Here is a 57,671-nt window from a genome sequence, read left to right as displayed (position 1 = left end):
ATCCAATTTTTGTAGATTAATTTGGTTTCCTATTAAATCTTGAACCTTCCAAAATAAAGGGACAGGTTTTCCATTCCATTATTTTAGAATAAAAACCTGTCCCTTCATTTCAATTATTCCATATTTCATCTGCTACTACAGCCCATTTTTTAGCTGCATCTTCACATTTTGCACATAAATGATGAACATCTTCTGGATTTTGTAAATCTGTAGATATTGCTTTAGATTTATCTACCATCTCAGCTAATTTATAAGGATTATCCAATAATGGGCATGGTCTTAAATGATTATTATTGAATGGTTGATTGTCATGATACTGCATAAATAAAGGAGATTTATATGCTTCAAGTAAAGTCTTATCATATATACTTGAATCAGAGTAATGAATAAATGCACATGGTTCAATATCTCCATTTGCATTAATATGCAAATAATTTCGTCCTCCTGCAATACACCCTTCTACATATTCACCATCATTCCAAAAATCCATTGTAAATATTGGCTTCGTACTTCTAAACTTTCTAATTTGATTATACATATATTTTCTTTGATCCGCTGTTACCATCAATTCAACTACTGCATCTTTTCCAACTGGCATATAAGTGAAGAACCAAGCAAATTTAGCTCCTTTATCTATCATTGCATCAAAATATTCTTCACTGCCTATAACATCTGAATTTTTACTAGTATAGCAACAAGATATCCCAAATGGTAGTTTCTTCTCCTTTAGAATTTCCATGGCTCTAATAACTCTTTGGTATGTACCATCTCCCCTGCGATAGTCCGTTTCTTCCTCAAAGCCTTCTATACTTATGGCTGGAACAAAGTTTTTAACCCTCAACATATCATCTGCAAATTCTTCATCTATGAGAGTTCCATTAGTAAATGCAAGAAATACGCAATCATTATGTTTGTTACAAAGTTTAATAATATCCTCTTTGCGAACTAGTGGCTCACCTCCAGAATATATAAACATATATGTTCCCATATCCTTAGCTTGATTTATAATATTATCTAAAGTTTCATAACTCATATTTAACTTATTTCCATACTCTGCAGCCCAACAGCCAGTACAATGTAAATTACAAGCAGAAGTTGGATCCATTAATATTGCCCAAGGAACATTACAATTATGCTCCTGTCTTATGGCTTCTTTTCTACTAGCTCCTAATAGATTAGCGTTAATTATAAAATTCTCAAATAGTTTTTTTCGGACATCATCATCAACATCAGTCCAAAGACTCTTCACTAGTCTATACCAATTTCCATCCTTATTTTCTATTGCATCTTTAACAACATTGAATTGGCTACTAATATAGCCTTCTTTGTCGAATTTTTCAACCCAGTTCATTACCTTTGGAATATTATTATCAGGATCATTATCTAAATAGTTTAGTACTAATTTTAAACCATAAGACTGTACATTTTCCTTTAGAGTCTTATCTCTCATTTTATGTCCGTTACTGAAAACTTTTAAAACTTTGTAAATAGCTTATTAAAGTTTATATTTCATCCTTTATTCATAGTATCCATTTCTGAATAAATCCTACTTATATACTTTAACCTTTTAAGCTGATTTTCTAGTTTTATAATATTTCTTGTTTTCTTGTAACGGTATTCACCCCCTTCTATTTTAGTTTTATTCATCTCATATTTCCTAGATATTTTTCTTTATCATATTTTTTATCTTTTTCATTAGATAATTTGCCTTAAGAATCATAAGAATCTTTTATGATTTGTTTAAAGTATTATTGAATTCCTATTAACCTATTTAAGAACAGCTTATATTTAATTCTAGCTACTTCTGCTAATTCAAATAATTTAACTTTCTCTTTATTATTGGGCTTAAGCCGAATTTTAATACCTTTAATCATATTTATCCTATCTCTTTAATCCCCTTTTTAGCTTTGTGGCTATTTATCTTAAAGTTTATAACTAAAGATAATTATTATTTACATCATGTCCTAAACACAAAAAAACAATAAAATAGATTTTATAAAGTATTATTACATATTATTATAAAGCTTTAATTTTAGAATTTCTTTGGACAAAAATATTATCTGTCCTAAATTTAGACATATCTATAAATTGGGGTATTTTAGGACAGATATCACTTTTGTCCCTGTACAAAACTTCCTTAAAAGCTTATATTTATAATAAACTTATTTAAAAGGAAGTGAATTCTGATGAATGAAAAATTATCTAGAATTCTGCTGGAAATTGCAATTGATAGAGGGTTAGTAGAAATAGAATCAAAGTCTAAACGTAGTATTAGAAATTTAATAGATCTTGGAGATCATTTTGCCAAAGGAAAATCTCAAAAGAATTTTTATAATATTGCACAAAAAGTATTAGCAAATGAAAATAGCCCTTATTATGAACTTATTTTTCATACAGTTAAAAATGTAGATCATAATATACTTAAAACCTTCGGAATAAATATTGGGTTCAACAGTTGGACATATGGTGCGAAAAGAATACGTCAATATGAAACGGAAAAAGATTGCAATGTTCCTTGGACTATAGTCTTTGATTTTACAAAATCTGTAGAGGATAAATTAAGTTCATCAAAACTCTTTAATATAATCAAAGAAGGAAAAGATATTGGTATATATACCTATTTTTTCTTTCTAGATGATAATAAAGATAAACTTAGAGAGTTAATAGAACTCTTTAGGCTAAATCAAAACTGTGCTTTTATCTTATTTGTAAATTCTAATATTTTAGAAGAAGAATCTATTTCAAAATTAAAGAATATAGGAAATTCTATAATCTCTATCAATATGAAAGGTGGAAACTCTGATTTTAATTCTAAGATAGACTTTCTAAAGAAAAACAAAATCCTATTTGGAGTTCATATGATCTACTATGATAATGATACTAAGACGATTCTAAAAGATGATTGGATTAATGACGTAATTAGCTTAAATTGTACTTTTGCATTTTTAATCCCTGCTTTTGAATGCAATAATAAAAATGTAGATTTAATATCAAAATATATAAAAGATACAAAAACAAATCAAAAATATCCAATATTTATAATTGATTTCTTTAAAGACATTGCTCATGTAAATAAGATTATTTCTACAGAATCATATCTTATAAAAATCCTTAATAATGATACTGTTATTTTGTCTTATGATAAAAATATAGAAAGCTTTAACATAAACAATATAAATTTCAGTGAAATCTTTTCTAAAATAATAAAAAAGGTAAATCCTCTATAGCTTACCTTTTTTATGCCTCTATTTCTTTAGTTATTTTTACAGCAACTCCTGTAGCTGCATTTTTCATTAATCTTACAAACTCTTTAGGAGGAATCTTAGCCCCTTCAAGTAACCACCTAGTTATGGCTGTTCTCATTGCATCTGTAAAAAATGTTATGTAAAATTCCTTATCATCATCTTCCTCAAATATATTTTCAAATTCTATGACCATAATAGGAGACAAAACCTCTCCAAAATAATCATAAAAAGAATTTTGCCCCTTTACTTCTAAAGCATTACAATAAAATGTTTTATTATTATAAAAAAACTCACAAATACTCTCTAGAATAGTCCATTCAGAGTCAAATTCATTTTCTTCAAGATTAGCTACAAATTCTGTATAATATATCCAATTGACCAAATAATATTTATCCTTAAAATGATAATAAAAGCTCTTTCGATTCATATTGCAACGTTCTACGATATCTTTAATGCTAATCTTCAATAAGGGCTTCTCATTCATTAGTTCCTTCATAGAAGCTGCCAAAGCTTTTTTAGTTATAGATGACTCAGCCACAGATATCACCTTCTTATATGGATAAAAATATCTAAAGCATATCTTTTGCTTTTATCCTATCAAAATATTTGTGTATTTGCAATATTTAGTTCCATCCCTTACTTTTAACTAACAAATAATACATTAGATTCACTCATATATTATTTATATATATTGATTATCAAAATCATCATATATTAAACTTTCATACATATCTATCTGTATTCTTATATATCCGTCCTATATATTTAATTTCTTCCTTATATAATAATCATATACAATATTACTCATATATATGTTTATTTAATAATACTTACAATTATACAAAAAGACGACCAAATGGTCGTCTTATAAAAAGAATACTTCTTACTGATATACAAATTCTGCTCCTCTTTCTTCTAATACTGTCAAAGAGGTGACATTAAGATAGAAATCTTGAAAATCATCTTCTTCAATAATTTCTGGTGTACCAATAACTTCTATCCAAGCATTATCTTCTGGATATTCACCATTATAATTAAGTAAAAACCCTCCCCATCCATCATTGCCACAGCATCCTGGACCATTCCTATATACCATATGCCCCTTTTTAGATTCATCAAAATCAAATGTGGAATATATACCTTCTACTTTTATTGTTTTTCCTTTATAATCATCTAAATTATAATAGATATCGTTTATCTGAGTCAAAAACATCTTTTCTTTTATCTCTATTATTTCAACATCTTTATTTTCCAATTCCTCATTCTTTGTATTTCCATCAGGTTTAGAATTATTATTTATGTCTTTATCTTCATAGGTAAAATCATCTGAATTTTGTTCTGATATTAAATGTTCTTCTTCCTCACATCCTGTAAATAAAGAAAGACATATTAAGAAAACTACAAACATATATTTTCTCATATCCTACGCCCCCTTTTTACAAATCCTATTAATGAATAGACTAAAAACATTATAATGTTTACTACTACAACACTAGCACCTGTAGGAGTAGCATACATATAGGAAATTACTATTCCGGCCAAAAAACATATAACTGATAATATCGCTGAACTAACAATAACCATTTTGAATCTTTTACAAACTCGCATAGATGTTAAAGCAGGAAATATGATTAAACTTGAGATCAACATAGCTCCCATGATCCTCATTCCGAGTACAATTGTGATTGCTGTAAGAAAGGCAATTATCATATTATATCTTTTAGAATTTGTTCCTGTTGCCATTGCAAATGTTTCATCAAAGGTAACTGCAAAAATTCTATTATATAGCACTATAAATAGAATCAATACAATGACTGAAAGCACAATACTAATTCTAATATCTATCTTGTTCATAGCAAGAATACTTCCAAACATATAGTTACATACATCTGTATTCATTCCTGTCGTCATGGATATCAAAATAACTCCTATTGCCAATGAACTTGTTGAAATTAATGCTATAGCAGCATCGCCTTTAATACTACTATTTTCACTAATTCTAAGAAGTAAAAAAGCAGCTATAACTACAACTGGTATTGAAACACTAAGAGGTGCAGCATTCATAGCAGTAGCTACTGCCAATGCTCCAAACCCAACATGGGATAAACCATCACCTATCATAGAATACCTTTTCAGTACTAAGCTTACACCTAATAAGGACGAGCAGAGAGCAACTAAGGTGCCAACGCATACTGCCCTTACTAAAAATGGGTAGGAGAACATTTCAATTAATATATTAACCATTCTGCCTACCTCCTAAAAAAACATTTCCAATTTCACTTTTCATATAGTCTCGTGTTTTTCCATAAAATAACTGTTCATTTTTTAAATGTAGAATATGGCTTGCATACTGTACAGCACTTCCTATATCATGAGAAACCATTATTATTGTAATATTCATGTCTTCATTGATTTGTTTTATTAGACTATATAGTTCTTGTGTAACTAATGGGTCTAAACCTGCAACAGGCTCATCCAATAACAAAAGCTTTTTTGTAGAGCATAAGGCTCTAGCCAGCAGCACTCGTTGCTGCTGACCTCCTGAAAGCTCTCGATAACAGCTATTTTTTATATTATTAAGTCCGAGCCTTGTAATATTTTTATTCGCAATTAATTTTTCTTTCTTTCCATAAAAAGGTCGTAATCCAAGGTTATTTAAACAACCAGATAAAACAACCTCATAAACACTTGCAGGAAAGTCCTTCTGTATTATAGACTGCTGTGGAAGATAACCTATTTCATTAAATTTTAGTCCATCACCTGTTAATATCTCTCCTTTTTCTTGAGCCTTTAGACGTAATAGACCTTTGATAAGAGTACTCTTTCCAGATCCATTCTCTCCAACAATACAAAGATAATTCCCCATTTCAACATGAAAATTAAGATTATTAATAACAATTTTTCCTTCATAAGCAAAAGAGACATCTCTACAAATAATTAAACTCATATTATTTTAATGCCTCCTTTAAATTTTCAGCATTGGAATTCATCAAATCTAGATAACTTATTCCATTGATAAAATCATCATTCGTAATATTATGGCAAGAGTGCATTAACAATTTCTTTGCACCAGTTGATTCGCAAATAACATCAGCCATTTTTTCATTTGAAAGTTCAATATGAAATACTACAGGAATACTTTCAGATTTTACTTTATCAATTAAAAATGCAACTGTAGATGCACTGGCTTCAGATTCTGTAGAGCAACCTGGAAAAGCTGCATAGTATTTTAATCCATAACTATCTGCAAAATATCGAAATGGAAATCTATCACCAAATACTATAGTTTTTCTTGATGCATTAGAAACAATTTCTTTATACAATTTATCTAGATCTATTAAACTCTTCACATATCCTTTTGCATTAGCTTCATAAATATTTTTATTATTTTGGTCTTTTATCACTAAAATCTCTTTTATTTGTTCTACTATCTTAATTGCATTTCTAGGAGAAGTCCAAACATGTTCATCATATTCAATTTCTTCATGATGATTATGTCCTGATAGCTTCTCGGAAATCTCCTCTTCATTTTCTAATTCATCATGATCATGTTCATCCTCCATACCTTCAACTATCTCCTCCTCTACTGCATCAACACAGTCTAAAAGAGATATTATTTTCATATTGCTTATATCCATGGATTCTAAAATCTTATCTACCCATTTATCTGATTCACCTCCAACATAAATAAAAATATCACTACTTTGTATTTTTATAATATCCTGTGGTGTAGGTTCATAAGAGTGACTTTCTGAACCAGGTTTAATAAGCATTGTTAAATCAACAGAATTTCCTGCAATTTCCCGTACAAAATCATATTGAGGAAATATTGTTGTAACAATCTTTAATTTATTGTTTACATCATTTTTATTATCTTTACTATTTGAATTGCACCCTATAAGGGCAAAAATAATTATTGTAAAAATAAGAATAAAAGATATTATTCGTTTCATAAAAACCTCCAAGTTTTATATTTTAAGCATAAAAATAAAAGGTCATACTAAGCTAATCTTAGATTTTCTCAGTATTCCTTTTATGGAAGTTTTTAATTGTCCATTCTTACCTTAAGTTTCACTGGAGTAAATATAATAACTTTATATGTAATAAACAATATAGTAACAGTTAAAGGCAAAATAATAGTATTTATATTTTCTCCTTCAATTTTTCTATTAGATAACTGTTTCAATACATTTTTAGCCGAATCAATATTTGAACATACTTTACAATGTTCTCCCATACAATCATGATCAATCTCTTGTATAAAGTACATCATAGAAAGAAGAGACACAACAATAAAGCAGAGGCATAAAAAGATAGCAGATATTCTTTTAGTCGATAATTGCTTTTTCATTTTCTTCTCCTTTTTTCTAGTCTCAATTTATTTTATATTTCTTGCACATTCAGTACAAGTTCCATAAAATATAGTCTTAATAGAATTTATATCAAAACCATGCTCTTCACATAAATGTCCTTGAATATTGTCTAATGATCTACAATTAAAATTTCTTAACATACCACATTTTTCACATTTAAAATGATAATGCTCCTCAGAGTGATTCAAGTTACCTATATATTCAAAAATAGCTTCCGTCTCTCCGTCTAAGACATGTTTTTTCACAAATCCTTCTTTGACTAATTTGTTAAGGTGACGATATATAGTAGTCATTCCAATGTTTTGATTATTATCCTTAAAATTTTTATAAATTTGTTTTACAGTAAAATGCTCGCTATTTAAGGATTTTATATAGTTTAAAAGAATATCTTTCTGTTTAGTTTTATATTCACTTTTCTTCATTATATCACCTATAAAGTATAAATTGAAAATCATTTTCATTTTATCATCTGTAATATTTCATGTCAATGAATATGATAATAATTTTCAAAAAAAGAGCAATCCAAGGATTGCTCTTAAGATAATTCTCTAATTCAATTTATATATTATCAATTAAACCTATACTAATATTATCTTACAGATTTTATTGCTTCATATGCATTAACTATACCTGCTCCATATTCGTTTGCAGGACCAGCATATGTTGCTGTATCTTTAAGGATTCTTCTAGCTTGTTCCGGAGTTATATTTTTGTTTACAGATTTCATTAGTCCTGCAACACCTGCTACGTGAGGCGTAGCCATAGAAGTTCCTGAAAGAAGTGCAAAATCACTATTAGGATATGTGCTATATATCTTTACACCTGGAGCCATTACATCAACTCCACCAGTTCCATAATTGGAGAAATCCGCTCTTTTCCCTTTCTCATCAACTGCTCCTATAGCGATTACACTTTTATATCTTGCTGGATAACCTATTTCATTTCTATAGTCATTTCCAGTTGCCGCTACAACTATTAATCCTCTCGAAGTTACTGTTTCACAAGCTTGGTTCATGCTTTCACTATAGCCCCAACCTCTTATTGACAGGTTGGCAACATCAGCATTTACATTTCCTGCATGAAGCAATCCTTGCATTATATCATATGTTGTACCAGATCCCCTATCATTCAACACTTTAATTGGGATTAGAGTAGCATATTTCATTACTCCTGATACTTGTCCATAACTAGCTATGGTTCCAGCAACGTGAGTACCATGTCCAGCTCTATCCATAAAATCATATGAATCACTTGTGGTAAAGTTTTTACCTGATGCTCTATCTACAAAATCTGCTAAATTTGGATGTGTATATTGAATTCCAGTATCTATAACTGCAACTCTTACATTTCTGCTTCCTTCTGAAATATCCCAAGCCTTTGGAATACCTATCATATTGTAATGCCAATATTGAGAGTTATGAATACCTGTCACATTCATGTCATCTAGCTCTTCAGCTAAATTATCTTCATCCGCTTCAACTTCATAGTTAGGTTCTATATAGTTTACTTTTAATCCTGACTCTTCAAGATATTCTCTTAATTTTTCTATAACTTCTTGAACATCTTCATCAGTATTTTCATATTTTACTAAATATACATAACCTATTTCATCAATAATTGTATCCATAAAATCATTACTCTTAAGACTACTTACTTTATTCTCATCGTCAAACAAAGACGAAATCAATGAACTTTCAACTTCAAATTCACCATTATTTATAACATCAATATGATTTTCAGTTCTAGAGTTAATACTTTGTATTCTGCTTTCAATGTCAGTTTTTTCTATTGATACAATCAATTCCCCTGGTATTACTGAATCCATTTGATCTTTTAATTCTTTAGCAAAGGATGGCATTCCAATAGTCACCAACATAACCATTATCATTAGCAAACTAAATATTTTTTTCATACTGTATACCCCCTAGTTTTTATTTTTAATTTTCTTTTGTAAAATATCTGCAAATCATTATTGCCTCTATTCCCTTTTTCAGTTTATGCGATAACCCTCTGCTTAAACATTTACTTTGCACATGAACTTTATCCAATGTCACCCATCCTCCTTTAATTTCTCCAAAAGCCCCTTCGACATCTTAGTTCCATAAAATATAAAAGCCGATGTTATCTTCGGAGATTCTTCTGTAATATTTCTTGTGATGGTTTCTACTTTCTGTTTCCCCTGATAAAATAGTTTCTTCATCATATTTCCCCCCTTTCTTCATATTAATTTTAATAACTAACAGAGTGCTCCAATTATAAATAATAAATTATATTTAATTGGAATCACATCTGCTTCTAAGAAAATATAATGTATTAATTCAATTATAGAAATTGCCAATACCCTTATATTTTTCTTAGACATACATTTATGAAATAGATTTTATTAATGTACTTATTTTCATTTACCACTTACCACTGTTTTCTTATAAAAAATTTCCAACCAATAACACTACAAAAGTTATTATAATATTTGATAATATATTCCATCTTTAGTATAATAATATTAACATATTTTTTGGACATGCAACCACATTATGGAGTAAGCGTTGAAATTTTGGAGCAAGCGTTATTGTCTGAGAGGTGAATTAAATTGTTAAATATCGCTATTTGTGAAGATAATTTATCTTTTGCTAACTCCTTAAAAGACATTGTTTCAAACAAACTCTTCCCTTTAATAATAGAATACAATATATTATGTTTTAACTCAGGAGAAAAGCTTCTAGAGCATTACAATACTTCATTAGAGAAATTTGATGTGATTTTCTTTGATATTGACTTGCCAGGTATTAGCGGAACTGAAACTGCTAAAAGAATTAGAAGCTTTGATAAAAATGTATTATATATTTTTATCACCTGCCTTGATGATGAAATATATAAAATACTGGATTTAGGAATTTTCAATTTTATTAGAAAGCAATATTTTAAGACAGAAATTAATATTGTAATTAAACAACTAATAAATAATATAGATAATTGTATCTCCAAATACCCATTCCCTTGTAGAAATGAAACTTTATACCTTATGCTTTATGAAATAATATACATTGAAGTATATAATCGAAAAATTATTGTTCATACCTTAAATGAAACCTTTACCTCAAATTATCGTACAACAAAAGAACTTCCTTTTAATACAGAAAGCAATAACTTTTTTGAATTATATAGAGGAATTATTGTAAATCTTAATCATATAAGTAAATTTAATAAAGATAATGTAATTATGAGTAATGACGACAAACTTTATATCTCTTGTAGAAACCTATCTAAATTTAAAAAAACTTTCTTTTCTTTTAAGGCTATGAGAGGTGATCGCTTTGATTTCTGAAAAGTTATTATACATGTTAACCCTTTCATTTTTTGATGGTTTCATATTTGTCTTTCTTATACACAAATTAGCATTGCATAATAAAAAGAATAAACTATTTCACAGTTTAATAATATTTTTATTTATGACTTTAGCCATATTTTTCCTAACTATATTCCGAATTAATTTATATATAAAAATTATAATTATTTCCTCTTTAATGCTGTTATCTTTGAACCTTTACGAATTAAATAGACTAAGTATATTGTTAATTATTTTATCCTATTATTTCTTCCAGATTATAACTGATATTTTTATATCTATGATTATTTCCAAGATATTTTCTATAAAAATCAACATTTATTCAATTACCTATACATTTAATATATTTATCATTATATTAATTAGTAAATTCACCATATTATTAATTGTTGATTTTATTGGAAATAAGTATATTCCTTATAATCTTGTACTACCAAATAGCATTAATTTATGTATTGTTTTTCTACTAGGAACCTCAATTAGTTCTTTACTGACATTCTTTTATATTTCAATAACAAAGGGTTTGGAATTAATGAGAACTCCAATTTTTGTACTCTGTATATTTATAATTATGATTAACTATATAGTAATTTTTCTACATCATAAATCCTATAATTTTTATATTGCTTTAAGAAACGAAACAACAAAACAACTATTCAGCAAGTTAAGTGAAGATTATTTTAATAAAATTCAAGAAGAAAGTAAGGAAATTTCTAAGTTATGGCATGATATGAATAATCAAATTCTTGTAATGGAAGGCATTAACAATAATCATATTAGTGATGGTTATTTAGACTCTTTAAAGTATAAAATGGATTCTGTATCTAAAAGTCTTAAAACTGGCAATCATATTTTAGATATTATTCTTAATAATAAGTATTTAGAAGCAACAAAAAAAGGAATAGACTTTGACGTTAAGGCAACTATTCCTTCCACTATATTAGTAGAAGATATAGACTTAAGTTCTATTTTATTTAACACCATTGATAATGCCATTGAAGCAAATCTTAATTGTATTTTAGATAAAAAATATATAAAACTCGTTATTACAAAGGAAGATAATTTTATCTATTATAAGATTAAAAATTCCTATTCAAAAATAGGATATAAAGACATCTATCGTTACTTTAATAGGAAAAATAACATTGACTCAGGTTATGGGTTAAATATTGTAAAAGATATTGTATATAAATACAATGGTAATATTACTATAGATCAATCAAAACATGAATATAGTGTAACTATTATAATTCCTCTATAATTTTAAAACTAGTATCAATATATTAAATGGAAAGTTTTTTTATATAAAAATAGCCTTAAAAGAAATTTATAAAAACATACTAAAACAAGAAATATAATTCTTAGTATAAGCTTTAATCAAGAAAATAGATTAAAGCTTATACTTTCTATAAAATAAATAAAAATAGTCCTAACCTTTATTAAGTCAAGACTATCTTCCAAATTAATCTAACTAAAAACTATTCGCTTTTATTTCAAACAAGTTATATCCCTTTATTACTATACTGAATATATCATATCATGATATTCTTTATTCTTTTCCATCTGTGCTTTCGCATAGGGACAAAGAGGAATTATCTTTTTATTTTCCTTTCTCATCCAATCAACAAGCTCTTTTAATAGTAATTTTCCAACACCTTGACCATTTAACTCATCTGCTACATAATGAGGAGGTGTACTATGTCAAATTTAAAAATTGATGATTCTACAAGATTAATCGGTACCTTAAGACTTGGAAATAATGTTTATATTGCACAAGGTTCAGTTCTTCGCTCAATTGATTATTCAATAACTATTGGAAATTCATCATGGATCCTTGAAAATTCTGTCCTTTATAAATCTGAAATTTTATATTTGATATCAATAGTTAAGATAAGTTTTAACTCCCTCTGCTATAGCATTTGCTATCTTATTTTGATATTTATCAGTTAATAATAAATTAGCCTCCTTTTCATTGGTTAAGAAACCACATTCTATTATTATAGCAGACACTTTTGTTTGATTAAGCACTATTAAATCTTCTCTCTCTACTATTCCCTTATTATCTGCTCCAGTATTTATTAATATTTCATCTAATACCATTTGAGCCAGAGTTTCATTGCCTAAATCTTTGTTACTATCTTTATCGGGATAATATAAAACTTGCACACCATTTACAGTAGTATTATTTTCAAGAGCATTACAATGAATACTAACAAATAATCTAGCTCTTTTTCTATTTGCCAAGTCTGCTCTTTCAGTATTATCTATATACTCATCTGTATCTCTAGTTAAAATTACTTTATAATTCATTGATTTCAATTTCTTGCTTAACTTCTTAGCTATATCTAAATTTATATCTTTTTCATAAATATTATTAATGCCAATTGTTCCAGGATCATTTCCACCATGCCCAGGGTCTATTACGATAATATCCTTTTCCTCCAAAACGCTTCCTATTATAGAAGACCCTTGAAATATCTTTACACCAATGAATATTAGAATAATTAATAAAATCACTGCTCGTATTCTTCGAAATATCATGAATTTTCCTCCATTATTATAATGATTGTTTTTTATATCTTCTGCTTAATTCTATTTTCAAGTATCAAATATAATTTAGCCCTCAACCTCGATAAATTTTAAATCTATTTTACTTTCACTTTAAAATCTTTTCTCTCTTAATATGTTTTTACTCTAAAGAATATGTTCTCATCATCAATCAAAAAATTCACCTGTTATACGCTTATTCACAATGACATATTCAGGTTACCACTACTATGTAATGCAGTTAATTTGCTATCTCCTAGACTACTTTGAATCATAATATTTAATGCTCCATGCACTCACCTACTTATTAAAAATAGAAAAATCTATTCCTGCTATATAGTATAATATCATATTATGCAGAAATAGACTTTACTAAAAACCTTTTTTATAGGGATTTAATTATATCTAACTTTTTATAATACTATTCTGAAGACAATTTACTTAATTCTTCCTCTATTATTTTCTTATCTAGTCTTTCAAATAAAATATCAAACTCACCTATTTTTTCTCCTATGGCTATATTTATATACTCCCAAGTATCTGAATCACATTTCAGCCAGTACTTGACTTTAGCTGATGAAAATGGTAAAAACGGATGGAGTAAATTAGCTATATTTCCTATGGCTACTAAACAATTATAAATAGTATTTATACATTGAATTTTATCTGTATTGATTGTACCCCAAGGAGTTGTTTCATCAAAATATTTATTTATACTTCTAATGAAATCAAATATTTTCTCTACAGATGCTTTTAAATTTCCACCTTCTATAAATTTTCCAACATCTTTATATAAAAGAACAATTTCTGACTTTATATTATAATCTAGTTGACCTCTTGGTATCTCACTATCAAAATACTTTCTTGCAAATACTAAAGTTCTATTTACTAAATTACCATATACTCCTAATAATTCCCCATTATTTTTATTAACAAATTCCCGCCAAGAAAAATCAGTATCCCTTTTTTCTGGACCATTTACTATAAAGAAATACCTCAATGAATCAATATTATATCTTTCAATAATATCTGAAATCCATACTGCCCGATTATTGCTGGTGGATATTTTCTTTCCTTCTAAATTAACATACTCACTTGAAACTATATTATCTGGAAATTTATTAATACTAGCACCACTTAATAATGATGGTAAAATTATTGTATGGAACGGAATATTATCTTTCCCATGAACATAATAAGCTATAGTTTTACTATCCCAAAATTCTTTCCAGTTTTTATGGTTTTTTAATCCCCATTTTTTGCTTACAGTTAAATAACCTAATACTGCATCTACCCATACATATATTTTTTTATCCTCATAACCTTTAATCGGTATATCTATTCCCCACGAAAGCTCCCTTGATATAGCCCTATCCTGTAAGCCTTCATTTAAATATCTCTCTGTATTATTAACTGCATTTATTCGCCAGTTTCCTTTACTTTTATCTAGATGTTTTCTTACTTCTTTCTCAAATTTTGATAGCCTAAAGAATAATTGTTTTACCTTTTTAACTACTGGTTCACTACCACAAAGTTTGCATCTTCTATCCTCCAGTTCAAGAGGATCTAAAATAGTAGAGCAGGCATCACATTGATCTCCCCTAGCAATACTTTTACATACTGGACAAATACCCTCAACAAATCTATCAGCCAAAAATTGATTACATTTTTCACAAAATAATTGCTCTACTTCTTTTTCATATATTAAATCATTATCATATAATATTTTAATAATATCTTGAACTTCTTTTTTGTGATATTCATCATCGGTCCTAGAATATATATCATAGGAAAATCCTAATCTATCAAAACAGTATTTGAATTCATTATGATATTTATCTGCAATTTCTTTAGGAGATATATTTTCTTTTTTAGCCCTTATGGATATTGGTGTACCATGACAATCAATTCCTGATACATACAATACCTCTTCACCTTTTGCTCTAAAATACCTTGCTATAATATCCCCTGGCAATAATGCTGCTATATGACCTATATGCAATGAACCATTAGCATATGGCCATGCTCCACCTATAAAAATATTCATATATTTCCCTCCTATTATTTTAATAAATAAAAAAACTCCCGCCCCTAAGAAATATTCTTAGGAACGAGAGTTTAACTTCGCGTTACCATCCTAATTCACCTATATCTCACGATATAAGTCTCATCAAGTACGTCACAAAATGTGATTATACCCTATCACTATAACGGGTGAACCCGTTGCAGCCTAAATCCTATGATCTCGGTGCACAACTTCAAGGCCATTTTCACTTTAATATTCTTTGCACCTTCTCACCAACTAGGAGCTCTCTGTAAAAGCACTCTTAAAGTTACTTTCCTTTTCTAAGTATTTTAATTATTATATGTATTATATTCTATATTATAGTTAAAGTAAATATCATTTATTCATAAAGTTTATATAGAGCATAGATTATATAAAGACTTTCTTGGTAAAACAAATTACAATTTATCTATAATATCCAAAGTATAATAAAGAATTTTCTTTAATTATATACATATTCTAGCTGCTAAAATATACGCAGCATTTGTAGTTATTATCTCTAAATTCAAAAAATCTCTTTGACTCTAAAAATCTAAAATAAACTAATAAATCTTATATCGCAATCAAATTCATATGTTTCAAAAGGCACTAAATTAATATACTCCCTATGATTATGTATTAACTTAAGTGCCTTATTAGTTAGTGTATAATTCTAAAACACCTTTTTATTCTTTTGTAAGATAATTTGTTACTTTATTTTCAGTTAATTTACCTTGATACCATTCATCATATACAGTAGGAATCTTTTCCTCTAACAAAATATTCTTTATACTATCCTTATTTTCCTCATAATTTGCTTCTTTAGCTTCTTTCTTTTCCTCTACTTCAATTATATGATATCCAAAGTCTGTTTTTATTGGCTCACTAATTTCATTTACTTTTAATTTAAATGCTGTTTCTTCAAATTCTGGTACCATTTTTCCCTTACTAAAAAATCCTAATTCTCCACCAGATTCTTTATTTGATGTATCTTTTGAATATTCCTTCGCTAATTCAGCAAAATCTCCTCCAGATTTTAATTTTCCTAAAACTTCATTAGCCTCTTCTTCTGTATCTACTAATATATGACGAGCTCTTACCTGCTCTTCTTGTTTAAAACTATCCTTATTTTCTTTAAAGTAATTTGAAAGTTCTTCTTCTGATATAGTAATACTAGGTTCAAGAAGTTTTTTTACTTTTAAGTTCATAGTAATATTATCTTTTAAATCTTCTAAGGTATATCCGTAATATGCTAGTGCTTGGTTAAAAGCTTCCTCTCCACCAGAATTCTTTTGGATCTCCTCAATTTCTTTTTGAATATCTTCTTCACTTACTTCAATTTTTTGTTTCTCAGCTTCTAGATTAATAATTTTTTCAGATATTAAAGAATCCAATACTTGCTCACCATTTTGCTCAACTAATATATCATATAGTTCATCTTTTGTTATAACTTCATTATTCACCTTAGCTACAATATCTTCTTTCTTGCATGCTGTCATACTCATCATTAATAATAAAATCGTTGCTAGTATCGTGTACTTATAAATACTTGGTTTTTTAATCATGCTTAAAAATCCTCCAATCTTTTCTTTTCTAAAATAGATTTTGATATAAGAATTATATTATATCAATTATATAACATAAATGTGGTTTTTTTGTGTTATTATTGTAAAATTTAATAAATATATTTTAAATCTTAGAAATCATGCCTCACAAACCTAGAAAGAATATGCTACATACCCCTGACCATTCCACTATATAGAGGGTACTTTATATAAAATCTGCATTAGCAAAATTATTTACAAATAAATCTATTTTAAATCAAAAATAGAGAGTAACTTAAATACCACTCTCCATTTTAATACTTAAATGTAATAAAAATTAATGTTTTTAGAATAATACTCTTTAAACAAACTTATGATGAACTTGTAAAATTAGTTTTTCTATAGTATAAAAATTTAATAATAATTCAATTAAAAGTACGGAATTATGACAGCTATCTATTTAATCCCAAATAAAAATCCAAGTGTTATTTATTTTAAAATAATTGATTTCTTTTTTCTAATGGGCCCGTTTTATCAAATACAGTCGGAAATTTCAATAAATCTTCAGGTAAAATATGGTATGATAGTATATGAGGAGTGATTTATATGAAAAATTCAGCAAAAGAATTGCGCAAACCATTATTGGAATCTTTCATTATAAGCTTTTTAATTTTTATATTTTTTAAGTTAAAGATTAGCACATTTTTTTACTTATTTGTATATCTTTCAACTGTTGCTCTAATACCTGATTGGCTTAAAAATAATGACATAAGTTGGGGAAAGAAATTATCTTTATCTATATTTGTTGGTGCAATAAGTATGGCAACTATTATATACATCTATGGAATAGGCAGGACCTTATATAGCTATATTATTTTTTTCAGTACTATGATTATATTCAGTATAATAATAGATTGTATAAAGAAAGTTATTAATTATGTAAGAAAAAGCATTAAAAATCAAGTTAATGATTAATGGATAATTTAAAACAAACTTTTAGAAAAATATATTACGTTAATATAGAATAGAATAATAATAATCGTCTGTATAATATACAGACGATTATTATTATTCTCATCTTATTTCTTTTTTACTGGATAGCATACTTCTGTTACCCATTCTTCAGGGTTTTGTGTTTCATGAGGACTAACATGATAAATACAGAAGGATAAACCATTAAATTCATATCCATTATCACGAATCCAATTTGCCACAGCTTCATTTACATCTATAATTTGGTCATAACTTCCCTTATAAGTAGCTGATGCAATTTGAATAGGAGCAACAGTCTTAAATTTAACATTTTCCGTATCCTTGTAATTTCCTCGTACAGATTTTTGGACTTCTACGTCTACACCATTTTCTTTATATTCTCCATCATGGAAAATAGCTAAAGTATAACATGGATCTCCATTTTGCACATGAAGAGGCTCTGTTTCCTCCATGAGAATATGCCAAAGCATCCCTTCCTGACTATAATCAGGAATCATCTTACGTACACTTGCCACATATCTCTCTGGAAGCTCTTTTAAGGTTACATTATAATTCATTGTACTATCATCCTTTCCAAGTCGCCGAATAGTAGTCTCAATGAGCAGTAAACGTCGATTGATTTCTTCTGATTCTTCCCTAATCTCTGTCTGTTTTAGCAATAAATATTTTTTTAAAGCCTGTGGATCTTCATAGCTTCTCAATATCTCAGAAACCGACGACAAACTAAATCCCATATCCTTTAGGGCATTAATACGACCTGCAAGAGGCAATTGTGCTTCACTATAATATCTGTACCCTGTAAAATCGTCTATACTTTCGGGAATAAGTAAACCAATCTCATCATAATGACGTAGCATTCGTATACTGATCATTGATAGTTTTGAAAAATCACCTATTTTTAACATTTATCTTACCTCACATATATGTGTTTTTTTGAGCTCAATTATAGTATAGAGTATACCATAGTGTAAGAGTCAATATATAATTTTAAAATTATATATTGACTCTTACAATCTGCGTCATTTAAATTAAATACTTATTTTAAAAATGAATATCAAAATTTTCCTTTCTTGAATATATCTTTCAGTTCTTCAGATGCTTTTTTTATATCTGGTTCCGAAATAATAGCTGAGACTACTGCAAGTCCGTTGATATTTATATCTTTAAATTGATCTATTGTATTTTTATTGATTCCTCCTATTACTACAATAGGAAGTTTAATATATTCTCGTATTCTTATGAGTTCATCCATTGGTGTAAATTTTGCATCTGTTTTTGTTCCTGTAGCAAACATGGCTCCAATACCTAAATAATCTGCACCATCTGATTGAGCCTTTATTGCCTCCTCAAAATTAGATGCAGATACACCTAGAATTTTATTGTCACCAATTAATTTTCTTGTAATAGTTGCTGGTATATCACTTTGACCTATATGTACGCCAGCAGCATCAACTGCCAGTGCAATATCAATTCGGTCATTAATAATTAATGGGACCTGATATTTATCAGTGATTTCTTTTATCTTTATGGCTATCTCAAAGAATTCCAAAGATGAACAGTCCTTTTCTCTCAATTGTACCAAGGTACAGCCACCTAAAATCCCCTGTTCCACAGCAGTTTCCAATTTTTCCGTACTCATAAGCTCTCTATCTGTTATAAGATAAAGTGTATAATCAATATTTGGTTTCATCTATCTTCGCCCTTTCTGAAAAATAAGTTTTATTCATATTTGATAATGCATCAATGATACCAATATGGAAACTACCTTTTCCTATTTCTTTATATTTTTCAAAGGAAACCTCTCCAGCAATTCCCATTGCAGTAATTCCTGCAACTGCTGCTGTATAGTAATCCTTTGTTATACCGCAGAAACTACCTACAAGAGCAGATGTCATACAGCCTGTCCCAGTTACTTTGGAAAGTAGTTTATGCCCATTGGCTATTTTAGCAATTCGAATGCCATCTGAAATAACATCTACCTCTCCTGTAATTCCCACAACACAAGAGTATTTATTTGCCACTAATTTTGCAATTTTCACTGCATCATTTTTTTCATCTGCTTTTGCAGTATCAACTCCTTTTGTAGAAACATTTAGTCCCGCTACAAAGGAAATTTCTGATAAGTTTCCACGAATTACATCTATTTTTACTTGTGAAAGAATTTTCTGTGTTGTTTTATTCCGCAATGAAGAAGCACCTGCACCAACTGGGTCTAAAACTACAGGTATATGAAGTTCATTGGCTTTTTTTCCCGCCATAATCATTGAAGTAATAGTTCGTTGATTTAAAGTTCCTATATTTATTACAAGAGAAGAAGATATTGAAACGATTTCTTCCACTTCTGCAACATCATCTGCCATAATAGGTGATGCTCCTATTGCCAAAATCGCATTTGCGCAATCATTTACTGTAACATAATTAGTGATATTATGGACCAGTGGAGTTTTTACCCTAATTTCATTAAATAAGTTCAGACAATTATTAGTTAAATGATTCATTGTTATTCCCAACCTTTCTTTTATTTATAATAAAGCATATAGCCCCAATCGCTGCCATTACAGGTAATGTGATTCCTACAATAGAATTGTAAGGCATAAGTAAACGGTAAACGATAAATCCAATTACCCACAAAACTATATTTCCAATACTATGAGAAGAACCAGGTTCTATATCTGTTTTATGTAGTAGAAAATAATCCACAAACAAAATAGCAAACAACGGTGCAAAGACTGAACCAATAAGGTATAAAAAATTCTCATATTGACTAATAGGAACAAACATTGCCAGCAATACACCTATAACACAAGCAATAACAGCAGCGAGTTTCTCATTAACTTTTTTACTCAAATTTGCTGTGCTTACTCCTGCAGAATAAACATCTAGAAATGTAGTAGTTACTGTAGAAAATATAACAATTACAAGGGCAACTAATCCAAGTCCTGCAGACATTAATATAGTTGTAATATCTGATGTGCCAGTATATATTGCTGCACCCAGTCCAATTATAAACATTACTGTACTACCAACAAAATAGCTTATTACACTCCATAAAGTCCCTGTGGTTTTCTTCTCCAATCTCCTTGTATAATCAGAAATAAGGGGCAGCCAAGAAAGGGACATAGCTACATTCAGCTCAACTGCCATACCAAAGCTCATGGTTTCTTCCATTACAATTACTTCTCCAGTATTCTTGAAAACTGTAAACCCAAGAATAATTGTAAATAGAAACAATAATGTCATTACCACAGTATTTAATTTCGCAAGACTTTTAATACTAATCACTACCCAAAGGCAAATTAATAAGCCAATAACTACACACCATAGTCTTTCATTTTGATATCCCCAAAGATGATTCGTAATTCCATCAAATGCCTTTGCCCCATTAACAATCATAATTGCAGTCCAACCAAGAAGCTGTAATATATTAACCCATGAAAACCCAAATGAGCCATATTTACCAAAAGAAATACGAATAGACTCAGCAGAAGAAAGACCAGTTTTCGCACCAATTAATCCTGCTGGAAATAAAATAGCCCCTCCAATTATATGACCAATAATAATGGCCCAAATGCCTTGAGTTAGTCCTAAAGGAGCAAGTAAAGCTCCTGTCATAATTTCAGCAATAGATATTGCTGCCCCAAACCATAACAATATCTGACTAAAAGTAGACATCTGTTGATTTTCATTTTTCATTATAAATCTCCTTTACTTTCTTTAATATTTAAACCATTTTTGTATAGGTCATGAAAATGATGTGTTGGTCCATTGCCTTTACCAATGTTTAATGAATGCTCAATTGCCATTGTAATATATTTTTTAGCCTGTTCTACAGCAACAGGCATATTCATGCCAAGTGCAAGATTAGATGCAATGGCTGATGAAAATGTGCAACCTGTTCCATGGGTATTTTTAGTATTTATACGTTGAGTCTCAAAATAATAAAACTCTTTACCATCATATAAAATATCCAATGCATCTCCAACAGCATGTCCGCCTTTAACAAGAACATTCTTGCAACCCATATTATAAATAAGCTTTGCCGCTGTTTTCATATCTTCTGTATTACTTATCTTAATATTTGATATCTTTTCTGCTTCTGGAATATTAGGCGTAAGCAAATCAGCATAGGGTATTACAACTTTAATTAACGTATCTATGGAATCTGGATTCATAAGTGGACAACCGTTTTTTGCATACATTACAGGATCTATTACAATATTTTCGGGTTTATATTGCTCTAGTTTTCTTGCCACTGCCTTCATACACAATTGTGTAGACAACATACCAATTTTTACTGCATCAACTTCAATATCCTCAAATACTGCATCAATCTGCTTTTCAATCATATCTGGAGTAATATCCTGTATATCAATAACTCGACTTGTATTTTCTGCTACTACTGAAACAATTACACTCATTCCAAACACCCCATGGGCAGAGAATGTTTTTAAATCTGCTTGTATTCCCGCACCTCCACTACAATCTGATCCAGCAATACTAAGTACTTTTTTCATTAAAATTCCTCCCTTTTTATTTATATAATAAATTAGGGTACTTCTCTACACGGAGAAGCACCCTAATCATATACGATAAAATAAATGACTTGCTTCCCTACGTTGGTATTAACCAACAGGTTCAAAGGGTCAGGTTTTACCTTCTCAACTACTTACAGTCCCCCCGCAAATATTACTATATTCTTTTTTGTACTTTATAACTTATACATTAAATAATAATAGGGTACTTCTCTACACGGAGAAGCACCCTAACCATATACGATAAAATAAATGATTTGCTTCCCTACGTCGGTATTAGCCAACAGGTTCAAAGGGTCAGGTTTTACCTTCTCAACTACTTATAGTCCCCCCACAAATAATACAACATTGATTATATCCCATAGCAATAATATAGTCAAGTTATCCAATACAATTCCAACTCTAACTATAGTCAAATTTAATAATAGCTTTGATATTTATAATAATATATATTTAGAGACAAATATTTTGTAAGCTTAAATATATTGGATAAACTAATGAAACAAAAAACAAAATAAATCAGTTCTTTATAAGGTATAAGTAATATTGATTGAGGAAGTAATTTGTGAAATAAACTTAATCCATTTAGCTAAAAATAAATTAAAACATAATTAAGGGAGTTCTTAAATGTGCTATATTGTTTTTGATTTAGAATTTAATCAGGATTTTTCTTCTTTCGGCGAACAAAATACTATCATAAAAAGATCCAGATATCCTTTTGAAATTGTCCAAATAGGTACAATAAAGCTGGATTCAGATTTTAACACCATAGCAGTTTTTAACCGCTATGTAAAACCAACTATTTATTCGAAAGTAAATTCATTTATTACAGAATTAACCAGCATTACTACAGAACAACTTCTTATGGAAGAACCATTTCCTGAAGTTTATAATGCCTATATTAAGTTTATAGGTAATACCGAATCTATATTTTGTATTTAGGGTATGTCTGATATAAAATAACTATTTAGAAGTGCCGACTATTATAAATTAGATCTGAAATCTTTGCCTAAAATGTTCATTAATCTCCAGCCTTATGTTTCCAAATATTTGGGTATTTCTGAAAAAAAGTTACTCGGTCTTCAAAATGCTATAGAGATGCTTGATATTCCAATAACGTATAACTTTCATAATGCACTTTATGATGCCTACTACACTGCAGAGATATTAAAAAAAATATATACTTCATCGATTCAACCAAGATCCTATGATCCATCATATATAAAAATTAGACCAATACAACGCAAAAAACAGATAGATTATGATAGCCTTATTCAGCAGTTCAGAAAAATGTATGAAAGAGATATGACTGAAGAAGAACAGGAGATGATTAAATTAGCCTATAAAATGGGAAAAACACATCAGTTTCTAAAATGATTTAATTTTATAGCATTGTCAAATTTGCTTAGCTTGCCACCATGCAAAAAAAGCTAATATATGGCACATTAGTTGATGAATTATTGCCAAGTTATTCCTTTACCCAATAACTGCTGCAATCGTTAGTGCGCTCAATAAACCCATATTCTATTAAGGCTCTTCGAATAGTGGCATGGTCCTCATGTATTCTTTGTAAAATTCTATTTATCTCTTTTTCAGAGTATTTTTTTCCTTTAGAAAAATGCTTAACTATTTCAGATAAAACTATTATTTTCTTTTTTTCCTTAGCAGGAAATGTTTTTATTGCTCCACTTTCATCCATATAGTTTTTAATTGTACTTTCTCTTTCCTTATCGGTGATGTTATATCTATCATCTATAGTAGTTGCTGTTTTATGGGCATCACATAAAATATCCTTGTCTAATATGTTTATCTTCTTTGTGTTCAATGATATCAATTCCATCATCGCTAAAAATAATCTTGCTTGCTTTTCTTTTTCACGTAATTTATAACGATGATTTCTTATAGTAGACTGTGCTACCCCTAGCTTTATGGCAATTTCCTTATCAGATAATCCTGCTGCTATTAATATTAGCAGTTCTCTTTGAACCTCTGATACCCCTATAAATGATGGGTTCATTTTTAATAGATATTCTAGAATAGAGCCATGTTTTTCTAATATATGAAGTTCAGCGGCTTTTCTTGAATCATAAAGTATAGAATCTATTTCATATATTCTCCCCTTTGCAAATTCATCCTCACAAATTATACATTTATAACTTTCCGCTAACTCAACATACCCTTTTTTCATCTCTTCAATAGTTACATTCCAAAATAGTTCCTTTTTATTTTCATTCATTTTACTCAACACCCTTCAACATATATTTATATGTTGATTGTATACCATTTTTGACTTATTGTCTATATATAAGTAAACATTTTATGACTTTGTCTATTGTTACGTTTTTTTGCTGACAAAAAAGTAGTAGTCCTATATAAGAGCTACTACTTTTTTCTTTGTATGTTATTTATATTCATCAATGTAAATTCAATTTACTAAGTTAAATATTTATAATATAAATTCTAATTCTTACTCAACAAATTAGAATTTACTTCAACAGGGTGAAAACTTATCAACCCTTCATAAGAAAATCGTATTTATTTATGGTACGGTTCAACGTTCCTAGTTCTAATACTTTGATATAGTTAAATCGTCATATTCTACAGCTATAAATTAAAGTAACTAAGTGCATTGCTTATAATCTATGTTATAACGCTTTTTCCCTTTTATTCCCAATATATAATCCACCCCGCACTTCTTCAACATAAATAAATCCTAAATTCTCATAATAGCGGTTTAATTTAACATTTGCTGTTTGACAGTCTAAGCGTAGTTTTCTTTTGCCGTGCTCAATTGCTATATCTTCACAATATTTTATGATTGCTGCACCTGCACCCTTTGCCTCCAAATCAGTTACCAAATTATGTACGTAATAAGCAGGCATCTCATCTTTCCATCGTTTATCTGTATCATTCAATACAACAGCTCCAACAATTTTATTAGATTCCTTTTCGCTCAAAACATATAATTTATGTTTTAAAACACAGTCATCAAAATACTCTTTTGGGTAACATTCCATGTAATTTGTCTTATTCCATTGCTCAATACCACAACTATCCATCCATTGGATTCTTTTTCTAATTAAAAGTAAAATATCAGCAATATCTTTTTCTTGGGCTAAACTAAAATTATATCTTATATTCATTAATTATCCCTCCCAGGATATAAATAGTCTTATCGATAAGTAAACTACTATAATTTCTGGATAAAACAAATATGCACATCTATATAGAATTAGTAACTATGTGAAGTGTTGTATTCATAACTTTTCATTATAATTCTTTCTTAAAAAAATATTGTCCATAGTCATTAAAACATGGTTCTATTTTTCCGAATAGTTGATAACCTTGTTTCTCATAAAAAGCTGGAGCTTGAAATCCAAAGGTATTTAATATAATTCTTTTTACATCTAACCTAATGGCTTGTTCTTCAAGATAAGTCAATAATTTTGAACCATATCCATTTTTTCGATATGCGTCATCAACAAATAAATAGTCAACCGTAATACAATCCATATCTCTTGATGCAACAATACCAGCAATGCACTCACCATTTTCATTTTCAATACAGTAAGACAGGTCTTCACTATCTGTAATATATCGACTATTATACTCTTGTAAACGTCTATGGATATAGTTAGCCTTTTCTTCACTGCAACTTTTTATCTGATCCATGCAAATCACCCTCTCAAAATATAAATTAGTTTTTGATGCTCAAAAGGGAGCAGCCACCTTTTTAAAAATGTTATCTTGGTGCAGGCAGCAGGACTGCCTACACCCAGTTATGCTCATTATGCGTTGTGATACCATTCTAGCGCTTTTCTTTCTAATTCCTTAACAAACTTATCTTTACCATCACAATAAGCCTCAATATCAGAAGGAAACATAGCAGCTAATCTGCTCTTTAGTTCTCCATATTCAAATGCATCCTCTGGGTGTGTTCTTAAATAATCACGAACGGCTAAATGCCTTTCAATATCATTAGAGTTACTTCTTTCAAATATATGAATTTGATGGGTTCTGTTTTCCAGCCCTTTTCTAAAATATCTTCTGCCAGCCATACCAAATTCGCCTTTTGGCTCGTAACCAAGAGCTTCAAACTCCTTATTATAATCATCAACTTTTGTAATATCTCTTACCACAGGCATAATATCAATAATTGGTTTAGCTTTTAGATTTCCTACTGATGTGCTTCCAATATGGTAAATATCAACTAATTCATTTCCAAGTATATTTTTGATTTTTTCAGCTTCTTCCAGATATAAATTTGGCCATTCGCTGTTATACTCTACAACTTCAACTTTCATATAAATAGCCTCCTTCCAAATAAAATATAGTTTTTCATATTATTTCTAAATTATAATTATCATGAAATTACGCTAATCTCATTCGACCAGTATAGACTATACCAACAATACCATTTATTTCTTTTACCCGTTCTACTTTTAATAAAAAGGCTATCTTGACTTTCTACAAACATTAATAATTGTATAATTTTCATTTCATGCTTGTACCCTTGATAAGCTCCATATGCAGGATTGGAAAAGGATTCCCCTGTTCATCCGTTTCAGATCTATCATATACCTCAAAGCCTGAATGTTTATAAAATCCTAAAGCCTGTTGATTTTGTTCATTTACATCAACAAAATGTGCTTCAAGCACATTTATTGCATAGTTAATAAGCAATGTTCCAATGCCCCTTCCAAAATGTTCAGGACTTATAAACAACATTTCTATTTTACTATTTTCTACACCCATAAATCCAGTCGGTTCTCCTGATTTATCCTTAGCTATCATAAGCTTATCGACTTCTTCAATACCCAGTTTCACCTGTGGAAGCAACATAGCAATATCATTTTCTGTTAAAAACAAGTGGGTCGCCTTTACAGAATGTTTCCAAATACGCAAGAGTTTTTCTGTCTCTATTGAATTTCGCGATATAGCCTGTTCAATTAAAATATCTCTCATAAACTCACCTCTAATTACAAAATTTGTCTATAATCTTACAAACTACCGTAGCTTTAATATAGTAGAATACATTGTGTTATATATAGCAGTAGAATATCCAATTCCTTACATTATAAGCTAAGCTGATTATAAATTCAATTAATTTATAACTACTCCTTCGATTATAAATCATATAAAGGAAAGAAAATTTATCACTGTAAGTAAAGAAGTTATAAGAGACAATAAAATTTTCTTAGATTTAGTTTTTGAAGATATTTAGCAAGGCATTGAATTTGCTTTTGTATATGGGAAAAATATAAGAATCATACAGCCTGTTAAAGCAGTTAATGAATTTAAAGCAAAAGCTGCTGAAATTATTCAGCTATATAAATAATTAAAATTAACGCCTAGCACCCCGCGTCATACCAACAGAAAACTTTGTAAACCCTAATTTTTCATAGTAAGGTTCTAACTTTTCCACACAGAGTAACTGCGGAATTACTCGCTTTTGTTCACAGTATTGAACCAGTCTACTTATTATTTCTTTACCAATTCCTTTTGATTGATAATCGGGCAACACGCACACACCACATATCACTCCTGTAACAACTCCATCGGATATGACACGCCCCATACCCACCAACTTATCCGCCTCAAAAGCATATACTGCATACCAACTGTTCATACACATTTGTTCCAACTCATCAGTTGTTAAATTAAGTGAATTCCATCCTAAAACTTTATATAAATCTAATAATTCTTTAAAATCAGCAGGCGGTTCTACTCTATAATCAATTATTTTCGTTATTCCACTTGTCATAAATAGTTCTCCTCTCATATATCCAATAGTTAATCTCTTTTCTATCTCTTAAACGATGCCCTTTCATTCAATATTCCCATTTTGTAAAAAACATATATTTCAATAATCGATGTTGAACTATCCCAGTATGCTTTTATGCTAGTACCGTATCGCTGATATAAATTGTATATTATAAAAATGATGCTTCGCTAATTTGTTTATACTTTATTTTTAAGACATACTTTTATTTCTCTTCCAGATTTCATAAATTCTCCTTTATATATGACAATAGGTGTCATGTTTAATAGCTATAATAATATTTAGCGGTAACCAAATAACAATAAAATTATTCTTGACTCACCATTGCAAACTTCAAGGGAACAGTATTAAATAATATAATAGAACTAACAAACATTAATTCATCAATAGGTACAATAATATTAAAAGATTATACCGAAATTAAAAACAGAAATAAGTAGCTAATAAAGTGATATTAAATGCTCCTAATATTCTTATATTGTGATAGAATGTTGCTGTAAAATTACATCTTAAATAAACCTTCCATACTTAAAGTTATATAACATTACCTGAACAATTTGTTCTTTGCTATTTTGCTAATACATTCTAAATTCCATCCCATCATAAGAACATCAGTTGAAAATCCTTTAGGGATTTCACATCTCTCTCTGTTATGATCACTGCTTCTTCAACTTCACCGATTAAAATAGGAGAAATGCCTTTCATGGCTGTCCTCACCTTAGGGTAAAAGTCCAGAAAGAATGTCCATGTCTCCTTGGATGTGGTACCAGTACATACCCCTCACGTAGCCGGTTCAATAACCACTCTGAATAAAAGGCCGGAATATCTGTACGACGGCTTACACTGACAATCATTTCACATCTTCCTTTCCAGCAAAAAGTTTACTGTACTGTGTAGGTGACATACCTACTAAATGTCGAAAAAACCTGTAAAATGTTGAGAGACTGCCAAAGCCACATTGCAAAGCAATAGATAGAATCGTGTCCTGTGAGTTCAACAAAAGTTCTTTTGCCTTCTCAATTCTAAGTTTATTGATATATTGAACTGGAGTTATGCCTAACTGATCCTGAAATATCCGGATCATACTGTTTTTGCTAATACCAATTCCATCGATCTCCTTTTTAAGCTGTTTTGGATCAGTATAAAACTCATCGATCACCTTTTTAATTCTTTCGATAGTCTCTCTTTTGGGTTCAAATTTCAAGAGATCAGGTCTGCACCGCTTACAAGGGCGAAATCCAGCAGTTTGAGCCTGCTCAGCAATATCAAAAAATACCACATGATCTCTTTTTGGACTTTTAGATTTACAGGACGGTCGACAGAAAATACCGGTTGTTTTCACTCCATAGAAAAACTGACCGTCATGAGATGAATCACAATCAATGGCAATTTTCCATTTTTCTTCATCGCTGAGTAGCATGTATACCACCTTCTTTTTTTATTTTCGCTTCATATCACGGATTATCCCTTTGGTTTCCTTATCTATACGGTAGGATTCTGTTATTTTTTGCAATGCTTTATTATATGTGAAATCATCTAATGTATTCTGCTTCAAATAGGACATGGTCTGCTTCGGCAGTTTAATATAACAGATAGAAATAGCCCAAGCAACTGCCATCTTAGCATAATACCCCTCATGCTTGACGGCATCCAATACATCTAGTACACGATTAATATATTTCTCGTCTATATAATAGGACAGCAACATTACTATAGCAAACCTAAGCTCATATTCCTGCACAGAACGAAAATATATCTGTAAAAAGTCCCAAACACGATCCCGATTTTCCACTGTAAACTTAAGCCCAGTGCAAAAGCTATCGCATATTGACCAGTTGTCAATTTTGGGCACAAAGCTGCTTATATATGAGAGCCGTTCTTCCACTTCACAGGGTGCGTACCCAATCACCATGCCTTGCAACATTATCTCTTCGAAATAGTCATTTTCCGCGGTGTTCAGGTATGTGCACCAATCTGCCTTTGCAATTTGCTTTGCCAGCTTGCGAAGCTGCGGCAGACGAACACCAAGTATTGTATCAATATTGGGCAAAAGTTTGGAGGAAAAGTTCTGATAATCTTCTTCCGCAAGTCTCATAAGTTGTTCACGAATCATGTCCATAATCGTATCACCTCGTTTTCTCTATATTAGATTTTGGAGGTCGATGTTTCCCCCGTTTGATTTCTATTTCTAGCAGATGCAATTCTCCGTAAACACTTTGCACCTCTTCCAAAATTTCATCAATTGGTACACAGCTTTCTTTTAGATGGCTGAGAATTTCTTCAACCGCCTTCGTATAGTCAGCTTTGTATTTCGCATTTAGTTGTGTCCAAAGGAAAGTCTCCACAAATAAATAGAGGCCACCGAACCATAAGGCGAATAGAGTTTTCGATATTCATCAAACTGTTGCTTGGTAAGTTCTTGGAGGCCGTACAGCCTCTTCATCCCTCGGCGTATAGCAAGGTCACCCCAGCTAACCACATTAGGACGTTCCATGCAATTTAAGAGGATCATTTCAGCCGTCCACCGTCCAATGCCAGGCAAGGATATTAATTGTTTAATGACCTCACTGTCGGACAAAGTATTCAAAATAGACAGATCAAATTGTCCTTGTACAATATTTTCTGTAATATCATGAATACAAATTGCTTTTTTCATTGTCATACCACAAGCTTGAATATGGTCAGCAGTGTAAATGGATAGATTCTCTGGTGTGATGTCACCAAAGGTATCCTGCATCCTTGACCAAACAGTATTTGCTGAACGAACAGACACAAGTTGCCCGATAATAGTATAGACAAGAGCTGCAAAAATATCTGGAATAACCTGACGTTCCACCCTCCCAAGACGCCTGATTGCGGCACCAAGGACGGGATCGATGGATGCCAGGTAATTTAATTCTGTCCTGCCGTATTCAAAATACTTTATTTTAACCGTTGACATAGTTCTTTTCCATCTCCAAAAGTTTTTCTTTAACTGCAAGTCCCGCAGCGTAGCCTACAAGCTTTCCATCTGTACCTATAACCCGATGGCATGGTGTAATAATTAAAATCGGATTTTTACCGTTGGCTGTACCCACTGCACGGGATGCTTCTGGTTTCCTAATCACCTCTGCCACCTGCTTGTAGGTACGAGTTTCACCATAAGGTATATCCCGCAAAGCAGCCCATACAGTTTGCTGAAAATCTGTACCTTCCGGTGCAAGGGGTAGGTCAAAGGATTTGAGCTTACCATCAAGATATTCCTCCAGTTGACGTGCTGCTTCCTTTAGTAACGGGGTTTCCTGCTCCACGTATTCTGTGGACTTATGTTCTTTGCCAAAGAAGAGTTCAATAATTGCACCGTTTTTTTCTACAATACCAAGCAAACCGAGGGATGTCGGATAGAAAGCAATGTTTTTCATATGAATAACCTCCTTGTCTTATTATATCTTTAGTATACATTTATTTCATCTAGTATGTCTTCCGAAATTTCACCATTTAATTTTCATTATGGTAATGCAACGTAAAGTATTGAATAAGATGGTGGAGAAGTACACTCCGCAATTTGCTGGAAAAGAACTTCCTGATAACATGATTAAGGGCACTGCTGTAATTGAGATTGATATCGTAGAGTGTACAGGAAAATATCATAAATAGGGCAAGTCCGCATTTAGTGAGGAATACAGGCATAGGTAAACATGAATTTATAAAGGAGTATGATATGTGGATCAATACATTTATAACACCTCGTAACTAGCAAATCGGGAAGCCTTACGGCTTCCCATTTTCATACCATCGCTTGAAAAGACGATTTATCTAGCTTTATATGCTTCTCCTTAGAATGAATTATAGAATACTGTTACTCCTATGTCGAAGCGTTTATCATGGTATAGATGAGGAACGCTCGTTTCATCAGGATAGCCAATCGGTAAAAGTACAACAGGAATGATGTTTTCGGGAAGTGCAAAGACTTCCTTTATCTTTTGAGGATCAAAATGTCCTACCCAAGTGCTGCCTAAGCCTAAATTGCCGACTTCAAGCATCATATGAGTAGTGACAATGCTTACGTCAACCTCTCCCATATCTTTATCATCATATGACCTTTTCCAGCTAACGGTATTGTCATAGCAAATCAACAGAGCTAAAGGTGCATGGAAGTGGTATGTGGTACAGGCTTTTAGTTTACTCAAAGCATCCTCAGTATCTAGCACAAGAATACGCTGCGGCTGATAATTCACAGCCGTTGGAGCAACTCTACCTGCTTCTAAAATCAAATCCAGTTTTTCCTTTTCTACTTTTTTATCACAAAACTTTCGAACAGAATATCTGTCCTTTGCCAATTCTAAAAAATCCATAGTTCTACCTCCATTCATTTCATTTTCAATCGTCCTAAAAGGCAGCTTTCGCTTTTATTTGTGCTGGGCATTTCTCCCCGCTTATAAACCACTGACAGGTTCTCCATTCAAAACAGGATTTATAATCGTAATTTTTCAAAGACTTTGTTAGAAATGCTGCATCAGATAAAAACGGCCTTCCATATGCCATAAAATCGCACAGACTGTTTTCAAGTAATGCATTCCCTATGTTCATTGAGTCAAAAATTCTTACCATAGCTGACCTCCCAATAAAGCAATATGCACACACTTGCATTCTCCACTTATTTTAATTATAATTAAAATAAAACAAAAAGAAAGTATGCACTTTTTAGTAGTATACTTACTAAAAGGAGAGTGTTGTTGAATGGATACATTATGCCGGAGTAAACAAGCACCTTTTGAATATACTCTCTCTATAATAGGCGGCAAGTGGAAAATGAGAATTATATACGAGTTAGGCTGTGAATCCATATTAAGATATGGAGAACTTAAACGCAATATTCCTTATATCACACATAAAATGCTAAGTACGCAGCTTAAAGAATTAGAAAATGACGGGCTTATCACTCGTAAAGAATATCTGCAAATTCCTCCAAAGGTAGAGTATTCTTTATCCGAAAAAGGGCTGTCATTGCTTCCGATTATTGATAAAATGTGTAAATGGGGTAGAAAAAACGCTTTAGCAGCGAAAGTATAAGCTAGCTTGAGCTGAATACCTAATACTCGTTATAACTTGTATTATAAAAGTGAACTTGCTATAGTATGATGTAAACTATCCTAAAGTTATTTTAAGTTATAAAGTTTAATATCAAATTTATCGAAGTCTAAGGTCTAGAATTCTATATCTTAGACTTCGGCAAGTAATATTAATATTATACGAACAAAAGGGTAGACCATCCAGCCTGCTCTTTGTTTATTATTATGCATGAGACAATACGGGAAACATTAAATCTCTCATTTTAAATGGATTATCTTTTCCCATCTTAATAAGAAGAGTAGTATCTTCCTCATTTACCAAACTTTTTTCATAAGAAGAACTATCATTTGGAGTAAATCCTAAAACTACTTTCTTAGTTTTTTCAGTCATCACCGCATTAATAATTTTATCTAATTTTACTTCTTTTGTGGCCAATACATCTTGCACATATAAAACCTCTTCATTAAACTCACAAATAACCACCGTATCATAGTCCTCAATATAATAAATACTGTCATTCATAGAATATGTACAATAAAACATTATAAGAGATGCATTGTTTCTCATAGAAACCTGTGAGAAAGGTATTGTATTGCAAGCCATATTGTAAACATTTTCTCTATCTTTATCATTATCCATACTCATCTTTCTTATTTTCTCTGACTTATCCTCTTTAATTTTATTTATCGAGTATTGATATTCACTATACTGATTAAATCCAAACTTTGGGTAGAAATCAATAACACTGTCATTAGCAAAAAGATAAATAAGATCGCATTTATCCTCCCATTCTTTTAATACTACCTCCATAAGTGCCCTGCTTAATCCTTGTCCTCTATAATCTTCATCTGTCATAACTGTTCCAATTTGTATATATCTCTTTTGTTCTCCTAAGATCAAAAAATCCAGGACATTTACTGAAACATTAGATACTACCTTATCTCCATCTAATAAAGAATATGGTATATATTTATCTCCCCAATAGCCATCCCCATACCATTGTTCAAAATTAAAACCATAGGTTTTTTCTGTTAATCTATTAAAGCTACTTCTTAACATATTGTCATCTCTGTAATCACATCTATAAATATATTTTTTATCATTAATTAATAAAGTCTCACTCATTTTGAGTTCCTCCTTTTTCCTTACTATTTTTGTTTATTTTAAATTACAAATTAATTCTATTCCCATCGATAAGGTAACAAATCATTAATGGTAAGTATTTTATCTTTTTTTATCATTACTTCACATTTATAATTTTCATCATGGATTTGACAAATAAATTCTCTACATCTTCCACATGGTGGAATTATTGTTCCATCTTCATACACTGCAACTACTTTTGTTATTCTATTTTCTCCAGCAGTAATCATAGCCGCAATAGCCGCATGTTCTGCACAGAATCCCATAGAACAAGGGGTATCTATACATACTCCAGTATAAACTTTTCCACTTTCACTCAAAATAGCTGCTGCAACAGAACCAGCATAAGAGTTTTTAGAAATTGCTCTAGGATTTAATGTATTTTTTGCGATATCATACAATTCATCAAATTCCATAGTTATCATCCTTTCAAGTAAATTCTTGTATCTGAATCAATACACGATATATTAATATAAATATTAGTTTGTATTTTTTTAATCATCACAGTCTTCGTTTGCTTCAATAGTAAAGATAAATAGCAGAAGTTATGTCCACTATTTTTAATTTTTTATAGCAAAAAATCATTCTCACTTTAATAAGTTATTTGATAGACTTAATTTTATCTAAATCTGGACTACAAAGTAATTCAAGATTTTTAAAAATCTTTTCTTCAGACCAATCCCACCATTTTAATTTTAATAGATAATCAATCAACTCATCATCAAATCTCTTTTTTATAATTTTACATGGATTACCTCCAACAATATGATAAGGAGGAACATCTTTTGTTACCACAGAATTAGCAGCAATAATTGAACCATCTCCAATATGCACACCAGGCATTACTGTCACATTTTGCCCAATCCAAACATCATTACCAACTACAGTATCACCTTTTAGAGGTAACTCTTCAAGAGTAGGTGTGGTTTTTTCCCATCCATTGCTCATGATATTAAAAGGATATGTAGTTACGGATTTCATTCTATGGTTTGCACCATTCATGACAAATTCTATTCCTTTTGCTATTGCACAAAACTTTCCTATAATAAGCTTATCACCTATAAATTCATAATGATGAGTAACATGTTTTTCGAACTTTTCTGCTCCATTTATATCATCATAATAAGTATAATCTCCAACCTGAATATTAGGATTTTTAATAACATTTCTTATATAGCAAATATTCTTTATGTTTTCATTAGGGTAAATACTGTTTGGATCTGGACCAAATTTATTCATATATCTCATCTCCTTTATATTTTTTAATTCATTTACCAATTAGTTTATTTTGTTTATATCTACATTATCTGTAGGTTCATCTACAAATAATAGTTGTTTTATCTATATCATTATTACTGTATCTTTATATATTTAAATCCTCTAACAACATAAACATCCCTCCTTACATAAAAAATAAATCCCCATAGATGAGAACAATATCATCCATGAGGATTTTATTTACATAAATATCTTTTATTATATTTAAATTAAACTTAATGCCACAATGTATACTTAGCCTATATTTAAATTATAAACGAGCATATATATTTTTATATATTCATTTATAGTTATTTTATTTTTATATAAAAGAGTTTTATAGATGATATTGTTCTTAAAATGCATAATTAAACAAAGTTCTATTATAGAACTTCTAAAGCATTTCTAACTATTTAATTTTAATAGTTTAGTTAAGAACAACTATAATCATCTGATTAAATCTCCTTTCTATATAATCATAATTTTAGTTAAGTATATAATCTAATCTTCCTATTGTCAACAGATATTTATTTAGAACTATTCGAGTATCTCATTAGTTCTGATCCTAAGTCATCAACTTCATGTTATCTGCATCCAATTTGGGTGTACTTCTTTACAACCCAAAAGTGACTCTATCTTTTTACCAATAGAAACGCTATTACGTCTCTTATAGATGGAGAATCTGTTAAGAACATTATGTTGGCATAACTTGGTAGCTCTTTCGAATATATTGGATACATACTTAGTCTGACATATAAGATTACAAGAACCTAACAAATATGATTCCAATAATCATCAGTACTAGAGTAGCAATTCTTCTACTATCAATTTTTCTTTTTTGTAAATTAAACATTCCAAACTGATCGATTGTTAATGCCATAATCATTTGTCCCAATAGGAAAATCATAGTAGTTAGAACTGATCCAAGTACAGGTAACAAGACAATGTTGCCTGTTAGAATAAATATGCCAAATATACCGCCCATATATGTCCAAATAGGAATACGTTTTTTTTGTGTGTCATACAAAGGAAACTCTAATCGACGTTGAGTAATCAATATCAAAGCAAGCAAGATAATCGTGCCAACAAAAAAAGAAATAAAGGTAGCTCCTAAAATAGAGCCCGTTGCAACACGAAGTTTTCCATTAATAGCGGTTTGCAATGGTGGTAAAAATCCTGCTAAAACGCCTAAAGTTATCCAAGTGATTTTACTATCCTTCTTTTTTTCTTTTGACGCTATAGTTGAGTCTTTTTTCTTTTTAGGTTGAGCCAATGAAATGGCGAAAATCATAATGACAACACCGAGTGCTCTAGTAATGCTAACAGGATCAGCTTGTACACCGAACCACCCAAAGTGATCGATTAGAATTCCTACAATCATCTGTCCAGTTACAGTTACTAGCGTTGTAATTGAGGCACCAAGTTTTGAAAAAAGAATGATATTAGCCACATTAAAACCAACACCAGCTATTGCTCCACCGATAAAAACATACAATGGATATGAAAAATCAATTCCAGTAGTAATGCCTATAGGATCTACTATTAAATTTATAACGAGTAGTATCACTGTTCCTAAAGAAAATGCGATGAACGAAGCTGTTAAAGGTGTTTTTGAATAAGAGCTTAAACGAGCACTTATAGATGCCTGAATAGGGAAAAACATTCCGATAATTATCCCCATAATTAAATAAAGTGTGATTTGCATAAATTTACCCCCTTTTATTTTTAAATTTTAATGATTACGATTAAGATTGTTTTCTGAAATAACAATCAAGGATCAGTCTTTTAATTCCACCCACTACAATAGGGACTGCTGAATGACTTTCTCTATAATACTGCTTTATATCTGGAATTGATGAAGATATTTAGTTCAATTGGATTTGATATTTATCCATAACAATAACCAATTTAAATTTGTAATCAAAGACTTAAGAGACTCTTTATGTCTATAATTCATTAAAAAATAAGAGTGGATTATAAATCCACAGATATTTACTTAACAAGATCTGATATTTTTTGATTCCTTAACTCTTCCTCCATTTTTTCTTCTGCTGAAAGCATTATTTTTTTTATAACACATTCTGAATGAGATTCTAAACAGCAATCAAATAAAGATGATTTACCTTCAATAGCATGTATGATATCCAAGAATGAAATATCTTCCCAATTTTGACTAAGGGAATAACCTCCGTTGACACCTGAAGAAGAATTAATCATTCCTTCCTTAACTAACTTGGTCAATATTTTGGACAAGTACGTTGGAGAAACTTTTTGTTTTTCTGCTAACTCCTGTACACCAACAAGTTTATTTGGTGTGTCCATTGCAAGAAAAAGCATGGTATGAAGGGCATAATTTGTAGCTTTTGAATACTTCATAATATATAAATCACCTCCAATAAAAGACTTCATGTATCTATAATAACCTTAATTGTGTAGCTTTGTCAATAGTTTTTTTATTTACTTTATTATAATTACTGTACCCCCTTATAAAATTTTAGATACATGAGAAAATAATTTAACTTTCTATATTTCATCACTAATGTTACTAATTACATATTTTTTACTAATTTGATTAATTCTTGACTTAGACTTTGCATCTTTAGATATACATTATATTACTGTCAATACCAGCTTTTAATTTCCCATCAGTTGAAAAATTCCAAAACTCTATTGCCAAAATAACATATAGATTATATATTTCACTAATTTCATATGCTCTGTCAATTCGTTTATCTGCGTCTATATGTCCAAGTCATAGATAATATAAATTTCTCTACTGCGCGATAATTTGTGTGGATTTAATATGGCTTTACAATTTCATATAGTTCTTTAAACTTCATATCTTTTTTGGCCGTTTTTCTGCTGCATACAATATACTGTCACTTCAAACGATTCATTACCAGGCATTACACCCGAACATGTTTCAGTCGTTTCAAAACCCATTGCTTCGTATAAGTGCAGTGCAGGATTGTTTCCAACTAAGACCTCCAGCCCAAGCGGCCTTTGGGTAGTATTTTCAATCACATGCATAATCAAACTTTTTCCGATTCCCTGACGCATAGAATCAGGATCCACATAGAGCCATGCAATTTCTTCCTCTGAATATGCCACAAACCCTACTACATTGCCATTTATAAGTGCAACACATACCGTGTAATCAAATAATCCTTCATTAACGGCCGCCTGTGCAAGCGGCACAAATGCATCGTCTAGTCCTGCAAGGTTCAGTTCTATTTTTCTAGCACTATCGTGAATTTCTTCAATGCGTGACCAGTCCTGCTGCTTATAATCCCTTATTATAATATTCACCATGTTATATCCCCTTTCTATTTTTCTACAATAAGACAATTTTTTGCTAATAGACGTTCAATTGTCATTTCTACTTTTGGTAAAAAGGCTATCCTGGCTTTCTACAAATGCTAATAATGGTAGGAGCTAAAGGTGAGAAGGGAGCTTTATTCCAATCCGAATATTGATTTTCAATATTAAAACCATTGTTTTTTAATAATGATCTAAGAGTATCATTATCAGTAAAACGACAAGCAATTCGAGAAGTAGTTTTTTTAAATCCCCAATCACGAAAAGTCACCCAATGCATTATATGATTTTCTGCATCATAAAATTGTGTTCCAGATACCTGAACTAGTATTCCGTCCTTATCGATAAATTGTCCCCAATTTGTTTCCTCTTGGTTTGATAAATCGTTTCCCATCGGATTACGTGTTTCGAATGCAAATATCCCATTTGGTTTTAAATGCTTGTAAACTGTTTTAAGTAATGAAATTTGGTCTTCATGACTTGAAAATGCTTGAAATGCATTATACCCTCCTCCACTTAAATGTACTTAAGATATAACTATGAACTATTATCTTCCATTTTCCTTAATTTAATAAAATTTTCTGGTAATGCCTCAAACATATCTGAATAACGGCTCCACCTTGCTCTAATCTGCTTATACTCTGCTTTATTTCCGCGCCATGGATGAGCAAATACAATTGTTACCATCTTGAAACACCTCTCAATTAATATTTTAAAATTTCTGTTCCTAATGTATAGGCAGTTTTTTTAGATTGTTCATTTTCAGAAACCTGCCACCTCAGATACTAGAAGTAGCACCTTAGGTCTAAGGTACTATTAACTCTGCTCTAAGTCTAAATTTAAAACATAATTATGTTCTCAAGATTTTACTAAAATTAAAAAAATTATAAAGAGCAATCTAATGTTTAGATTGCTCTCTGTTGACTTAAGCCCTAAAATTTATATAAAAAGATAAGTTTTGCTTAATTCAAATAACCTAGTTTTATTATTTTCTTATAATGAAATAAGTATAGTAATTACTTTGCAGCCCATATTTCTATTTCGATTTTTAATTCAGGCAATCCTAATTCGTTTATATATGCAATAGTCATAGACGGTGAATTATCACCGAAAAGTTCATCCCACTTAGAGTCGAAGAAATCCCAATCTATTTGTTCAGTAGCCCAAATATTTACCTTTATAACATTATCTGGATTTAGATCTTGACTAGATAATAATCTGGATATATTAAAGAAAGTGTTGATTACTTGCTCATTAAGATTTGAAGGAACATTTCCTTCAAAATCTACTCCTACTTGACCTGAAAAAACATAAATTTCAGAATCTCTTGGTACTTTAGTAATATGACTATACCTACCAACTGGTGCTGGAACTCCCACCGGATTTATTCTTTCTATTCTATTATTATCTTTAGATTTATTACTTTTCATTAAATTACCTTCTTTCGATATAAATTAACTACTATTTTACTTAGCTTGAGAAAACTTTAGGTAACTTATCTCTTTCTCAAGCCAATTCAGAAAAAAATATCAGTAGAATATCCAATTCCGAAAGATAAAAATCTTAATATTCTCTTTTTCATCTCTGTCTACTCCTTATACCTAGTATATCAATTCCTTACATTATAAACTAAGTGGATTATAAATTCAATTAATTTATAACTTCTCCTTAAATATGTGTTTAGGGAAGAGTTGAATGGTGTACTTAATCATACGGTATTTTGGTTAAACCAAATAGTAAAATAATCGATATAATCTAATATCTCTGTATGTATCAAACTTTTTTCACCTCTAAGTATCAACCTAATTTTTTTAAAAGATTCTTCATTTGGATAATAATGATTGAGTATAACTAAATTTTCTTGAATATTTATCGACCAACTTTCATCTTTCACTGATACAAGACAATATGCACCTCTGATAATACGCTTTAAAACTGTTATAAATATACCATCATCAAAATCTTCTTCAATTATTTGCTTTTTATAGTTTTTAAGCGTATCAACGATATCTTGATTTAAAGATTTACATATATTAATGTTAGGTTTCATTCTAGGAAAATGGATAGATAAATCTTCTCCATAAATACAAGTACATATGTGTTTTATCCAAAACCCCCAATAGTATAGATTATCTTTTTTTAATACCTCGTCCAATATTCCAATATCAAAATCTACTTTTGGTACAATATGATGATTAGCATTTATAAATTTTATTTTTTCCTTATTTAGTATTTTTATTTCAGTAGATGTAAGTGGTGATGTTAATATTATAGATAAATCAATATCTGATTTACCAGGAATTTCTTCCCCCCTTCCTACACTACCATATACATATATACTATGTAACTTATCACCTGTACACTGTTTTAAGATCTCAGTTAACTGATTTAATAAAAGGAGATAAGTAGAATTTATTTTATTTTCAGATGTTTGATTTAGTATATATCCGTCTGAATCTACACCAATCTTAGTTGGAAAATTCACGAATATCATTCCCTTCTTATTTCTATTTTATTAAGTATATCATACACCACTCTTAGAAAGCGTGTATAATTTCATTTTAACCTATATATAAAAATAAGGAAACCTGGTAAGCAGTAAATGTTATATAGGATTTCCTTAGGTTTATGATGTTGCGCATAGCAGGTGGTATTCATAATACAAAGAACAAAAGCACCAAGATCTTATTATCTTAGTGCCTTTGAATTTTTGTTTAGATCTACTTGCAGTACAATAAAGAGTATGCTCATAATAATAATTACGCAATTCCAGTGCCATCAAATAGATATTAAATACCTTTAACCGAGAATTAACGTTTTTTATAGCATAGAATTGTAACTCCATTATCAATATAATATTCTTCTAGCTTTAATTTTATGGTAGGATTGTTTCCCAAAAACAATGGTCTGCCTTTTCCTAAAACAGTTGGAATAATACCTATAATAAATTCATCAATTATATCTGCTTTGATAAAGCTATCTATAAGAATGCCACCACCAAATAAAAAAATGTCTTTGCCCTCTTTTTTCTTTTCATTAAGAATAACTTTGCAAATATCACCATTAATAAATTTAATATTTTCATAATCATCCAGAGATTTAGAAGTAGCGACAAATACAGTTTTTTCTTTAAACTCCTCGTAAAATTTTTGGTCATAGCAGTTTTTCCCCATAACAACAGTATCAATTCTATCTAAGAATTTATCATAATCCCATTGTTTTTCAGTATTAAGTCTGTTATTTCCATCACCGACAATCCAATCAAAACCACCGTTTTCATCAGCAATAAAGCCATCAATACTCATTGCCAAATTCATTATAATTTTTCTACTCATCATAGAACCTCCTTTTAGTTAACTAATACCGTATTAATATAATTTCTATTACTTGATATTAAATACATTATAGCTTATAATAGTTGACATCCTATGTCATATTGGAAAGGAGATATTATGAAAGCAGATAGATTGATTTCTATATTAATGCTATTGCAGATGCATAAACAACTAACAGCTAGTGAATTAGCTCAAAGGTTAGAGGTCTCTGTCAGAACTATTTATAGAGATATTGAAGCTTTAAGCAGTGCTGGGGTACCAATATTCGCTGATAGAGGAACAAACGGAGGAATAAAGCTATTAGGAGATTATAAAACTTCTTTAAGTGGAATAAATAATGATGAAATTTACTCTTTATTTATTCCAACCGGCGACAAAATTTTAGAAGACTTAGGTTTTGAAAAACTTAAATACTCTACAATACTTAAACTTTTAGGAGGTTCCGCTCCAAATCAAATCAAGGAAGTTGAAAATATTCAAAACTACATTTATATAGATATGCATACTTGGGGTGAAAACCCTGCGATTGTAGATAAAAATATTCTTTCCTTATTACAAAATGCCATCTGGAACAGCAGTATAATCAAAATAGTATATAGAAAAATAAAGGAAACAAAAGAAGTAATCTTAAATCCACTGGGATTAGTATGTAAAAGAGGCATCTGGTATTTGATTGCAATAGATGCTGAAATAATTAAAACGTATAAGGTCAGTTCCATAGAAAGTGCCATTTTTACAGAAGAGCATTTCGATAGACCAAGTGATTTCAACTTAGAAGTTCATTGGAAATCATCTACCAGTAATTATAAATCTCGAATTCCTAAATATACGTTTACTTTTATGGTTGACCCTTCAATTATAAATCATATAAAGGAAAGAAAATTTATCACTATAAGTAAAGAAGTTGTAAGAGACAATAAAATTTACTTAGATATAGTTTTTGAAGATATCTGGCAAGGCATTGAATTCGCTTTTACGTATGGAAAAAATATAAGAATCATACAGCCTGTTGAAGGTGTTAATGAAATTAAAGCAAAAGCTTCCGAAATTATTCAGCAATATAAATAATTAAAATTAATGATTAACATCTCGTGTCATACCAACAGAAAACTTTGTAAACCCTAATTTTTCATAATAAGGTTCTAACCTTTTCACACATAATGGCTACAGATCAAAAAAGCTGAATGACCAGTCACCATCTGGAACATTCAGCTCTAGATATAATTTAAATTTAATTAATCTACTATATAATTATATTATCTCAGAATCTTGTCTATTAATATAATTTGAAGCTATTATTTAATTCTATAAAATTATGTTCATGCTGATTAAATATACTTATTATGAAATGCTCCCTCGAACAGCATCAATTAGTTTTTTGCTTTGACTTCTAAAAAGTCCAAGGTCGTTCATAATAGTTACTAACTTAAAACCCTGTTTAATACGCATCGAAGCCTCTTCTGCAGATCCTGTAACAATTCCTGCAACAATATTATATTTTTGGCAGCTTTTTAATACTTTATCTATAGCGTTTATAAGTTCAGGGTTCTTCATATCCCCAAGACATCCCATATCCTGTGATAAATCAGCTGTTCCAATAAAGACGCAATCAAGACCTGGTGTCTTACATATTTCTTCAATATTTTCAACTCCCTTTCTTGTTTCGCATTGCATTATTATATAAGTATTATCATTACATTCTCCTCTATTGTAATCTTCATACCATCCCCAACGTGTCCCACGTCCTGCTCCTATTCCTCTCTTACCCAAGGGAGCAATTTTAACATTATCTATAATATATTTTGCATGCTCAGGAGTTTCTACCATAGGAATCATCAATCCATGTATCCCTACATCTAGCATTCGTGCCATCATTGGCCCATCAACAGGATTGTAAACACGAACAAATGGTGCCATTCCATATAACTCAGAAGCTCTGGCCATGTCAACCATTGTTTCCATATTGGTCTGCGCATGCTCCATATCAATCAGAATAAAATCAAGATTATTAATGCCCAAAATCTCAGCATTAGTTGGTGATCCTGATGCAACAAATGCTCCTAGCACATATCCATCTTTTTCAAGTTTTTCTTTCACTAAATTACGCATTTTCATAATATATCTCCTATCGAATAAAACATAACATTTATTATTTACATATAAATAAAGACTATGTTTAACAATTTGCTGAATAATTCTATAATTATCCTATGAATATTAAGACTATTATTTGTTTTGCTCTTCTAGAAATTTACTATATGATTCATTATATTCTGGTCTTAATGGATAGAAAATATCTATTTGCATACATGGTACAGGACTGTCATAAACATGAATATAGTGTTCTACACCTTTAGGTACAGTTACCCATGATCCAGGCGTTAGTCTATATGGGGTTCCATCAACATAGTAATCACATTCACCTTCTATAACTAGTGCAATTTGTTCATTATCTGGATGTGCATGTGGTCTTACTTCATTTCCATTATCAACTTTATTAATAGTGCAATTAACATTATCTGCACCCATTCCAAAAACTACTCTAGTTATTCCTTCTCTTACTTCTTGCCATGGTAAATTATTCCAATTACCAGATTCTACTCTTGCCATTTTTCTACCTCCATTAATTTTAATGTATTTGTTAATATAATTATTTAAATTATTTTATCTTACTGCTTCTATATGCTTTTATTGTTTAATATCTACTAATTGATACTCCTACCATAATATAATAATATGGAATAGATTATAGAGATTATTAAAGATTAAATAATTCTATAGGGTTTTTCTTAGCCATAATATTAATCTGTTCTTCCGTAATACCAAATTCCCTTTCTAATAGATTAATATAATTAAACATTCCTTCTATAGGTGAGCCATTATTAGCCTGTCCTAAATCTGTATCAAGTATAATATGTTCAACTCCTACTGTATCTATTATCTTTTTAGCTACTATATCATCAACATTCCCTATCTTTGAACCACCTTTGAAAACACATACATTTAATTCAATATATGCCCCTAGATCTGCCCATCTTTTCATATCTTCATATGAAGCACCTACATTATAATGTGGATGATTTACTAATATCCTTTTAACACCTAACTCTACAGCCTTTTTAACTAAGCAATCAACTTCCCACAAGGTTCCGTGGCCTGTTCCAAGCACCATGTCATATTCTGCCATATACTTCAAACACTCAATGGCTGCAGAATCCATATTTCCTTCTTTATCAACATATGAAACAGGATTTTCAGGAACTGTTGTTTTTCCACCACCTACAAATGAACTATTTTTATGATCATCAATATGTTTTTGAGTCGATACTGTTGGAAAATATATGATCTTTGCATCCATTTGTCTTGCTGTATCCAATGCCTTTAGATTAAAAAGTCCAACTGAATTATTTAAACACATACTTCCATAGACCTTACATGTACCATTTCCCAAATGCTTTTCAACCATTTTAGTTCCTAGCATACTTGGAAAATAATGATCTTTTACTAAAAATCCAGCATATCCTGCTGCCTCTGCTTCTTTTAACATTTCTGCGGCATCTAGCTGTCTATTAGCTACTGATGGACCACAATGTACATGCATATCAATTATTCCTTTCAAAATCTCTCTATCCATAATTAATTCCTCCAATCTATAATTTTCCAATAAATCCTTAATATTTTTACTTAAAAATTTAAGCTGTTAATTTATATATATCTTTTTTGTGAATCCTATATTTTTGTTAATTTATATATTGGCAAAAATTTTGTACATTCCAGTATTTGCAAGTAATGCAGCTATAATAGAAATAATAACAGCAGTAAAGAACAATGTCCTAAACACTTGGTTTTTCTCTTCTACATTTGGTTTAAAAAGCTGATCATAAGTTGCCATAATCATGGCCCCTCCCATGGATAAAGGACTTATAGTAGCAGTATATCCACCATTTATAATCGAACTAATTAATTCAATTGGCTGAAATACATTACCTATACTTTCATTTACTCGTGCAACTGTAGAAATTAGTGTAGGTATAGGTCCAGCAATGGCCAAAGAGAAAAAAGACATTACTGAAGAAGTAAATCCTAGAATGGGAGCTGCAGTCCATCGGCTAGACATAGAAGAAAACAAATCAGTCATTAATGTTAAACCACCTAATATTTGAGATACATTCAATAGACATCCAATTCCAACACATAGAAAGATTGTTTCCCAAGGTGTTCCTGCAAATGCCTCCTTTTCATCTGCACAATTGGTTATTAATAATATTACACTAAATACAAGCGCTGTCAGCCCAGCATGAGTTTTTAATAGCATAATACATAAAATCATAAAAACTAGCATTATCAAAGTGAATTTTTGATTTTTATTAAAAGGCCTAATATCTTCAAATACACTTTCTATTGAAGTCGTTTCACCTTGATCGTTCTTAATTTTCCACCCTCTATACAGTATATAAACTAAAATACATCCAATTGTGTGCATGATGATTCCATTTAAAAGTATAGAGATTGAGCTATCTGAATATCCTGCATTAATAATTATTAGATTAGCTGTATTCCCAAATAATCCTACTGGCGTCATAATACCAGCGTTTGCAGCATATATGGTGATAATGCCAATCATAATGGGGTTATATCCCATATGAGCTCCAATACTCATGGTAATTAAAGTCATACATGTATATACAGTTAATCCCCCTGGATCGATAATGGTGATACCAACACATACTAGATATACCATTATGGGATAGAGTTTTGTTGCCCCTGAAATTTTTTTAAACACCTTTTTGGAAAGTAGTTCCAATGCACCATTAGACTGCGCAATAGAAAAAAAGAAAAACATTCCAGTCATGTTAAGAAATAAATTAGTAGAAAATCCAGCGATGATATCATTGCTTGGAACACCGCCAACGAAACCTAGTACCATTGCCGCTGCAAGAGAAATAATACCAATGTTCTTGCCAAAAGCCACACCTAAGGCGATGGCGGCAACTAAGACTAATAATGAAATAACTGCCATAAGAAAATCACTCCTCATAATTTGTACCTAAGTTCTAACTCTTCTCGAATAAATACTAAAACCCGGATTTTTATTTGCACCTGATGCTAAAAGTTGCTCAAGCATAAAGAACTACTATCATTTCTTTTAGTCCTTTTAATCTTCACAAACCTCTTAGCTATTTGATGTAATAAAGTAACTTTATGGCTTAATTATAGTGAATATTAAAAATGGTGTCTATATCAAATGATACATTATATATAAAAAATGGTATTTGACGAAAAAATCTTCTGGTGATATTATATTTTTCATAAGCTGGAGTATTTTAGGCAACTAACTACTCATTGCCAATCGAGATAAATCCTATGTTTCAAACTTGTATTACTAGAAAAATAAAATCTAAGAGGAGGTTCCAAAGATGAGATTTTCACCCTATTATTTTGAAAATCATTTCAGTGACTTTGAATCATTATTACGTAGCAAAGGTGAAGAATGTACTCTAAAAAAAGGATATGAAATCACAGCAAATAATTCAGACTTATATCTTTATTATATTATTAATGGTATTTTCAAGCTGTCACTTACTCATCAGGAAGGCTCTATAAAAACCATTTGTTTCCATGGGAAGGATTCTATTTTTCCATATTCATTATGCAGACCCACTGACAATGAATATAAGATTGAATCAGATATTTTGGTTCTAACTGCTATCACAGACGTACTAGCTATTCGGATAACACCAGAAATATTTCATAAAACCATGTTGGAAAATCCTGATTTTCACATGGCTATGACTGACTATTGTATTCGTCATTCTAATCTTTTTATGTTTGAATCAATCAACCTATGCTACAATACAGCCTTTATTAAAACTTGTAATTTCATTTACATTTATACTCAGCATTTACATGGAAAAGGAATCAAGCTTAATCAAGCAGAAGTAGGTGAAATCATTGGAGAAAGTCGATTGGAAGTAGCTCGTGCTTTGAAAAAATTACGTACGATGGGTATTGTAAGTACATCTCGAAACGGTATTACTGTTTTAAATATGGATGATTTAATCAGTCTTTGCTCTTACAGACACAATTAATCTGCTACGATCAATTATACTTCTCAAATCTTTTTTCAAATTTATATAATTTTTTAACTTTCAAGTTCCTGAGTCCTTTACTAATGATATGACTATCGAATTTAAAATCATATTTATAATATTACTAAATCTTTTTTTATTAGTTATAAACTACAACTATTACTTCTTCTATAGGCATTATAGCTCCTATAATAGTTTAAATAATATGAGATAGTCCATTTCTATACTTAATATATCAAGATATGATTCTATCAATAAAAAATATCCCGCTTTTTATTACAGGATATCTTTTGTTTGCTTATTCTCAAGTTAAGGAACAGTTTCCATTGTCTTTATGCATTACTAACTTATAATTTTCATCATGAATCTAACAAGTAGCTGCTGCACCAGAACCAGCATAAGAGTTTTTAGAGATTTCTCTAGGATTTAATATAAAATTAATTCTCATCTTCTTCCATGACAGCGTTCAACCATAATCCAGCTAAATGAATTGCTCCATGATAGCCTACAAAAGGAGGCTCATAAGGACTTACTCTCCATTTAGTATCTGGATTCGATATTTGCATTTCCATATTTCTATCTGCCCATTTTAGTGCTTCTCCACTGGCCATTAAAAGTCCTTTTTTATGAGATTGAATAGCCTCCATCCATTCATCTTCTATAAGATAAGGAATATCTTTACTCCCCATATAAGAACAATCACACCAGCAAATACCTTTCAACAACGATAATTCATTTACAGCGTAAGAAAGAACCCCCCTCACTACATCTGCATGGCCTCCTAAGGAAATCACTCCTTCATCTGGATGCAATCGTGTAATATGTTCAAAAACTTTCATTGCAGGTGACATTAGATTTCTAATTTTCTCTTCCTCTGCTCTTATGAATTCGTAATTCGGTATCAAACCTAATATTTCCGATATGTTTTTTATCCATTGAGTTGTCCCATCTATACCATAAGGCCGCCCTAATATATATGGCGTTTTAAAACGTTCCTTTAAATGTTTGGCAGCAGGTTCACCTTCACGGCGAATGACTAAGTTAATATGTGCACCGCCTATATTCTCTATTTCCTCCACAGATGTATCTGAAGTCATTACACAAAGAGGTTCCATTCCAAAAGCACCTTTCATTATGCGAATAAGTTCTTTACTATCTTCGTGAAAGCGAAACATATCAGCGCAAGATCCAATAATATTAAAAGTAGGTCTAGATGTTTTTTCCATATCTACAGGCAAAGTCTTAGCAAGTAGGGAAAGTGTCTCTTGAACTCCCCGATGACCATATATATCAAAACCTCCATAACCAAAAGGAATTAGCCGAACTTGAGGATATTTAGGCTGCAATTCTTCACATATTGCAAATAAATCTGTTCCTATAATCATCGGAATAGAAGAAGGCAACAAAAAAACAACCTTAGGTTTATCTCTTTTTATAATCTCAGCAATTGCAGAATCCAGTCTCCTTATATCTCCTAATGAAATATCCGTTTCATCAATATGTGTGGAATAGAGTTTACACGATTCAGATATTCCAGCACGATTCAAAAACATTCTACCATATGACATATGTCCCATACATCCATATTCAATCAAAACCGCATTACGAATAGAAGCCAGTGTCCACAAAGTTCCCATCCGTCCTGACATAGGTGGTCTAAATTTATGAAGTCCCATCATTATACCTCCTTGATTCCAAAAGTTTTATTACTAAAAGCATTCAACATCCCACTTAATAAAAGCTTAGTCCTCTCATAACCTATCTGACCATATAGATTATATAAATATGGAATACAAGGAACTTGGCTTTTCCCTTTTAGAAGTTCTCCAAAAGAAAAACCTATACAAATATCATTCAATACATGTATATCTGCATCATCATTTACCATATGACAAATCATAGGATTATGTCCCTTTTCATTAATGACTTTCGCCCATTTCCTATCATCAGGATAAAATTCATCTAAATGTAGAAGTATAGGATTCATATTGAATTGATCCAAATATAAAACAAGAGGCAAAGGATCTAATGCCCCAACATGTGTGGAAATGTAGTTTACACCAGAAAAAATATTTTTTACCTGATTTTGCAGTTCAATAGCTTCTTGACGTACTTCATCAAATTCATTATCCCAGCTGATACAAAGTTTCTCTGCTACCGACTCATAAAGACTATTAATTTCACAAACATCATAAAATTCATGCAGACTGATAAATGGTATTTGATACTTATTCTGCATCATCTCTGCCATAGGATTCATAAATGGTGATATTACAAGATTTAAAATTGCATTTGGTGATTCAATAAAATCCTTTATATCTGATTTCGGTGCAAGCATACGTAGTTGAAACCCTCGCTTTTCAAGTGCAGTCAATAATTCAGGCATAGGAATATGTTCTTCTTCTGGGCTTCTTCCAAGAACGTTAACAATATTTGAAGAAGCCTGAGATTTCTCCATAAGGTTTCCAAATGCTAGAAGGGTCTTCCAATATCCTGAAGGATAACTATTACATTTAAAATGGCCTACCAGTACAAAGGTCAGCTTCGCTTTAATATCTAGCTGGATTTCATGTACAATTCCCTCTATATCTTCTCCTATAACCTCAGGAACACAGGTTAAAATTATCATTATTGATTTTGCGCCAGCCTTGTCCATGTCTTTGATAGCCTGTATAACACCTTTACGGCATCCAAAAACTACTTCATTAGAGTCTAAAATATACATCCAATGCAATTCACCGTCTTTATTTTTAGACTGTGATATAAGATTACGGCTATATGTTCCACATTCTGATGTTCCTACTACAAGTGTTGACATACCTTTAATATTTGAGCTAAGTCCTAAAGTAGTATGGAGAGGACAGTGATTTCCAGGAAAAGCAGCAGGAGTTAAAAACTTTACTCCAGCATTTGTCTTAATTGCTGAAAGCCGCTTTAAATGTTTCAATTTTTTCATAGTATTTCACCCCCATCAATTAAAATTTTAGCTAAAAAACGATAATGGGATGACATATTGCATTCAGGAAATGCTTCTATCACTGTTTTTCCCTGTGCCTCAGCCTGCTGTACAAAAGAATCTCGGGGTATATGATAAATAACTGGAACCTGAATTTCATTGGCAGTATTTCTAACTAGCTCTTCTTCGTTTTCAATATTTTTTGCATTGAATATTAACCCTCGTAATGAAGCATATCCTCGTTTTCCAAAACCTTTAACAGCATAGGCTATATTAGAAGCAGCATAAAGAGACATCATTTCTCCAGATGTAACTATACATACCTCATCTGCATAACCGCCTCGAATAGGCATAGCAAACCCACCACAAACTACATCTCCTAATACATCATAAAGTACAATATCTGGCTTATAGACTTCATAAGCATTTAATTCCTCTAGTTTCTCAAAAGCAGTGATAATTCCACGCCCAGCACATCCAACTCCTGGAACTGGGCCTCCAGACTCTACACATAATACTCCACTGTTGCTTTTTATTATAATATCCTCCAGTTCTGCATCTCCTTTTTCTCGTAAAGTATCTAATACTGTAGGAATATTCCTTCCTTCTGTTAGATTTCTTGTAGAGTCTGCCTTAGGATCACAGCCTATTTGCAAAACTGTCAACCCCATTTCTGATAATGCTGCCGCTATATTGGATACGGTAGTAGACTTTCCAATTCCACCTTTTCCGTAAATTGCTATTTTTTTCATTCAAATACCCTCTTTCATATTTATTATACTTAAGCAAATTTAATCAAATCATAAGAAGTACAGGTAGGACGTCCAGTCCTAGGTTCAAGCATAATCTTAGCATCAATATGAAAAGTTTTCCGCAAAACCTCTGCTGTCATCACCTTCTCAGGAGTACCATGACTAACAATTTTCCCTTTACACATGGCAATGATATAATCAGCAAATCGTGCTGCTAGATTCAAATCGTGAAGTACCATTACAATTGTGCATCCTTGTTCTCGATTTAGTCTATAAAGAAGCTCTAGTATTTCAAGTTGATAAGCCAAATCCAAATAGGTAGTAGGCTCATCTAAAAGAATTAAATCTGTCTGCTGAGCTAAAGCCATGGCGATCCAAACTCTTTGACGTTGTCCCCCTGAAAGATTATCTACTACCATAGTTTCAAATTCACTGAGTTTAGTCACTTCAAGTGCCCATGCAATAATTTCTTTATCTTCTGATTTTAGCTTTCCTAATCCCGATTGATGAGGAAATCGTCCATAAGCTACTAACTCACCAACGGTTAAACCAGATGGTGCCTGAGGTGATTGAGGGAGAATCGCCATTTTCTTTGCCACTTCCTTAGTTGATAATCGACCAATCTCATCACTATTTAAATACACAATACCATTTTTAGGTTTAAGAATACGTCCTATTGTTTTTAGGACAGTGGATTTTCCACATCCATTAGGACCTATAATTACTGTAATTTTTCCCTGAGGAACCTGCATATCCAATTTATCAACTATCACTTTATCTTCATAAGAAATGTCTAAATTTACTGTTTCAATACTATTCATATTTTCACCTCCCTTTTCATTGCTTCCCATTTCTTGAAAGTAAATATAAGAAATAGGGTGCACCGATAATGGCTACAATAATTCCAGTAGGTATTTCCGAAGGCTTTACAATAACTCGTGCAATAGTATCAGCAATTGAAACTAGCACTGCACCTACTAAAATACATGTTGGCAATAAATTACTATTACGAGGCCCGACTAGTCTTCGTGATAGATGAGGTGCTATTAGGCCTACAAAACTAATATTGCCGCTAACTGCCGCACATGAAGCTCCTAATGCTATGGCTGCAGTCAGTAACTTACGCCTTTCTTTCTCCATTGAGACACCAAGTCCACATGCCACATCGTCACCTAAATTCAGCACATCAAGTACACGAGATTTAGATATTATATATGGAATAAGCAACAACAGCCAAGGAATCAAAGTAAGTACGAACTTCCAATTGCTGCCCCAAATACTTCCAGACTGCCATGTAGCAACAAACCCAAATTGAGTGTCATCCAATTTAATAACCAATACTGTGGATAATGCTGAAATTCCTGCCTGTACTGCTATACCATTAAGTATTAGTCCCATAGGAGTTATACCTTCACCTTTTTTAAATGCCAATATATAAATAATTGTTGCAGCTATTCCTGCGCCCAGAAATGCTAGAAATGGCAAGGTAAATATGGATAGAAAAGATTCAGCTCCGAAAAACATTACAAACAATATCACCATAAGCCCTGCACCGGCATTAATACCCATGAGTCCAGGATCTGCCAAAGGATTTTTAGATATACTTTGTATAATACAGCCGGATAACGCAAGTCCTCCTCCCACCATAATTGATACTATAATACGAGGAAGCCGAAAGTTAAATAAAATCAAATTTTCATTGTCAGTCCCTCCTCCAAACAAAATACGAAAAGTATCTGATGGGGATAATGAACTATAACCAGTATTCATACTTATAATAAAAGAAAATACCAATAATATAATACATCCTATTGTAATCATCTTATTGCGTATAGCTAATCTTCTTATGTCTATTTTGTTTTTCTCCCGTTTGCTCATCATTATAGTGTCCTCCGTTGCTTACGTGATAAATATAAAAAGAATGGAACTCCAACTAAAGCTGTCAGTACACCTATGGGTGTTTCAAATGGTGGATTTATCATCCTTGCACCTATATCTGCTACAACCATTAGCAAGGAGCCTAAAACAGCAGAGGATGGAATAACTAAGCGGTAGTCCATTCCTACTAGAAATCGAGAAGCATGAGGAATAATTATCCCTACAAAACCTACTGCTCCTACAACAGATACGGAAATACCCGCCAATATCAATATAACTATTGTACATAGCCCATATATAACTGCCACATTTAACCCAAGTCCTTTTGCCACATCTTCTCCCAAACTTAGTATAGAAATCCATCGGGATAATACTATCGCCCCCGTCAACGCTCCTATAATCCATGGAGTCATAATCTTAATCTGTTCCCAATTTGAACTAGCCACACCTCCCACAGTCCAAAACATAATATTTTGTGAAACATTAAAATACAGAGCAATTCCCTGTCCCAAAGAAGAAAATAAGGAACTGACTGCTACTCCTGCCAGAATTAAACGTATATGGGTATCCCGTCCTCCTCCTATGAAAGCAATACCCTGTACTAATCCAGCACCTATTGATGCTCCTAAAAAGGAAAATAAAACAATTTGTCCATAATTCATACTCGGAAAGAAAGAAAAACAGATGGAAAGAGCAAAAACTGCTCCAGAGTTTAATCCCATGAGACCTGAATCTGCCATAGGATTTCGTGTTATCCCCTGCATCACAGCCCCTGCCACGGCAAATGCAGCTCCAACTAAAGAACTGGCAATAATACGTGGTAACCTTAGATCTATTACAACTAAATGTTGTATATTTTCTATATCAAAATGAAATAAAGCATTCCATACAATTTTTAAAGGAATTTCCGTTCCACCTTTAGTAAGAGAAAAGACCATCATCAATGCTAAAAGCACTAAACCTATAATAATAACTAAGTACCCATTCCATAAATGACCCTTTTTCACAGTTTGAACGGAATATTTTCCTTCATCTTTTTGTTTCATAAATTTTCCTCCTTATGCCTATACTTTTCTCTGTTCCTAGTGTCATCTATTCTTTAATTTCAACATTTTATCAATAATATAGAAATATAATCTTAATTTATACTATTACCAGACTATAAAATATATTGGTAATCTAACTATAATTTACTTCATAAAAACAGAGTAGCAAAATAGATATATACGCTACCCTTATCCTTGATAATAAGTTGACTTTATAACACCTTCATAGATAACTTACAGCACCTATTTGCAAATAAAAAACTAATCTGATAATATTTTTATGAATTTTTCAGATGCAAGTCTAATAGCGAGAGGACTTCCAGTATTTAGAGAGTCATCAAAAAACAAAATATGATTATTTTTTACCGCATTAAGAGATTTCCATACAGTAGAAGACTCTTGTGATTCAACTGCTGCCTGAGCAACATCTAAAAAATGCTGGAATATAATATAATCTGGATTCATTTGAGATAACGCCTCTAATGAAAGAACTTCCTGACTCCCAGGATATGTATCTGGAGCTAATAGATTAAATCCTTCCATTTGGTTATAATAAATAGAATTTCCATAACCTGTAGCAACAAAATTGCCTTTCCCGTCAACTCTTAGCAAAGCAAATGTTTCATCTTTAAATGTACTTAATTTTTTCCTTGTTTCACTGATTATTTTTTCCGTTTCTTCAATATATTTACTAGCCAATTCTTCTTTACCAACAATCGAAGCACACTGAACAGTCGTATTTTGCCAAGTATCCTTCACATCTAGCTGAATTACTGGGGCAATTTTAATCAATTCCTCATATACCTTATCTATATGCCCTTTGAAAGTCACAATTACATCTGGTCTTGATTCAAGAATTGCCTCTAAATTCAAATCACGAGCACTGCCTAAATCTATAATATTAGCAGTACCTTTATATGACCTAAGGGTTTCAAACTCTTCTAAAGCCTTCATTGCATCACCTATCGTAGCTCCTGCAGAGGCTATGGGCGGAGTTTCCAATGCGAAAAAATAATCTAGATATACTGCATGAAGAACTGCTATTCTTTCAGGTTTTTTCTCAAGTATTACATCATTTCCTGCCGCATCTTTTATAGTTCTCGGCCACTTTACAATTTCAGTATCCTCTTTTGAATCAGTACTTACGCTCCTCTTTTCTGTCTTATTCTCCATTATCCCTGTATTATTTTCTACAGAATTTCCAGTACACCCAGATAGTACGCCTATTATTAATATCATCAAAACAATTAGTCCTATGATTTTCTTCATTTTATATACCTCCAATAAAAATATAGTTAGGCAGCGCTAACCTGCCTAACAGCCATTATATCAAAACAATTTTATCATTGAAATGATGTAATCCTGAAATCATCATGCATTATTCCTGAATTTTTCCCGAAATCCACTGGGTGAAATCCCAAATTGTTTTTTAAAAGCGCGGCTAAAATGATAGGGACTACTATATCCTACACTTTTAGCCACCATAATAATAGGAGCATCTCCAGTTATTAATAATTCTTTAGCTCTATTTAGTCGATGAATCATTAAATAATCACCTGGACCCATCCCTGTATATTTAGTAAACACATAAAATAATCTATTTTCATTGACTTCATACAAATCAGCCAGTTCTCCAATAGTGAATATATCCATATAATGTTGATGGATATATTCAGATGCCTTAGTAAATAACAGTTGAGCATCACCATTGGTTTGATTATATGCACAAGTAAATATTTCTTCCAATATACAGTGAAATATGGTCTCTCTTTGAAAAGCATAAATTGTTCCAGGTTGACTTGATATCTTCCATAGACGTCTAATCATTTCTGAAAGTCTGGGGCTTTGTCCTATATCCAATTGAAAATGTGTATTCTCCAATGTAAAATCTTTTATATCAGAACTATGAATATTGTAAAGTACCAAAAAATATTCCCATTTTATATTTCCGATTACACGTTTATCTAGACTCATATTTGCGCCGCCATGAATTATATTTCCTACATTTGCTAAATAAGGACTCCCATCAAAGTGAAACTGTGCCTGACCTCTAATAGGAAAAATGAAACCGGGAAATGGTGCTGTTTTCATCCAGCCAGACTCACCTGAATCCACACTATAATGATATACTCCTTCTACATTAAAATGAGTATATGTAAAATATTCCGCCAATCTATTAATATCAGTTTTCATATTGTATATCTCCTTCCACAAAATTATATGTCATCTAATTCTCATATATAAAAAGTATCAATGTATGATAAATCTATTAAAATAATAAAATAATGAGGTTAGTTTAGGCTAACCCCATTATTTTATCATTGCTTAATATACTTTTCAATTATAAGTCATATAAATTCATAATTTTTCTTAACTGATATTAAATAATTTATCCTGAATTATTCATCACAATTCAATAATGATGCTACACTCTCAATA

At 31.0% G+C, this 57,671-nt stretch carries 64 protein-coding genes, 2 pseudogenes, 2 riboswitches and 1 other annotated feature; of the genes and pseudogenes, 9 read left to right on the top strand and 57 right to left on the bottom strand.

The window, feature by feature from the left end:
• Positions 1-109: 109 nt before the first annotated feature.
• Entirely contained in the window at positions 110-1,450 is a 1,341-nt protein-coding gene (locus ABWP20_RS07615; RefSeq protein WP_353095191.1) for a radical SAM/SPASM domain-containing protein, read from the bottom strand.
• A gap of 298 nt (positions 1,451-1,748) precedes the next feature.
• Positions 1,749-1,874, bottom strand: coding sequence for a helix-turn-helix domain-containing protein (locus tag ABWP20_RS07610; RefSeq protein ID WP_353095190.1), 126 nt, complete (start codon positions 1,872-1,874; stop codon positions 1,749-1,751).
• A 312-nt stretch (positions 1,875-2,186) separates the two neighbouring features.
• Between ABWP20_RS07610 and ABWP20_RS07605 the strand changes: the two genes are divergently transcribed.
• Positions 2,187-3,227, top strand: a complete 1,041-nt coding sequence (locus ABWP20_RS07605) for a hypothetical protein (protein ID WP_353095189.1) — start codon at positions 2,187-2,189, stop codon at positions 3,225-3,227.
• A gap of 10 nt (positions 3,228-3,237) precedes the next feature.
• Here ABWP20_RS07605 and ABWP20_RS07600 read toward each other — a convergent pair whose 3' ends face one another.
• From ABWP20_RS07600 to ABWP20_RS07560, 9 genes are all read right to left on the bottom strand, one after another.
• A complete protein-coding gene (locus ABWP20_RS07600) occupies positions 3,238-3,783 on the bottom strand; it encodes a TetR/AcrR family transcriptional regulator C-terminal domain-containing protein (protein ID WP_353095188.1) in 546 nt (181 codons plus the stop codon).
• A gap of 345 nt (positions 3,784-4,128) precedes the next feature.
• A complete protein-coding gene (locus ABWP20_RS07595) occupies positions 4,129-4,665 on the bottom strand; it encodes a TIGR03943 family putative permease subunit (RefSeq protein ID WP_353095187.1) in 537 nt (178 codons plus the stop codon).
• Positions 4,662-5,489, bottom strand: a complete 828-nt coding sequence (locus ABWP20_RS07590; RefSeq protein WP_353095186.1) for a metal ABC transporter permease — start codon at positions 5,487-5,489, stop codon at positions 4,662-4,664. Before ABWP20_RS07590 ends, ABWP20_RS07595 begins: the two co-directional genes overlap by 4 nt.
• Positions 5,482-6,192, bottom strand: coding sequence for a metal ABC transporter ATP-binding protein (locus ABWP20_RS07585; RefSeq protein ID WP_353095185.1), 711 nt, complete (start codon positions 6,190-6,192; stop codon positions 5,482-5,484). The genes ABWP20_RS07590 and ABWP20_RS07585 overlap by 8 nt, the downstream gene beginning before the upstream one ends.
• Position 6,193: 1 nt before the next feature.
• Positions 6,194-7,198, bottom strand: coding sequence for a metal ABC transporter substrate-binding protein (locus ABWP20_RS07580; protein ID WP_353095184.1), 1,005 nt, complete (start codon positions 7,196-7,198; stop codon positions 6,194-6,196).
• 92 nt (positions 7,199-7,290) lie between these two features.
• A complete protein-coding gene (locus tag ABWP20_RS07575) occupies positions 7,291-7,596 on the bottom strand; it encodes a hypothetical protein (RefSeq protein WP_353095183.1) in 306 nt (101 codons plus the stop codon).
• A gap of 27 nt (positions 7,597-7,623) precedes the next feature.
• Positions 7,624-8,040, bottom strand: a complete 417-nt coding sequence (locus ABWP20_RS07570) for a Fur family transcriptional regulator (protein ID WP_353095182.1) — start codon at positions 8,038-8,040, stop codon at positions 7,624-7,626.
• Positions 8,041-8,207: 167 nt separating this feature from the next.
• Positions 8,208-9,530 carry a S8 family serine peptidase gene (locus tag ABWP20_RS07565; RefSeq protein ID WP_353095181.1) on the bottom strand — a complete coding sequence of 441 codons (1,323 nt, stop codon included), beginning with the start codon at positions 9,528-9,530 and terminating at the stop codon, positions 8,208-8,210.
• 138 nt (positions 9,531-9,668) lie between these two features.
• Positions 9,669-9,818 carry a hypothetical protein gene (locus ABWP20_RS07560; RefSeq protein WP_353095180.1) on the bottom strand — a complete coding sequence of 50 codons (150 nt, stop codon included), beginning with the start codon at positions 9,816-9,818 and terminating at the stop codon, positions 9,669-9,671.
• Positions 9,819-10,208: 390 nt separating this feature from the next.
• Between ABWP20_RS07560 and ABWP20_RS07555 the strand changes: the two genes are divergently transcribed.
• Positions 10,209-10,943 carry a LytR/AlgR family response regulator transcription factor gene (locus tag ABWP20_RS07555; protein WP_353095179.1) on the top strand — a complete coding sequence of 245 codons (735 nt, stop codon included), beginning with the start codon at positions 10,209-10,211 and terminating at the stop codon, positions 10,941-10,943.
• A 553-nt stretch (positions 10,944-11,496) separates the two neighbouring features.
• Positions 11,497-12,225: a sensor histidine kinase gene (locus tag ABWP20_RS07550; RefSeq protein ID WP_353095178.1), complete on the top strand. Its 729-nt coding sequence runs from the start codon at positions 11,497-11,499 to the stop codon at positions 12,223-12,225.
• A 257-nt stretch (positions 12,226-12,482) separates the two neighbouring features.
• On the opposite strand, the pseudogene ABWP20_RS07545 reads toward ABWP20_RS07550, so the two are convergent.
• The 4 genes and pseudogenes from ABWP20_RS07545 to ABWP20_RS07530 form a co-directional block, all read right to left on the bottom strand.
• Positions 12,483-12,635 (bottom strand): annotated as a pseudogene (locus ABWP20_RS07545) (GNAT family N-acetyltransferase); the annotation flags it as partial.
• Between the two features lie 207 nt (positions 12,636-12,842).
• Positions 12,843-13,505, bottom strand: coding sequence for an N-acetylmuramoyl-L-alanine amidase family protein (locus ABWP20_RS07540; protein WP_353095177.1), 663 nt, complete (start codon positions 13,503-13,505; stop codon positions 12,843-12,845).
• A 427-nt stretch (positions 13,506-13,932) separates the two neighbouring features.
• Positions 13,933-15,573, bottom strand: a complete 1,641-nt coding sequence (gene metG / locus ABWP20_RS07535; RefSeq protein WP_353095229.1) for a methionine--tRNA ligase — start codon at positions 15,571-15,573, stop codon at positions 13,933-13,935.
• A 41-nt stretch (positions 15,574-15,614) separates the two neighbouring features.
• Positions 15,615-15,869: a binding site (T-box leader), on the bottom strand.
• Positions 15,870-16,241: 372 nt separating this feature from the next.
• Entirely contained in the window at positions 16,242-17,120 is an 879-nt protein-coding gene (locus ABWP20_RS07530) for a peptidylprolyl isomerase (RefSeq protein ID WP_353095176.1), read from the bottom strand.
• Positions 17,121-17,705: 585 nt separating this feature from the next.
• Between ABWP20_RS07530 and ABWP20_RS07525 the strand changes: the two genes are divergently transcribed.
• Positions 17,706-18,074 carry a hypothetical protein gene (locus ABWP20_RS07525; protein ID WP_353095175.1) on the top strand — a complete coding sequence of 123 codons (369 nt, stop codon included), beginning with the start codon at positions 17,706-17,708 and terminating at the stop codon, positions 18,072-18,074.
• 104 nt (positions 18,075-18,178) lie between these two features.
• Here ABWP20_RS07525 and ABWP20_RS07520 read toward each other — a convergent pair whose 3' ends face one another.
• From ABWP20_RS07520 to thiD, 5 genes are all read right to left on the bottom strand, one after another.
• Complete coding sequence (locus ABWP20_RS07520) at positions 18,179-18,997, bottom strand: MerR family transcriptional regulator (RefSeq protein WP_353095174.1); 819 nt, start codon at positions 18,995-18,997, stop codon at positions 18,179-18,181.
• Between the two features lie 149 nt (positions 18,998-19,146).
• Positions 19,147-19,782: a thiamine phosphate synthase gene (gene thiE, locus ABWP20_RS07515; RefSeq protein ID WP_353095173.1), complete on the bottom strand. Its 636-nt coding sequence runs from the start codon at positions 19,780-19,782 to the stop codon at positions 19,147-19,149.
• On the bottom strand, positions 19,766-20,590 hold the full coding sequence (gene thiM, locus ABWP20_RS07510) for a hydroxyethylthiazole kinase (RefSeq protein WP_353095172.1): 825 nt from the start codon (positions 20,588-20,590) through the stop codon (positions 19,766-19,768). The genes thiE and thiM overlap by 17 nt, the downstream gene beginning before the upstream one ends.
• Entirely contained in the window at positions 20,574-21,785 is a 1,212-nt protein-coding gene (cytX, locus tag ABWP20_RS07505; RefSeq protein WP_353095171.1) for a putative hydroxymethylpyrimidine transporter CytX, read from the bottom strand. The genes thiM and cytX overlap by 17 nt, the downstream gene beginning before the upstream one ends.
• On the bottom strand, positions 21,785-22,606 hold the full coding sequence (gene thiD / locus ABWP20_RS07500; protein WP_353095170.1) for a bifunctional hydroxymethylpyrimidine kinase/phosphomethylpyrimidine kinase: 822 nt from the start codon (positions 22,604-22,606) through the stop codon (positions 21,785-21,787). The genes cytX and thiD overlap by 1 nt, the downstream gene beginning before the upstream one ends.
• A 76-nt stretch (positions 22,607-22,682) precedes the next feature.
• A riboswitch (TPP riboswitch) is annotated at positions 22,683-22,781 on the bottom strand.
• A gap of 87 nt (positions 22,782-22,868) precedes the next feature.
• A riboswitch (TPP riboswitch) is annotated at positions 22,869-22,967 on the bottom strand.
• Positions 22,968-23,251: 284 nt separating this feature from the next.
• On the opposite strand from thiD, the gene ABWP20_RS07495 reads away from it, so the two are divergent.
• Complete coding sequence (locus ABWP20_RS07495; RefSeq protein WP_353095169.1) at positions 23,252-23,566, top strand: exonuclease domain-containing protein; 315 nt, start codon at positions 23,252-23,254, stop codon at positions 23,564-23,566.
• A 63-nt stretch (positions 23,567-23,629) separates the two neighbouring features.
• A complete protein-coding gene (locus ABWP20_RS07490; RefSeq protein ID WP_353095168.1) occupies positions 23,630-24,001 on the top strand; it encodes a hypothetical protein in 372 nt (123 codons plus the stop codon).
• Between the two features lie 91 nt (positions 24,002-24,092).
• Here ABWP20_RS07490 and ABWP20_RS07485 read toward each other — a convergent pair whose 3' ends face one another.
• The 14 genes from ABWP20_RS07485 to ABWP20_RS07425 form a co-directional block, all read right to left on the bottom strand.
• Positions 24,093-24,860: a DUF2087 domain-containing protein gene (locus ABWP20_RS07485; RefSeq protein WP_353095167.1), complete on the bottom strand. Its 768-nt coding sequence runs from the start codon at positions 24,858-24,860 to the stop codon at positions 24,093-24,095.
• 409 nt (positions 24,861-25,269) lie between these two features.
• Positions 25,270-25,767, bottom strand: a complete 498-nt coding sequence (locus ABWP20_RS07480; RefSeq protein WP_353095166.1) for a GNAT family N-acetyltransferase — start codon at positions 25,765-25,767, stop codon at positions 25,270-25,272.
• Between the two features lie 127 nt (positions 25,768-25,894).
• On the bottom strand, positions 25,895-26,296 hold the full coding sequence (locus ABWP20_RS07475; protein ID WP_353095165.1) for a GNAT family N-acetyltransferase: 402 nt from the start codon (positions 26,294-26,296) through the stop codon (positions 25,895-25,897).
• A 116-nt stretch (positions 26,297-26,412) separates the two neighbouring features.
• Entirely contained in the window at positions 26,413-26,928 is a 516-nt protein-coding gene (locus tag ABWP20_RS07470; protein ID WP_353095164.1) for a GrpB family protein, read from the bottom strand.
• A 190-nt stretch (positions 26,929-27,118) separates the two neighbouring features.
• Complete coding sequence (locus tag ABWP20_RS07465; RefSeq protein ID WP_353095163.1) at positions 27,119-27,589, bottom strand: GNAT family N-acetyltransferase; 471 nt, start codon at positions 27,587-27,589, stop codon at positions 27,119-27,121.
• A 379-nt stretch (positions 27,590-27,968) separates the two neighbouring features.
• Positions 27,969-28,388: a GNAT family N-acetyltransferase gene (locus ABWP20_RS07460; RefSeq protein ID WP_353095162.1), complete on the bottom strand. Its 420-nt coding sequence runs from the start codon at positions 28,386-28,388 to the stop codon at positions 27,969-27,971.
• 731 nt (positions 28,389-29,119) lie between these two features.
• Positions 29,120-29,260: a DUF1848 family protein gene (locus ABWP20_RS07455; RefSeq protein WP_353095161.1), complete on the bottom strand. Its 141-nt coding sequence runs from the start codon at positions 29,258-29,260 to the stop codon at positions 29,120-29,122.
• Positions 29,257-29,826 (bottom strand): bifunctional transcriptional activator/DNA repair enzyme AdaA, encoded by a 570-nt coding sequence (locus ABWP20_RS07450; RefSeq protein ID WP_353095160.1) that lies wholly within the window; start codon positions 29,824-29,826, stop codon positions 29,257-29,259. Before ABWP20_RS07450 ends, ABWP20_RS07455 begins: the two co-directional genes overlap by 4 nt.
• Before the next feature lie 18 nt (positions 29,827-29,844).
• Positions 29,845-30,525 carry a DNA alkylation repair protein gene (locus ABWP20_RS07445; RefSeq protein ID WP_353095159.1) on the bottom strand — a complete coding sequence of 227 codons (681 nt, stop codon included), beginning with the start codon at positions 30,523-30,525 and terminating at the stop codon, positions 29,845-29,847.
• 7 nt (positions 30,526-30,532) lie between these two features.
• Positions 30,533-30,751 (bottom strand): UCP014422 family protein, encoded by a 219-nt coding sequence (locus ABWP20_RS18450; protein ID WP_503012517.1) that lies wholly within the window; start codon positions 30,749-30,751, stop codon positions 30,533-30,535.
• The gene (locus tag ABWP20_RS07440) at positions 30,724-31,347 is read right to left on the bottom strand and encodes a DNA-3-methyladenine glycosylase family protein (protein ID WP_353095158.1); all 624 of its coding nucleotides are present in this window, start codon (positions 31,345-31,347) and stop codon (positions 30,724-30,726) included. Before ABWP20_RS07440 ends, ABWP20_RS18450 begins: the two co-directional genes overlap by 28 nt.
• Positions 31,334-31,807, bottom strand: a complete 474-nt coding sequence (locus ABWP20_RS07435) for a methylated-DNA--[protein]-cysteine S-methyltransferase (RefSeq protein ID WP_353095157.1) — start codon at positions 31,805-31,807, stop codon at positions 31,334-31,336. Before ABWP20_RS07435 ends, ABWP20_RS07440 begins: the two co-directional genes overlap by 14 nt.
• A 414-nt stretch (positions 31,808-32,221) precedes the next feature.
• A complete protein-coding gene (locus tag ABWP20_RS07430; RefSeq protein ID WP_353095156.1) occupies positions 32,222-32,740 on the bottom strand; it encodes a nitroreductase family protein in 519 nt (172 codons plus the stop codon).
• Between the two features lie 34 nt (positions 32,741-32,774).
• Positions 32,775-32,996, bottom strand: a complete 222-nt coding sequence (locus ABWP20_RS07425) for a hypothetical protein (protein ID WP_353095155.1) — start codon at positions 32,994-32,996, stop codon at positions 32,775-32,777.
• Between the two features lie 129 nt (positions 32,997-33,125).
• Between ABWP20_RS07425 and ABWP20_RS07420 the strand changes: the two genes are divergently transcribed.
• Positions 33,126-33,458, top strand: a complete 333-nt coding sequence (locus ABWP20_RS07420; RefSeq protein ID WP_353095154.1) for a winged helix-turn-helix transcriptional regulator — start codon at positions 33,126-33,128, stop codon at positions 33,456-33,458.
• A 222-nt stretch (positions 33,459-33,680) separates the two neighbouring features.
• Here ABWP20_RS07420 and ABWP20_RS07415 read toward each other — a convergent pair whose 3' ends face one another.
• From ABWP20_RS07415 to ABWP20_RS07365, 11 genes and pseudogenes are all read right to left on the bottom strand, one after another.
• A complete protein-coding gene (locus ABWP20_RS07415) occupies positions 33,681-34,583 on the bottom strand; it encodes a GNAT family N-acetyltransferase (protein ID WP_353095153.1) in 903 nt (300 codons plus the stop codon).
• Between the two features lie 56 nt (positions 34,584-34,639).
• On the bottom strand, positions 34,640-35,017 hold the full coding sequence (locus tag ABWP20_RS07410; RefSeq protein ID WP_353095152.1) for a cytidine deaminase family protein: 378 nt from the start codon (positions 35,015-35,017) through the stop codon (positions 34,640-34,642).
• Between the two features lie 184 nt (positions 35,018-35,201).
• Positions 35,202-35,849 carry a Vat family streptogramin A O-acetyltransferase gene (locus tag ABWP20_RS07405; RefSeq protein WP_503012516.1) on the bottom strand — a complete coding sequence of 216 codons (648 nt, stop codon included), beginning with the start codon at positions 35,847-35,849 and terminating at the stop codon, positions 35,202-35,204.
• A gap of 769 nt (positions 35,850-36,618) precedes the next feature.
• Positions 36,619-37,563 (bottom strand): DMT family transporter, encoded by a 945-nt coding sequence (locus ABWP20_RS07400; RefSeq protein ID WP_353095150.1) that lies wholly within the window; start codon positions 37,561-37,563, stop codon positions 36,619-36,621.
• A 287-nt stretch (positions 37,564-37,850) separates the two neighbouring features.
• Positions 37,851-38,234, bottom strand: a complete 384-nt coding sequence (locus ABWP20_RS07395; protein WP_216521240.1) for an Rrf2 family transcriptional regulator — start codon at positions 38,232-38,234, stop codon at positions 37,851-37,853.
• A gap of 453 nt (positions 38,235-38,687) precedes the next feature.
• Complete coding sequence (locus tag ABWP20_RS07390; RefSeq protein ID WP_353095149.1) at positions 38,688-39,170, bottom strand: GNAT family N-acetyltransferase; 483 nt, start codon at positions 39,168-39,170, stop codon at positions 38,688-38,690.
• Between the two features lie 85 nt (positions 39,171-39,255).
• Positions 39,256-39,660, bottom strand: a pseudogene (locus tag ABWP20_RS07385) (hypothetical protein); the annotation flags it as partial.
• Between the two features lie 53 nt (positions 39,661-39,713).
• A complete protein-coding gene (locus ABWP20_RS07380; protein WP_353095148.1) occupies positions 39,714-39,863 on the bottom strand; it encodes a hypothetical protein in 150 nt (49 codons plus the stop codon).
• 329 nt (positions 39,864-40,192) lie between these two features.
• The gene (locus tag ABWP20_RS07375; RefSeq protein ID WP_353095147.1) at positions 40,193-40,606 is read right to left on the bottom strand and encodes a RidA family protein; all 414 of its coding nucleotides are present in this window, start codon (positions 40,604-40,606) and stop codon (positions 40,193-40,195) included.
• A gap of 278 nt (positions 40,607-40,884) precedes the next feature.
• On the bottom strand, positions 40,885-41,661 hold the full coding sequence (locus tag ABWP20_RS07370) for a nucleotidyltransferase domain-containing protein (protein WP_353095146.1): 777 nt from the start codon (positions 41,659-41,661) through the stop codon (positions 40,885-40,887).
• 325 nt (positions 41,662-41,986) lie between these two features.
• Positions 41,987-42,511 (bottom strand): dihydrofolate reductase family protein, encoded by a 525-nt coding sequence (locus ABWP20_RS07365; protein ID WP_353095145.1) that lies wholly within the window; start codon positions 42,509-42,511, stop codon positions 41,987-41,989.
• A 117-nt stretch (positions 42,512-42,628) separates the two neighbouring features.
• Between ABWP20_RS07365 and ABWP20_RS07360 the strand changes: the two genes are divergently transcribed.
• A complete protein-coding gene (locus ABWP20_RS07360) occupies positions 42,629-43,579 on the top strand; it encodes a helix-turn-helix transcriptional regulator (protein WP_353095144.1) in 951 nt (316 codons plus the stop codon).
• 273 nt (positions 43,580-43,852) lie between these two features.
• On the opposite strand, the gene ABWP20_RS07355 is transcribed toward ABWP20_RS07360, so the two are convergent.
• The 4 genes from ABWP20_RS07355 to ABWP20_RS07340 form a co-directional block, all read right to left on the bottom strand.
• Positions 43,853-44,626: an HpcH/HpaI aldolase family protein gene (locus ABWP20_RS07355; protein ID WP_353095143.1), complete on the bottom strand. Its 774-nt coding sequence runs from the start codon at positions 44,624-44,626 to the stop codon at positions 43,853-43,855.
• Positions 44,627-44,737: 111 nt separating this feature from the next.
• Positions 44,738-45,121, bottom strand: coding sequence for a cupin domain-containing protein (locus tag ABWP20_RS07350; protein ID WP_353095142.1), 384 nt, complete (start codon positions 45,119-45,121; stop codon positions 44,738-44,740).
• Positions 45,122-45,269: 148 nt separating this feature from the next.
• Positions 45,270-46,145 carry a DUF6282 family protein gene (locus ABWP20_RS07345; RefSeq protein ID WP_353095141.1) on the bottom strand — a complete coding sequence of 292 codons (876 nt, stop codon included), beginning with the start codon at positions 46,143-46,145 and terminating at the stop codon, positions 45,270-45,272.
• A 111-nt stretch (positions 46,146-46,256) separates the two neighbouring features.
• Positions 46,257-47,531: an SLC13 family permease gene (locus ABWP20_RS07340; protein ID WP_353095140.1), complete on the bottom strand. Its 1,275-nt coding sequence runs from the start codon at positions 47,529-47,531 to the stop codon at positions 46,257-46,259.
• Between the two features lie 397 nt (positions 47,532-47,928).
• Here ABWP20_RS07340 and ABWP20_RS07335 point away from each other — a divergent pair, with 397 nt between their 5' ends.
• Entirely contained in the window at positions 47,929-48,600 is a 672-nt protein-coding gene (locus tag ABWP20_RS07335) for a Crp/Fnr family transcriptional regulator (protein ID WP_353095139.1), read from the top strand.
• Between the two features lie 437 nt (positions 48,601-49,037).
• On the opposite strand, the gene ABWP20_RS07330 is transcribed toward ABWP20_RS07335, so the two are convergent.
• The 8 genes from ABWP20_RS07330 to ABWP20_RS07295 all read right to left on the bottom strand — a co-directional run bounded on the left by ABWP20_RS07330 (position 49,038) and on the right by ABWP20_RS07295 (position 57,425).
• Positions 49,038-50,276 carry a nitrogenase component 1 gene (locus tag ABWP20_RS07330; RefSeq protein WP_353095138.1) on the bottom strand — a complete coding sequence of 413 codons (1,239 nt, stop codon included), beginning with the start codon at positions 50,274-50,276 and terminating at the stop codon, positions 49,038-49,040.
• Positions 50,277-50,278: 2 nt separating this feature from the next.
• Positions 50,279-51,556 carry a nitrogenase component 1 gene (locus tag ABWP20_RS07325; protein ID WP_353095137.1) on the bottom strand — a complete coding sequence of 426 codons (1,278 nt, stop codon included), beginning with the start codon at positions 51,554-51,556 and terminating at the stop codon, positions 50,279-50,281.
• Positions 51,553-52,308, bottom strand: a complete 756-nt coding sequence (locus ABWP20_RS07320) for a nucleotide-binding protein (RefSeq protein ID WP_353095136.1) — start codon at positions 52,306-52,308, stop codon at positions 51,553-51,555. Before ABWP20_RS07320 ends, ABWP20_RS07325 begins: the two co-directional genes overlap by 4 nt.
• A 29-nt stretch (positions 52,309-52,337) precedes the next feature.
• Positions 52,338-53,192 carry an ABC transporter ATP-binding protein gene (locus ABWP20_RS07315; protein WP_353095135.1) on the bottom strand — a complete coding sequence of 285 codons (855 nt, stop codon included), beginning with the start codon at positions 53,190-53,192 and terminating at the stop codon, positions 52,338-52,340.
• Positions 53,146-54,189: a FecCD family ABC transporter permease gene (locus ABWP20_RS07310; protein WP_353095134.1), complete on the bottom strand. Its 1,044-nt coding sequence runs from the start codon at positions 54,187-54,189 to the stop codon at positions 53,146-53,148. The genes ABWP20_RS07315 and ABWP20_RS07310 overlap by 47 nt, the downstream gene beginning before the upstream one ends.
• Positions 54,189-55,232 carry a FecCD family ABC transporter permease gene (locus tag ABWP20_RS07305; RefSeq protein WP_353095133.1) on the bottom strand — a complete coding sequence of 348 codons (1,044 nt, stop codon included), beginning with the start codon at positions 55,230-55,232 and terminating at the stop codon, positions 54,189-54,191. The genes ABWP20_RS07310 and ABWP20_RS07305 overlap by 1 nt, the downstream gene beginning before the upstream one ends.
• A 261-nt stretch (positions 55,233-55,493) precedes the next feature.
• Entirely contained in the window at positions 55,494-56,501 is a 1,008-nt protein-coding gene (locus ABWP20_RS07300) for an ABC transporter substrate-binding protein (protein ID WP_353095132.1), read from the bottom strand.
• Positions 56,502-56,603: 102 nt separating this feature from the next.
• A complete protein-coding gene (locus ABWP20_RS07295) occupies positions 56,604-57,425 on the bottom strand; it encodes an AraC family transcriptional regulator (RefSeq protein ID WP_353095131.1) in 822 nt (273 codons plus the stop codon).
• Positions 57,426-57,671: the final 246 nt, after the last annotated feature.

It is taken from the genome of Tissierella praeacuta (genome assembly GCF_040396155.1).
Lineage (GTDB): Bacteria > Bacillota > Clostridia > Tissierellales > Tissierellaceae > Tissierella > Tissierella praeacuta_A.
The sequence above is the reverse complement of the archived record's forward strand: the minus strand, read 5'-3'. Positions and strand labels throughout refer to the sequence as shown.

Excerpts from the sequence above, each read along its gene's own strand:
- ABWP20_RS07615 (WP_353095191.1), bottom strand. The coding sequence starts at position 1,450 with ATGAGAGATAAGACTCTAAAGGAAAATGTACAGTCTTATGGTTTAAAA.
- ABWP20_RS07610 (WP_353095190.1), bottom strand. The coding sequence starts at position 1,874 with ATGATTAAAGGTATTAAAATTCGGCTTAAGCCCAATAATAAAGAGAAA.
- ABWP20_RS07605 (WP_353095189.1), top strand. The coding sequence starts at position 2,187 with ATGAATGAAAAATTATCTAGAATTCTGCTGGAAATTGCAATTGATAGA.
- ABWP20_RS07595 (WP_353095187.1), bottom strand. The coding sequence starts at position 4,665 with ATGAGAAAATATATGTTTGTAGTTTTCTTAATATGTCTTTCTTTATTT.
- ABWP20_RS07590 (WP_353095186.1), bottom strand. The coding sequence starts at position 5,489 with ATGGTTAATATATTAATTGAAATGTTCTCCTACCCATTTTTAGTAAGG.
- ABWP20_RS07585 (WP_353095185.1), bottom strand. The coding sequence starts at position 6,192 with ATGAGTTTAATTATTTGTAGAGATGTCTCTTTTGCTTATGAAGGAAAA.
- ABWP20_RS07580 (WP_353095184.1), bottom strand. The coding sequence starts at position 7,198 with ATGAAACGAATAATATCTTTTATTCTTATTTTTACAATAATTATTTTT.
- ABWP20_RS07575 (WP_353095183.1), bottom strand. The coding sequence starts at position 7,596 with ATGAAAAAGCAATTATCGACTAAAAGAATATCTGCTATCTTTTTATGC.
- ABWP20_RS07570 (WP_353095182.1), bottom strand. The coding sequence starts at position 8,040 with ATGAAGAAAAGTGAATATAAAACTAAACAGAAAGATATTCTTTTAAAC.
- ABWP20_RS07565 (WP_353095181.1), bottom strand. The coding sequence starts at position 9,530 with ATGAAAAAAATATTTAGTTTGCTAATGATAATGGTTATGTTGGTGACT.
- ABWP20_RS07560 (WP_353095180.1), bottom strand. The coding sequence starts at position 9,818 with ATGAAGAAACTATTTTATCAGGGGAAACAGAAAGTAGAAACCATCACA.
- ABWP20_RS07550 (WP_353095178.1), top strand. The coding sequence starts at position 11,497 with ATGAGAACTCCAATTTTTGTACTCTGTATATTTATAATTATGATTAAC.
- ABWP20_RS07540 (WP_353095177.1), bottom strand. The coding sequence starts at position 13,505 with ATGATATTTCGAAGAATACGAGCAGTGATTTTATTAATTATTCTAATA.
- ABWP20_RS07530 (WP_353095176.1), bottom strand. The coding sequence starts at position 17,120 with ATGATTAAAAAACCAAGTATTTATAAGTACACGATACTAGCAACGATT.
- ABWP20_RS07525 (WP_353095175.1), top strand. The coding sequence starts at position 17,706 with ATGAAAAATTCAGCAAAAGAATTGCGCAAACCATTATTGGAATCTTTC.
- ABWP20_RS07520 (WP_353095174.1), bottom strand. The coding sequence starts at position 18,997 with ATGTTAAAAATAGGTGATTTTTCAAAACTATCAATGATCAGTATACGA.
- thiE (WP_353095173.1), bottom strand. The coding sequence starts at position 19,782 with ATGAAACCAAATATTGATTATACACTTTATCTTATAACAGATAGAGAG.
- thiM (WP_353095172.1), bottom strand. The coding sequence starts at position 20,590 with ATGAATCATTTAACTAATAATTGTCTGAACTTATTTAATGAAATTAGG.
- cytX (WP_353095171.1), bottom strand. The coding sequence starts at position 21,785 with ATGAAAAATGAAAATCAACAGATGTCTACTTTTAGTCAGATATTGTTA.
- thiD (WP_353095170.1), bottom strand. The coding sequence starts at position 22,606 with ATGAAAAAAGTACTTAGTATTGCTGGATCAGATTGTAGTGGAGGTGCG.
- ABWP20_RS07495 (WP_353095169.1), top strand. The coding sequence starts at position 23,252 with ATGTGCTATATTGTTTTTGATTTAGAATTTAATCAGGATTTTTCTTCT.
- ABWP20_RS07485 (WP_353095167.1), bottom strand. The coding sequence starts at position 24,860 with ATGAATGAAAATAAAAAGGAACTATTTTGGAATGTAACTATTGAAGAG.
- ABWP20_RS07480 (WP_353095166.1), bottom strand. The coding sequence starts at position 25,767 with ATGAATATAAGATATAATTTTAGTTTAGCCCAAGAAAAAGATATTGCT.
- ABWP20_RS07475 (WP_353095165.1), bottom strand. The coding sequence starts at position 26,296 with ATGGATCAGATAAAAAGTTGCAGTGAAGAAAAGGCTAACTATATCCAT.
- ABWP20_RS07470 (WP_353095164.1), bottom strand. The coding sequence starts at position 26,928 with ATGAAAGTTGAAGTTGTAGAGTATAACAGCGAATGGCCAAATTTATAT.
- ABWP20_RS07465 (WP_353095163.1), bottom strand. The coding sequence starts at position 27,589 with ATGAGAGATATTTTAATTGAACAGGCTATATCGCGAAATTCAATAGAG.
- ABWP20_RS07460 (WP_353095162.1), bottom strand. The coding sequence starts at position 28,388 with ATGACAAGTGGAATAACGAAAATAATTGATTATAGAGTAGAACCGCCT.
- ABWP20_RS07455 (WP_353095161.1), bottom strand. The coding sequence starts at position 29,260 with ATGATTGTCAGTGTAAGCCGTCGTACAGATATTCCGGCCTTTTATTCA.
- ABWP20_RS07450 (WP_353095160.1), bottom strand. The coding sequence starts at position 29,826 with ATGCTACTCAGCGATGAAGAAAAATGGAAAATTGCCATTGATTGTGAT.
- ABWP20_RS07445 (WP_353095159.1), bottom strand. The coding sequence starts at position 30,525 with ATGGACATGATTCGTGAACAACTTATGAGACTTGCGGAAGAAGATTAT.
- ABWP20_RS07440 (WP_353095158.1), bottom strand. The coding sequence starts at position 31,347 with ATGTCAACGGTTAAAATAAAGTATTTTGAATACGGCAGGACAGAATTA.
- ABWP20_RS07435 (WP_353095157.1), bottom strand. The coding sequence starts at position 31,807 with ATGAAAAACATTGCTTTCTATCCGACATCCCTCGGTTTGCTTGGTATT.
- ABWP20_RS07430 (WP_353095156.1), bottom strand. The coding sequence starts at position 32,740 with ATGGATTTTTTAGAATTGGCAAAGGACAGATATTCTGTTCGAAAGTTT.
- ABWP20_RS07425 (WP_353095155.1), bottom strand. The coding sequence starts at position 32,996 with ATGGTAAGAATTTTTGACTCAATGAACATAGGGAATGCATTACTTGAA.
- ABWP20_RS07420 (WP_353095154.1), top strand. The coding sequence starts at position 33,126 with ATGGATACATTATGCCGGAGTAAACAAGCACCTTTTGAATATACTCTC.
- ABWP20_RS07415 (WP_353095153.1), bottom strand. The coding sequence starts at position 34,583 with ATGAGTGAGACTTTATTAATTAATGATAAAAAATATATTTATAGATGT.
- ABWP20_RS07410 (WP_353095152.1), bottom strand. The coding sequence starts at position 35,017 with ATGGAATTTGATGAATTGTATGATATCGCAAAAAATACATTAAATCCT.
- ABWP20_RS07405 (WP_503012516.1), bottom strand. The coding sequence starts at position 35,849 with ATGAGATATATGAATAAATTTGGTCCAGATCCAAACAGTATTTACCCT.
- ABWP20_RS07400 (WP_353095150.1), bottom strand. The coding sequence starts at position 37,563 with ATGCAAATCACACTTTATTTAATTATGGGGATAATTATCGGAATGTTT.
- ABWP20_RS07395 (WP_216521240.1), bottom strand. The coding sequence starts at position 38,234 with ATGAAGTATTCAAAAGCTACAAATTATGCCCTTCATACCATGCTTTTT.
- ABWP20_RS07390 (WP_353095149.1), bottom strand. The coding sequence starts at position 39,170 with ATGGTGAATATTATAATAAGGGATTATAAGCAGCAGGACTGGTCACGC.
- ABWP20_RS07380 (WP_353095148.1), bottom strand. The coding sequence starts at position 39,863 with ATGGTAACAATTGTATTTGCTCATCCATGGCGCGGAAATAAAGCAGAG.
- ABWP20_RS07375 (WP_353095147.1), bottom strand. The coding sequence starts at position 40,606 with ATGAAAAGTAATAAATCTAAAGATAATAATAGAATAGAAAGAATAAAT.
- ABWP20_RS07365 (WP_353095145.1), bottom strand. The coding sequence starts at position 42,511 with ATGAGTAGAAAAATTATAATGAATTTGGCAATGAGTATTGATGGCTTT.
- ABWP20_RS07360 (WP_353095144.1), top strand. The coding sequence starts at position 42,629 with ATGAAAGCAGATAGATTGATTTCTATATTAATGCTATTGCAGATGCAT.
- ABWP20_RS07355 (WP_353095143.1), bottom strand. The coding sequence starts at position 44,626 with ATGAAAATGCGTAATTTAGTGAAAGAAAAACTTGAAAAAGATGGATAT.
- ABWP20_RS07350 (WP_353095142.1), bottom strand. The coding sequence starts at position 45,121 with ATGGCAAGAGTAGAATCTGGTAATTGGAATAATTTACCATGGCAAGAA.
- ABWP20_RS07345 (WP_353095141.1), bottom strand. The coding sequence starts at position 46,145 with ATGGATAGAGAGATTTTGAAAGGAATAATTGATATGCATGTACATTGT.
- ABWP20_RS07340 (WP_353095140.1), bottom strand. The coding sequence starts at position 47,531 with ATGGCAGTTATTTCATTATTAGTCTTAGTTGCCGCCATCGCCTTAGGT.
- ABWP20_RS07335 (WP_353095139.1), top strand. The coding sequence starts at position 47,929 with ATGAGATTTTCACCCTATTATTTTGAAAATCATTTCAGTGACTTTGAA.
- ABWP20_RS07330 (WP_353095138.1), bottom strand. The coding sequence starts at position 50,276 with ATGGGACTTCATAAATTTAGACCACCTATGTCAGGACGGATGGGAACT.
- ABWP20_RS07325 (WP_353095137.1), bottom strand. The coding sequence starts at position 51,556 with ATGAAAAAATTGAAACATTTAAAGCGGCTTTCAGCAATTAAGACAAAT.
- ABWP20_RS07320 (WP_353095136.1), bottom strand. The coding sequence starts at position 52,308 with ATGAAAAAAATAGCAATTTACGGAAAAGGTGGAATTGGAAAGTCTACT.
- ABWP20_RS07310 (WP_353095134.1), bottom strand. The coding sequence starts at position 54,189 with ATGATGAGCAAACGGGAGAAAAACAAAATAGACATAAGAAGATTAGCT.
- ABWP20_RS07305 (WP_353095133.1), bottom strand. The coding sequence starts at position 55,232 with ATGAAACAAAAAGATGAAGGAAAATATTCCGTTCAAACTGTGAAAAAG.
- ABWP20_RS07300 (WP_353095132.1), bottom strand. The coding sequence starts at position 56,501 with ATGAAGAAAATCATAGGACTAATTGTTTTGATGATATTAATAATAGGC.
- ABWP20_RS07295 (WP_353095131.1), bottom strand. The coding sequence starts at position 57,425 with ATGAAAACTGATATTAATAGATTGGCGGAATATTTTACATATACTCAT.